Here is a 57,671-nt window from a genome sequence, read left to right as displayed (position 1 = left end):
TCGGCGCCCCCCATGGGCGAGCGGGCGCTGCCGGAGATCCCCCTGTTCTCGGACCTGCCGCGCGAGGCCTTCATCGCGCTCTTCGAGCGCTGCCCGCTGCGCCGCTTCCCCGAGGGCGCGCGCATCATCGAGCAGGGCAGCCGGGGCAATGCCTTCTATGTCATCTGCTCGGGCCGCGTGCGCATCGTGCGCGAATCCGACGGGACGACCCGCGAGCTGGCCGTGCTGGGCGAGGGGGCCTTCTTCGGCGAGATGGCGCTCCTGTCCGGGGCGCCGCGCTCGGCGTCGGTGGTGGGCGCCGCCGAGGAGACGCAGGTGTTGGAGATCTCCGCCCCGGTGCTCGGGGATCTCGCGCGCCTCAATCCCCAGGTGGCGCGGGCGCTGCGGCGCTTCTGCCGGCAGCGGCTCCTGTCGCAGGTGATGAACACCTCGGCGCTCTTCCAGCCCTTCGGGCGCAAGGACCGGCGCGAGCTGGTGGAGCGCTTCCGGGCCCGGGAGGTGCGCCGCGGCGAGGTGCTCATCCACGAGGGCCAGAGGGTGGATGGCCTCTACGTGGTGCTCTCCGGCGAGGTGGCCGTGAGCAAGGGGGGCCAGCCCCTGGCCCACCTGCGCGAAGGCGAGCTGTTCGGCGAGATGTCCCTGCTGAACAAGACGCCCGCCACCGCCACGGTGACGGCGGTGCGCAACGCCTCGCTGTTGCGGCTGCCCCGCGAGGACTTCGACACCCTCATCCTCACCCACCCGCAGGTGCTCGTCCTGGTGTCCGAGCTGACCGAGGCCCGTCAGCGCAGCACCGAGGTCCTCCTCGGCGGGAGCGCCACGGACGCCCGGCACACCCAGTCCTTCGAGGATCTGGTCCTCGTCTGAGCGGCTTCGTCGGGTGCTCGCCAACCGTTGCGCCCGCTACTGGGTAGGCGCGGGGATCCAGGGTATGTGTGATGCATGACGCGATGCGCATTCATCGGACTCCTGGCGTTTCTCCTCGTGGGCTGTTCATCGCGGAGGCTGTCGGGCTCCGCGCTGAATGAGGTGCGGAGGCCCGCGTTCATCTCACGCATCGAGCTGCGCGCGGGTCCGCACAGCCACGTGTTCCACGACGGCTCCTACCGGGACAAGTTGAAGAAGCTGGGGCCCCAGGAAGCGGATCGCCGGCTCGAGGCGAAGCTCGTCTCGTCGATGACGCGCTTCGAGCTGTCCGAGCGCCTGCGGGTGATGACCTTCCGGCAACTGCCGCGGGAGGCGCCGTGGCTGAACACGGTGGATCCGGCGCACGTGGCCACGGTGCTGGAGAGCTTCCTGGTGGAGGAGGTGCCCGCGCTGTCGCCGGACTACGATCTGCTCAAGACGCTGCGCGCGGACACGGTGGTGGAGTTCGTCATCCAGGACTACGGCATGCGCAGCAAGGGGGGCCGGGCGGGCGCGTACCTGCGGGGCTACGCGCGGATGTTCTGGCTCGAGGGGCGCTCGGAGCTGTGGCGGCACCCGTTCGACCTGGACGAGGTGGACGGGGGCGTGGAGCACCTGGATCCCTTCAAGGTGGGCAAGACGCCCGCGCTGTTCCGCGAGCGGATGACGGACCTGGTGGACGTGCTGTCCTCGCGCTTCGCCGAGGATCTGACGCCGAAGGAGCGCAAGGCGGGGGTGCCGCCGCGGCCGGACGCGGGACCGGAGACGGAGTCGCCGGGCCAGGAGCGGCCGGTGCCGGTGAAGCCCCGTCCCCCGGAGCTGCCGCCCGGGGAACTGCCGGATCCGGATTGAGGACTCAGAACAGCGCGTGCTCGGCGAGCAGCACGGCGAGCGCGAGCACGAAGCTGACGAGGGTGATGGGCAGGCCCACGCGCAGGTAGCCGAGGAAGCTCAGGGAGACCTTGTCCCGGGCGGCCTCGAAGACGATGAGGTTGGCGACACTGCCCACGAGGGTGAGGTTGCCGGCCAGCGTGGAGCCGAGCGCGAGCACGTGCCAGCCGAGCACCGGCTCCTGGAGGGTGGGCACCCAGGGGCGCGCGAGCATGACGAAGGGCACGTTGCTGAAGAGGTTGCTGGCCACGAGGGTGAGTCCGGCGAAGCCGAGCGTCTCGCGCCAGGGGGGGCCGGACATGAAGGGGGAGAAGAGGCGGTGGATGTCCTCGGCCCAGCCGGCCTGGTTCACGCCGAAGACGACGACGAAGAGGCTCGCGAAGAAGAGCAGCAGCACGTAGTCCACGCGCTCGAGCGCCTCGCGGGGGGACACGCGCCGGGCGAGCGTCATCACCACGGCGGCGCCGGCGAGGGCGCTCCAGCTCATGGGCAGGCCGGCGAAGAAGGCGGCGACCACGCCGAACAACGTGACGAGCGTGAGCCCGAGCAGGGGCCGATCCACGGGGACGGGAGGGGGATGGGTGGAGAAGCGCTCGTGGGAGAGGTCGTGGCGGAAGATGTAGAGCAGCCCGGCGATGACGACGGCGGTGGAGACGATGGCGGGCAGGGCCATGTAGGCGGCGAACTGGGCGTAGGGCAGCTTCGAGGCGCCCTGGATGAGCATGTTCTGGGGGTTGCCGGTGAAGGTGGCGACCGAGCCCGAGTTGGACGCCATGCACACGGCGAGCAGGTAGGGGATGGGAGGCAGGCGCGCGTCCTCGACGACGACGAGGACGAGCGGGGTGAGCATGAGGCAGACGGTGTCGTTGACGAGGAAGGCGGAGAGGAAGGCGCTGGTGGCGGCGACGGCGACGAGCAGGAGCCGGGGGGTGTGGGCCTTCTGGAGGGCCCAGGCGCCGGCGGCGCGGAAGAAGGAGGCGCGTGACAGGTAGTCGGCGAGCAGCATCATCCCGAGCAGGAGGATGAGCGTGTCCATGTCGACGGCGTGAGGGGAGCCCTCGTTGGAGCCGAAGAGCTGGGAGGGAGCGACGACGCCCGCCACCACCATGAGGACGGCGCCCACGAGCGCGCCGCCAGGGCGGTCCAACCGGGGGTAGGGGAGGCGGACTCCGGCGATGAAGACGTAGGTGAACAGGAAGATCGCGAGGGCCAAGGCGCGCGGGACAGTAGCCGACGCTGGACTGGCGAGAAACCTACTTCCGTCCACCCACTTCGCCTTGACTACCAAAGAGAGTTGACGAGCGTGGGGTGACGCAACGCCAGCTGCAGTGCCACCCCTCCACCTTGGGAGTAGCCCATCACATCCGCGCGCTCCACCTTCAGGGCCCGCAGCAATGCCGCGGCGTCATCGCCGAACTGCTCGTAAGACATCTTCCGCGAAGTGTCCGCGGTTCGCCCGTGGCCCTGTTGATCAAAGACAATCACCGAGCGCTTCGCGGCGAAGGCCGCCACCCAAGGCTTCATTGAGTCGGTGGATAAGAAAGCTCCAGGAATCAACAGCAACGGAGCTGTCTTGGACTTGCCCAGCTCTCCGTACACTTCGTAGTAGAGTTTCAAGCCGTTGATGGGCAGATGGCCACTGCGTGAAGGGCTCGGTCCTTGCGGCTTGGACGGTGGAGGCGACGACTCCGCGGCCCACGCCGTCACCCCCATGGCAACAATTCCCATCACCACCATTTGTCGAACCATCCGGCTGGCCTCCTCGAAAGAGAGAGCACCGCTTATGCCCCAGCAGACACGGAGCGTCGACGACTCACTTCCGCGGTGTAGAGCACTTCACATCGTCAGGACGGCGGGTCGAAAACATCCCCGTTTGAAGCACTCTCATCGCGACCAGGGTCAGCAGAGCCAGACAATCGAGCATCCGCCAGACCATGGGCAAAAGAACGACAGAGGTTGCGCGTTGAGGGAGCGCCTCCATTCAGAAGCAGGCGGCGGGAAATAGAGGCTGAACGACGCGTCAACGCGGGCCATTTCGTGCGTACAGCATCCACCTGTCAGCATGCTGTTCAAGAGTGGGGAGAAGAGGCTCCAGCCCTTGTTCCAGTTCAGTGGAACAGCACCTCCACGGTTGGGATCTTCTTCCGACCGCCCTCGTCGTACCGCAAATGGTGGTGCTGCATGCGACATCTGCTACGGTGGACTCAGGAGGTATCCACCCTGACCCGACTTCTCCCGTTGCTCTCGCTCGCGCTCCTGTTGATGGGAGCCACCGCGGGAGCTCAGCCCCCGTCTCCCGCCCGCGAGCGCCAGGAGCGCCGCGTCACCCTGCCCAGCAACCCGGACGAGCCAGGCCTGGAGGTGCGCGTGGCCGCCGGCGTCACCACCTACCTGCGCTTCGATGCCGCCCTGGACAAGGCCGCGGTGGAGGTGGAGAGCCGTACCTTCCGCTTCACCTGGGTGGACGTGGGAGACACCCTCGTGGCCCTGGAGCCCTCGGTGGACTTGGGGGCCGAGGAGAAGCTGGTGGTGCGGGTGCGCTACCGGGACGGGGCCTCCCCGGCGAAAGCCACGCTCGCGCTGGTGACGCGCCCCGGGGTGGTGGACAAGGAGGTAGAGGTGGTGCGCCGCCCGCGCACGCTCGAGGCACTGGAGGCGGAACTCGCAGCGCTCAAGGCCCATGTCAGGGCGAGTGGACCCGCCGGGCTCGTCTTCTCGGGGCGCCTCAACCGCCAAGGTGTGCGGGGCCGACGCCTCGAGGATATCCGCACGACTATCCAGAGTGGGTTGGAGTACGCGACAGGCGAGGGCTACCGCGCCGCCCGCTGGGCGCTCGCCGTCGTCCGCGTGCGCAACCTGCCAGGGCAGCCACCGTGGGTGCCCGGCTCCGTGCTCCTTACCCGGCTGGACGGCACCCCGGTGAAGGTGCTCTCCGTGGACATGGACAAGGCGCAACTGGCTCCCGGTGAGGAGGGCCTCGTGGCGGTGGAGACGGAAGCGCCTTTCTGGAACGCGGAGGACCTCCTTCGCCTGGAGATCGTGGACAAGAGCGGCACCCGGCACCTTTCCATCCCCAACGTGAAGCTGTAGGAGCGACGACGCATGACGACGCATGCCTTGCACCCGGACCAGCTCAAGCCCGGTGACCTGGTGGGGCCCTGGCTCATCACCCAGGTGCTGGGCCGCGGCGGCTCCTCGCGCGTCTTCAAGGTGGAGCGCGACGGCCAGCCCTACTCCATGAAGGTGGCGCTCCGCCCCCTCTCCGACTCCCGGGCGCACCTCTTCGAGGACAAGTACCCGGAAGAGGCGTACGTGGAGGAGAAGAACACCTACCGTCGGCTGGCGCGCGAGGCCGCGGCGCTCTTCACCTACTCCTCCCACCCCAACCTGCTGCGCGTGTACGGGGTGGACTTCTGGCCTAGTCCCAGCACGGGCTACCCCTTCCTCGTCACCGACTACGTGGACGGGGATACCTGGCATGAGTGGCGCTGGCGCACGCCCCCGCACGCCACCAAGCTGGTGAGTACCTTCAGTGACGTGGTGCGCACCGTGGGCGTGCTGCACGCGCGCGGCGTCTACCACCGGGACTTGAAGGCGGAGAACATCCTCATCCGCCGCGCGGACGGGCGTCCCTTCCTCATCGACTTCGGCACCGCGCGCCTGCCCGGTGCTCTCACCCAGACCATGGGCCTGCCCGAGGGCGTGCTGCACCTGCTGCCGCCGGAACTGCTGGCCTACGCGCGCACCGAGGCGTGGAAGCGGGGCCAGCCCTTCCAGGGCGGTGCGAGCGCGGACCTGTACGCCCTGGGGGTGTTGCTCTACCAGGCCCTCACGGACCTGCATCCCTTCGATCCGGAGCTGCCAGACAAGGAGCTGTTGGCGGTCATCGCCAGCGTCCCTCCGGTGGCCCCGCACCTCCTCAACCCCCTGGCACCACGCGCCTTGAGCGACATCGCCATGAAGCTGCTGGAGAAGCGGCCCGAGGATCGTTACCCCAGCACCGAGGCGTTGCTCCAGGCGCTGGAGGCGGCCGCGGAGAAGGGGAGTACCTCCCCCGCATGGAAGGTGCCGCTCTTTCCCGCTGAGGAGAGCCTGGCGGAGCAGGAGGAAGAAGTGGCGCCTTCGCCGAGGTTGCTGGCGCCAGAGCCCAAGGGGCCTGAAGAAGAGCGACCGCCACTGCCCATCGGCGAGGGACGGGGCGCACAGCCGGAAGGCGCGAGCACGGCTCCGGAGGTGTCCCCGCCTTCAGCCGAGGAGCAGGCGAGGCCCGCGCCCCCTGCTGCCGCCATCCCTCCGCGCCGCGCCTGGGGGACCCAACTCCTGCTCGGTGCCGTGGGCCTTGGCGTGTTCGGCCTTGCCTTGTGGCTGGTGCTCTCCACACTCGCGCCCCCGCCCGAGGCGCTGCTGCCCGGGCCTCGCCGTTCCGCGAAAGGAAGTCCGCCCGTGCCCACCGCTCCTCGTTCCTCTTCCTCGAGTCTCCTCGCCGCCTGGTTGTGCGCCACCGCCGGGCTGGGGTGTCCCGCCGCGCAGGTGAAGCCTCCGCAGCCCACCGACTGCCCCCAGGAGGCCACCGAGGCCATGTCCCAGGAGTTGAAGGTCAGGCAGGGCAGTCCGCTCGAGGCGATCATCGACATCAACCAGCCCGGCAAACCCGGCGAGGAAGGCGTCTACCGGGACGGCCCCATTATCAGCCGCATCACTCGGGGGGATGGCAACCTGCCGGTGGGGACGCTGCTCCATGGCCAGCTCTGGACAGGCCCCGGCATCGACGAACTCTGGGATAACGAAAGGCTGCCGGCCGTCATGGGTCGCTACACCCAAGCCATCCTTCCGGATGGCCGGAAGTACCCCGTGTGCATCGTGCTGGGCGACGTGGACGGACGGATCGCCATGGAGGAGGGCTCCAAGCCGGGGGCCTTCATCCTTGGCCGGAACGTGCCGGTGAGCGTCGTCTGGCGCTGGCCGTGAGACATGGCCCTCGGAGCTGCCCTGGTTGTCTCGACGAGGCGGCTCCTCCCCAAGCCAGTTTGAGTAGGTCCTGTCAGGGGGTACGGCCGGAGTGGAACTCCGAGAAGCTCACGCCTCGGTGAAGGTCGCTGTCAGGGCGTGGTGATCCGAGGCCGCGCCCACGTCCACCACGTCGGCACCGAGGAGCCGCTCGGCCAGCCGGGGCGAGGCGAAGAGGTAGTCCGTGCGCAGCTCGAGGACCTCCGCGCCGCGCTGGCGCCGGGCGGTCACCCACCGGGAAGAGTCGGGCCGTCGGCGCAGCACATCCACCCAGCCGAAGCCCTCCAGCTCATCGATGACGTCGAAGCGGGGCGGGTGGCCGTACTTGTCCAAGCCCACGCGGCGGACACGGTCGGCGAGGTCCACGGGATAGGGATCCGCGCGTGACAAGGAGTTGAGATCCCCGGCCAACAGGAACGTTCCCTGGGCGAAGGCCGAGGGCGCCAGCAGCGAGCGCAGGTAGCGCGCTTCCACGAAGCGCAGGTTCTCGTGGTGGGAGTCGAAGTGCGCGGCGAAGAGCGTCAACGGCGCCGTGCCCGTCTCCAGCTCGCACTCGAGCAGGCAGTGGCCGATGAAGTGGGCGTCGTTGTGGGCGCGGGCCGAGCGCAAAGGCAGACGGCTCGCGACGGCGACGTGGTAGCGGTTGCCACTCGGGCGGGGGCGGGCGGTGCCCAGCCGCACGTGCGTCTCGGTGACGGGGAGGTTCATCGCGGCGGCGACCTGGCCGAGGCGCTCGCCATCCTCCCAGCCCAGGCACTCCTGCAGCACGAGCACGTCCGGGTTCTCGCGGGCGATGAGCGGGAGGAGCAGGGGCATTCGCTCCTCTCCACCCATCAGGATGTTGAGGGTCATCACCTTCAGCGGCATGCCGGACAGCCTACCCTCGAAGGAGCACGTCCCTGAAGAAGCCCGCGCTGCTCACCAGGGGTGGCTCACACGGAGATGACGATCTTCCCGAAGTGGCCTCCGGACTCCATGTAGCGCAGCGCCTCGCGCGCCTGGGCGAAGGGGAAGACGCGATCGATGACCGGCTTCGTCTTCTCCCGGCTCATCGCGCGCAGCATGTCCTCGAACATGACGCGGCTGCCCACGTAGGTGGGCTCGATGCGCAGCGGCTTGCCGCCGGTGTCCACGCTGTCCGCCTTGCCCATGGCGCCGGAGAGCAGGCCGATGAGGGCGATGTGGCCCCCCTTCTTCGTGGCCCGCACCGAGTGGGGCAGGGTCCCGGCGCCGCCCACCTCGAGCACGTGGTCCACGCCCTCGCCCTCCGTGAGCGCGAGCACCTGCTCCTCCCAGTTGGGCGATTTCTTGTAGTTGATGAGTCCCTCCGCGCCCAGCCGCTTGCCGCGCTCCAGCTTGTCATCATGGCTGGAGGTGAGGAGGACGCGTGCCCCGAGGATGCGGGCGAACTGGAGGGCGAAGATGGACACGCCGCCCATCCCCTGGGCGAGCACCGTCTGGCCCGCCTTCAGTCCTCCCTGCGGCACGAGCGCGTTCCAGGCGGTGACGGCCGCGCAGGGCAGGGTGGCGCCTTCCTCGAAGGACAGCCAGTCCGGCAGGACGACGAGCCCCTCGGCGTCCAGGGCCACGTACTCGGCGAGCACGCCGGGCACGCTCCCGCCGAGCGCCTTGCCGACCTTCTCGGGGGTGCTCGGGCCATCCGTCCAGACCTGGAAGAAGGTGGGCGCGACCCGGTCCCCGGGCTTCACGCGCGTGACGCCCGCGCCCACGGCGACCACCTCCCCCGCGCCGTCGGAGACGGGGATGAGGGGCGCCTTCTCGCCCGGATAGGTGCCCTTGGCGACCATGAGATCCCGATAGTTGAGCGACACGGCGCGGATGCGGACGAGCGCCTGTCCGGGGCCCGGTTGGGGCTGGGGCTTCTCGACCTGGACCCAGCCTTCGATGCCGGTGGTGCTCTGCAGTTCGTAGGCCTTCATGGTGTGGTCTCCCTGGGAGTTGTCACGACGGGCCCTCCGATGCCCGACCCCTCCTGGCGTTCCTCGTCGAGCAGCACCCGCCGTGCCCAGACTCGCGCCGATCAGCGTCGAGAGCGTGGAAAGCGTTCCCATGTGTGTTCCCCCCTGCCCACGCACTTTGCCCCAGCGGGCGTTTGCGCGGGAAGGGTCAACGCGAGGCGGCACGTAAGTCCAATCGAGGGGAGTATCCATTCTGGAACGGACGCGCCCACTGATGAGTCGACTACGGAAACCGGAACATCTCGGTGCAGGTGCCAGTCTATTGAGTAAGGCGTCTACCATCGGCAAACGCTGAATGCTCCTCCATACACGGAGAGTGGTTTTTGTTGCTCCACGGTCACACTCTGTGTCAGTGTGACGAGTGGGGCGTCCCCCTCTTTTAATCCGGAGAATTTCCATGCGCCTTATTGTATTGCTAGGCTATTGCGTCCTCTCTTTCTCCCTCATGGGTTGTCATGGTGTAGGCCCGGGCACGGACGATAACCCGAAGCCGACAGGGAAGAGTGACTTTACGGTCATCTTGTCGAATCCCCAGGACTCAAACGCGAGTGTGGGGACGTACGAATTGCATATACAGCCCTCTTCCAGCGCCTACTCGGCAGATCTTGATATTACCAACATCTGGGCAATATCGGATTGCAAGTTGCCCACTGGTGAGTTCCGATGTCACCAGGTGATGCTCAATCTCAAGGGGAAGCCCGAGACCGGTAAGCTGTGGAAGTTGGTGCCAGACTTTTCTTCCAAGAGTAGTGATCCGGGGACCGGCATCATCTACTATATTGAGGGGAGCCAGGGTAGAACCGCAGGGTGGGTATCTGTCTCCGGCACCCTCCGAGTTGACTCGGTCAGCGACACAGATCCCCGCTCAGTTCCGCCGGGCTATTTCGCAGTCAAAACGGTAAAGTTCACGGTGGTGGACGCGACGATGGGCCCCGCCTCGGGCGACTCGGGCACGGACGCGACAGGAATATTTACGCTCCGTGGCGAGGGTCGTGCCGAACTGATGACGGGGCTCGACGGGCCCTAAGAAAGTGTTCAGGCGGAGTAACAACCGTGTGTCCGCAGAGCAGAGCTACTCTGGTTCCGCATATTTCACGGGGGTGTGAGGGACTCGACATGCGCGCAGCATGACCGCGAGGGCCGCGCCCTTCCAGCGTTTGACATGGGCGCGTTCATGGTCAGGTTGATGCTCATGCGCGGCTTCCCTCATCACATCGCCCGGTGGTTGAGGCTCGCGCTGGCGTGCTTCTCGGTCCTCGGGGCGAGCCTGCCGGCGCACGCGCATCCGGCCTCCGAGGCCGCGGTGGCTGTCTGGGTCGAGCGCCACGAGTCGGCGCGCCAGCGCCCGGCGGTGGATGCCTCCGTTCATCTCGAGCACCCGGACGAGGGTTCTCCCCGTGCTCCCGCCCGCGTGGCGTTGCCGGGTTCCCTCCGGGAGTCGCGCACCGCGGCCCCACCGCGCCGCCTCTTCCTCTTTCATCGAGCGCTCCTCCACTGAGCCTTTCCCAGCACCCGTCGCTGGAAAGTCTCTCACCTGGAGGAGTTCCCCATGACATTGCTTCCCAAGGCCGTGCGCGCGTTCGTGCGCGCCAGCCTGCGCTTCGCCTTTCGTGTCATCCGATTTCTGTTCATCCTCGCCCTGGTGGCCCTGCCCGCGCCTCTGACCGCCTGGGTGGTCGTCATCCTGGAGCCGCTGCGCCGCAACGTGCCCACCGAAGTCCTCCGTCAGGAGGAAGAGCCGCCCCAGTGAGTTCGGCGTCGGAGTCCACATCTCCGGACGCGAGCCCCGCCGCCCGCCTCTGGTACAAGCGGCGGCATGAAGACCGACGTCCTGATGCTGTCGTACTCCGGTTGTGGAACCTGCAAGAAGGCCCTGCAGTGGCTCGAGCAGCACGGCGTGGACGCGCGCGTGCGCCCCATTGTCGAGCAGCCGCCCACCCCCGCCGAGCTGGCGAAGTGGATTGCCCAGAGCGGCGTGTCCGTGCGCAAGTGGCTCAACACCAGCGGGCAGAGCTACCGCGCCCTCGGCAAGGAGAAGGTGGACGCCGCGAGCGACGCGCAGCTCGTCGAGTGGCTCGCGGCCGACGGCAAGCTCGTCAAGCGGCCGGTGCTCGTGCGGGGCTCGCGGGTGCTCGTGGGCTTCAAGCCCGAGGCCTACGAGGAACTCTTCGCCTCCCCGTGACGGCGCCCCGGGAGGAATGCCCCACGCCCACGGGGCTTAGGGCATTTTGCCCCGACCTCCCCTGGAACATGCCCCGGGAATAAGCGGCTCCGTGGGCCGTGCCCGAGGGAAGAGGGGGCTCGCCGCGCCGGTGCGGGGCGCTGGCGCGGAGGATGCACACGGACTGCTCCCGAACGGATGCACTGGGTATGGAACCCGGTCCGAAAGGAGTCCCCACCGTGTCCTCTCCCTCTTCTTCCCGCCATGCCATGCGCGGCGTCCTGTTTCCCCTCATGATGATGGCGTCCGCCTGCCATGCCCTCGGCGCGACGCCGCCCGCGCCCCCTCCGGCCGCGCCTCCCGCCGCCACCGCCGCGGCCCCCGTCATCCCCTCCGTCACCGTGCCGTCGCCCGGTTCGCTCGCCCCGCTCGTCGAGGCGGTGAAGGGCGCCGTCGTCAACGTCGAGGTGCTGGCGCGCGCGCCCGTCGCCGCCACCCGGGGGATGCTCCGCCTGCCTCCGGGCTGGGCCGAGCAGTTCGGCCTCCCGGACTCGCCCCAGGGCGGGGCGCGAGGCCCCGTGCAGCAGGGCCAGGGCTCGGGCTTCATCGTCGACGCCAAGGGGCTGGTGCTCACCAACAACCACGTGGTGGAGAACGCCGAGCGGGTGCGCGTGAAGCTCGACGACGGGCGCGCGTTCGACGCCCAGGTGCTCGGGAGGGATCCGCTCACCGACGTGGCGGTGCTCCAGCTCCAGAACGCGCCCAGGGATCTACCCCACGTGGCGCTGGGCGACTCGGACGCGGTGCGCGTGGGCGACTTCGTGCTCGCCATCGGCAACCCCTTCGGCCTCGCCTCCAGCGTGAGCTCGGGCATCCTCTCGGCCCGCGCCCGCGACATCCACGCCGGGCCCTATGACGACTTCCTCCAGACGGACGCCGCCATCAACCCGGGCAACTCGGGCGGCCCGCTCTTCAACCTCAAGGGCGAGGTCATCGGCATGAACACCGCCATCGTCCGCGAGGCCACGGGCATTGGCTTCGCCGTGCCCAGCAACCTCATCCACTCGCTGCTGCCCCGGTTGGAGAAGGACGGCGTGGTGCGCCGGGGCTGGTTGGGCCTGGCCGCGCAGGATCTCACGCCGGACCTGGCCAGGGCGCTGGGACTCGAGGTGGACAAGGGCGCCATCATCGCCGATGTCAACGACGGCGGCCCCGGGGCCCGCGCGGGGCTCCAGGACAACGACGTCATCACCCGGGTGGAGGACACGCCCATCGTCTCGGCGGGCAGCCTCACCCGCGCCGTGGGCCTGCTGCGTCCGGACAGCCGCGTCTCCGTGCACGTGTTGCGCGACGGCAAGCCGCTGGCGTTGCAGGTGACGCTCGGCACGCGGCCCGCCCAGCGGGGCGAGCCCGAGGTGCCCTCGCGCGAGGAGGAGAACGCCCCCGCCAAGGGGCGGCTGGGCATGCGGCTGGCGGATGATCCCCAGGGCCAGGGCGTGCGCGTGGTGCGGGTGGATCCGGGCAGCCCGGCGGAGCAGGCGGAGCTGCCACCGGGCTCGCTGCTGCGGCAGGTGGGCGATCAGAAGGTGGCCAACACCCAGGAGGCCGCCGAGGCGCTGCGCTCGGCCAGACCCGGCAGCATGTTGCTCTTGCGCATCCAGCCGCCCGGCTCGGACGTCACCCTGCTGCGCGCCCTGCCCGTGCCGTCCTGAGCCCCGAGGGGAACCGATGCTCGAGGGCGAGTACAGCCAGAAGTCGGCTAGCCCGGACGGCCCTCGGCCTTCCCCCGACGATGCAGCGCGTAGGCTCGCTCCACGAGCGCGCCCCCCGCACGAATGCGCGAGGCCAGCCAGTCAAGAGACCAGATCGGCCACTGCTCGCGAGGGCAGGACTCGAGCGCATCGAGAATCCGGCCGTACCAGTCCCGGGGAAACACGTTGGACAGGTCGTCCCTCAGGCTGAACTCCAAGAGGAGATACTGTCCCTGGGCATCGAACGCCTTCTGGAAGGCCACCTCGGGGGCGAGCCGCCAGAGCGCATTGTACGCCGCCACGCCTCCCATGCTCTTTTCCGTGAGCAGCTCGAGCACGGGGATGTGCTCGGGCTTGAACCGGTGAACGTTCAGGTTGGTGAAGTAGAGGAGCTCTCTGGGTTTGTGCTGGACGTAGTGCCGCACGAGGTGGAGCAGGAGCCGAGGAGGAACACGCTCCAGCTTGAATGGAAGATGGCCCGGACCGCTCTCCTGCAGGGTTCGAACGATTGCCGCATCATCGAGCCAGGTGAAGAGCCACTCCGCCAGGGTGGGCGCGATGGGGTGGCGTTCGGGGGTGGAGTAGGAAGTCCTCGCCTGGGGTTCGAACAGGAACATGACTCCCCCGGCCTCCTTCGCGAGCCCATGGAAGACCGAGGCGGCAAGCGCGCGCTGGAGCAGGGGCCCCTCCTGCTGAAGCCTTTGCAACAACTCCTCCACGAAACCGTCCTGCTGGACGGCCTGAGCGATCAGCCGGGAGACGAGCGCGATGTCATGGTGGGCGGCCGACACCATGAACGCGGGCAGCAGGAAGTAGGGAATTCCCCTCGGGGGAAGGGTGGGGCCGCCGTACTCGAGCACCCGGCTCGCGCGGGCCACCAGCCGTGTGTAGTCCTGATCGACGCGTCCCTTCACGCGCTCGACCCAGGACAGGCACCATGCACCTTCATCCGAGAGCGCGGGAGAGGTCCAACCCGGGAAGTGCCAGCGAAGCTCCGGGGCCACCGGCCAGGCGGGGGGAGGAACGGCGAAGGACCAGGACCAACAATCGGCGAGCCACGCATTCGAGCCCTCACCGAACCCCGGTCGGGTCATCGGGCAAGTACGCCCGGAACGTCCGCCCAGCACCTCGAGCTGCCGAAGCGCGAGCGCATGGAGCGTCTCCAGCGCATCCGACGCGGCGGGCTCCTTCTCGAGCCTCCGGCCCCAGGCCGAGAAGAGTGCGTCCACGGCCCCCACGGACCCCAACTCGGAGCCGTCATGCTCACGAACCACCTGCTCCGACAGGGAGAGGAGCCGACGCGATGGGAGCGCGTCGAGCACCTCGTCCACCAGGTGCTGACGGCCCGGGTCGGCGGCCCAGCGCCCCCAGGTCGTGGGCAGCCGCAATAGTCCCTCCTCGACCTGCTGCCGGGCAATCGTCTCGACCATCCAGTGCGGGTACGGGCCGAGCCCTCCATCCGGTTGGAGACGCATCAGGCGTGTCGAGGACAGGTACTCGATGGCCATGGCGGGTGAGAGGGAATGGATGCTGGCCTTGGCTTCCCGGGCCCGTTGCTTGCGCTCGTTCTCGTTGCGTCCCCGTGCGATGGCCAGCAGCTTCTCGTCGAGGACCTTGTCCGAGACGGGTGCGGCGTAGATCTCCGGAAGCCGACCCGCCCAGGTCTCCACCGTGGCACTGGGCGGCCAGGGCGAAGCCACATCCCTGAAAGCCGCCAGGGTGAGGGTGCGGACCGCATCGGCCCCCGCCGCACGCAGCCAGGAGGCCCGGACCGATCCCTCCGACATCTCGCGTTTGAGCATCCGGGGCACGACTGTCCGGGAGACGTCTTCCTTCCACCCATCCGCGAACTGACGGACGAGTCGGCGTGTCCCCATCTCATGGGCCAGGTGGCACAGGGTGAGCAGTTCTCCGGGCGTGCGCACCAGCCGCTCTCCGGGGTCGGCCTGCTCGAGCCAGGTGCCGAACTCCCTGGGCAGCAATCCCTTCCGCTCCGTGCCAAGCCTGCTGGCGGCCCAGTCGATGACCTCTTGGCGCCAACCGGCCATGGGCCTCCACTCGAGGTCCTGCCAGAAGGCCCACTCACGCCGATCCATCCGCCACTCGGGATCGTAGGAGAGCACATCGGCGCTTCCGGGGCGTGCGAAGGAGGCCACCACGACCACCGACTTCCAGTCCCTGAGCGACTGGAGCGCCTCCCGATCGGTCTGGGGATCCGCGAACCCGACCTCGATGAAGAGCGGTGTCCTGGTGGAGAACCTCGAGAGCTCGAGGTCGGCCAGGCGGTGGGCGGTAAGGACCGTGAACCAGTGCTGCACCCGAGCGGCCCTCGGCCCGAAAACCGGAGCGCTCTCGGGCTCCCGTGGGCTCTCCTCGAGTGGGAGGGAGCCGTGGAGCTGACTTCGCGCCGTACGCACGCGGGCAGCCAGGCTCTTTCCCGCACCGGGCGGAACCTGGATCCAGACATGCGCCTCTGTCTCGGGAAGGCTGGTGAAGAGATCGAACCGGGGCTCGGTCTCACGCTCCGATGTCGCGGCCCGCATCGCCCAACCCGTCCCCCGAGGTGGCAACTCCGTGGCTGGATCCATCGGGCGCAGCACCGGAAACTCGTCGAACTCGACGAGCCCCATGGTGGGCCCGCCCTGGAGCAGGTGCTGCTCGGAGATGCCCAGGAGGTCCGCCAGGACCCTGAGCGCCTCCTCATTCCCACGCCACCAGGAGAGACTGCCCTGTTCGAGCCGGGTGAGCTGAAGGCCTATCCGGCGATGGCGCTGCTCCGCGGCTGTCTCCGGAAAGAGCCCGGGGACCCGCGCGAGGATGCGACGAGCGAGCGTGCTCTTGGACTCGAATCCCGCCGCCTTCATCCAAACCTGGAGTGGATGACCCATGCCCTCATTCTCCCGGACCCGACGGTCCCACGCACGGATGGCCAGGGCGTGAATGCATCAGCGCATGCATCCGCTGCATCGATACAGATGATGCCAGCGCGATTTGCTGGTGGGGAGATGGATCCGTACTTTCAGACATGGCGACGGCCGCTCACTTCCGAGCGGGTCGCCAGGAGCGGAAATCCATGGCACGGAATGAGAAGAAGACGCGGACTCCCAACGACGATCGATCGGATGCGCTCAACCCGAAGACCCAGCAGCACCAGTCGGCACTCGATGAGCACTCCCGCCGCGAGAACCCGCGGGAGCCTCGGAATGCACCGAGCACCACCCGGCCCTCGAACCCACCCGGCAAGGGCAAGGGCTAGAACTGCACGCGCGGGCGTGGCCAGACCCAGCCCCCTCCCTCGAGAGGGCTGGGGGTGAAACGCACTCCTTGCCAGGCTCGCTCTTGACCGGGCAGCAGCCGGAGCCCAGGGGCTGGAGGCCGCTCCGCTCGCGACCCACGTCTCGCTTCAGTCTTGACTCGCGTGCGCACCTCCTGACCTTTGTTCTAACTTTCGTGGACGAGGAGGATGCAACGTCATGTCCGGCGAGACGAACCTGGGTGTATTGCTGAAGTCGATGAAGCCGGTGCTGCGGGAGGGTGAGTTCGTCTTCATCACCACCCGGCGGTCCCTGCTCGAGGTCGCACCCCTCGAGCCCCTCGGGCTCTTCCACGAGGAGGAAGGGCTCACCCTCATTCTCCCGCGAGAGAAGGCCGAGGCCGCCGGGCTCCCGTACACCGCCGTCTTCCGGATGCTGACCCTTTCCGTCCACTCCAGCCTCGAGGCCGTGGGCTTCCTCGCCGCCATCACGAATCGGCTGGCGGCCCGGGGCATCAGCGTGAACCCCGTCTCGGCCTACTTCCACGATCACCTCTTCGTCCCCTCCGCTCGGGCTGAGGAGTCCCTGGCGCTGCTCGTCGAGTTCGCTCGCGGCGACGCGTCCCCGGGCTGACCTGTCCTTCGAACCTGGCACGGACTTCTGCCCGAAGCCTCCCGCGTGACTGACGCCTCCAGCGGTCCATTGATGGCCGCGCCTGGCTCGGGCAGTGTCCCGCGCCATGCTCACCGCGCTCCTCGCCGTGCTCCTGCTCCAGGCGCCCGAGTCCCCACCCGAGTTGAAAGCGGAGCACTGCGGCGGCTCGGGCTGGTGCACGCTCGGCCCCATCCCGCTCATGCCAGAACGGGCGAGCGCCACCGGAGACACCCTCGTCGCCAACGGTAAGGGGTCCGGCATCCTGAGCCTCTGGTGGAATGGCGCCTGGCGGGACACGCTGGACACCGGGCTCGGGGCAATGCGGCGGCTGCGCCTCGTGGAGTCACGGCGGGGCCAGGTCCAGCTCTTCGCCTGTGACGCCGAGCGGTGCCTCCAGGCGGAGGTGAAGGCGGGCCGCATGGGCGCGCTGTCCCGCGTGCCCGAGGAGTCGGTGCCCCCGGAGCCCGTGGCCGAGCAGCCCGTGACCGACAAGAGCGGCGCGCTCCAGGTGTTCTCGCCCCGGCCCGGCGTGCGCTTCTTCTTCGAGGACGGCACCTTCGGCGTCGAGGTGAAGGGCCAGCGCCAGAAGCATCCCGCCGTGAGCAAGGCGCGCTTCACGGGGAAGTTCCAGGAAGTGTTCGGCGGAGGGCGGGGAGAGCCGCTGTGGCTCACCGTCGGCGGCCATGTCCTGCGGCTCACGACCACGGAGGCGCAACCCCTGGGAGTGATTGACCAGCCCGCCTTTCCTCGGGTGCAGCCCTGCCTCCGGGTCAGCATGCGGGGCGATCCCCACCGTCCCTTCGCGCTCTGCCACGGCTTCGATGTGGAGACCCTGTCCCGCTTCGATGGGGAGCGCTGGCAGGTCCTCTCGTCCCCCTTCATGAATGGCCGGACGCAGCCGCTCGTGGCGGTGGGCGAGGGCTGTGCCCCCTGCATCGTGCTTCCCGATGCATTCCGCTGGCGGACGAAAGCGGGACGGTGGCGTACGCTCCGGCCGCCGGCTCCACCTCCCGAGGCGCGGAGCCTTCATCGCTTCCTCCGCGCGGGCATCGACGCCTCGGGCAGACCACACTTCACGAGCCAGCTTGGTGAGTACCGCCATACGGGCCAGACCTGGCGCCGGGTGGGCGAGGGTCTCCCGGAAGACGACTCCCCTCCGCCGGAACACCCGCCGTGCAACGCCACGGGTTGCCTGAAGAAGGAGGGGAACACGTTGAGTTGGCGTCCCATGGGAAGCGACACTTGGCGGCCCCTGAGCCCGCCGCCGGCCTTGCTCGGCCCGCATCCCGATGGAGGGGAGGCGGAGTGCCTGGGGGCGCTGGCGGACGGGGAGTTCGCGTTCGTCTTTGGCGCGTTGCTGGTTCGCGGCACCCCCGCGCGGGGCTGGAGGACGGAGCGGCTGCCCGCCTCGGTGTGGGACTGTGGCTTCGAGGAAGGGCCCGAGACGCTCTACCTGTACAGCCAATCAGGAAGCTACTTCTTCACCCAGGAGAAGGACTCGGCGCCTCGGGTCGTGCCCGAGGGAACGTGGGCGCGGGTCACGGGGGTGACGGCGGACGACGTGCTCCGGGTGCGCGAGGTGCCGGACTGGCGTGCCCTGGAGGTGGGCGCGCTGTCCTCGGCCGCGTGTGTGCGCGAGGTGCGCCGACGGACCGTCCCGTCGAAGGAGGTGTGGGCCGAGGTCGACACCGCCGACGGTCAGCGCGGCTGGGTGAACCAGCGCTACCTCTCCGCCGCCGACGGTACGTGCGCTCCACCGGCCTCCGGCGGGGACTGATACCGGGCATGGGTGCCCGCGGGGAGGACATAGCGCAGCTCCACCAGCCCCTGTCCGAAGCGCTTCACCCCCACGAGTTCGAGCGGCGTGTGCAGGGCCGCCGCCAGGAGGGGAGCCCCCGCGCGGAGGAAGACGGGGACGACACACAGGTGCAGCTCGTCGACGAGGCCGTGCGCCGCGAACTGCGCGGCCAGCTCCCCGCCACCCATCATCCAGATGTTCTTGCCCCCGGCGGCCTCGACCATCTGGGCATGCACCACCCGGACGTCCTCCGAGGTGAAGCGCACGTCCGCGCCCGGGAAGGCGGGCAGCCGCCGGTGGGTGAACACCCAGGTCGGGAGCCCTGGATAGGGCCACTCCTTGCCCTCGCCGAGGAGGAACTCGTACGTCCGAGCCCCCATGGCGAGGGCGCCGATGCCCGCGAGGAAGACGTTGTAGTGCTCCATCACCCCTTCGGCATCGTTGAACTGGAAGAGCCACTCGAGCCGCCCCTGCGCATCCGCGATGTAGCCGTCGAGACTCGCCGCCACGTAGTACTGGGTCCTGGTCATGGTTCGGCAGCCTACGCGCCCCTCCCTGACACCTCCTGTCAGGGTTTCTCGGGCAGGATGCGGCCATGAAATCAAGCCGCCTGCTGGCGTTGCTCCTGCACCTCCAGCGCCGTGGGAAGGCCACCGCGCCGCAGCTCGCCGCCGAGTTGGAGGTGTCCGTCCGGACGCTCTACCGGGACGTCGCCGCGCTGATGGCCGCGGGCGTGCCGCTGTGGACGGAGCCCGGACCGCAAGGCGGCATCCGCCTGGTGGAGGGGTGGCGGACGCGGCTGGATGGACTGACGGCCCCCGAGGCGACGGCCCTCCTGCTCTCCGGCGCGCCCGGGGCCGTGTCGGACCTGGGGCTCGCCGCGGTGGCGGCCAGCGCTCGCGCGAAGGTGGATGCCACGCTCCCCGAGGCCCTGCGCGCGAGGGCAGGCGCCCTGCGCGAGCGCTTCCACCTGGATGCGCCCGGGTGGTTCTCGCGGCCCGAGCCGCTCGGGGCGCTGCCCGCCGTGGCCGAGGCCGTCTGGGAGTGCCAACGGCTGGACCTGCGCTACGGGAAGGAGGGCGTCAGGCGGCGCGTGGACCCGCTCGGGCTCGTCCTCAAGGGGGGCACCTGGTACCTCGTCGCACGCCACCGCGGGGAGGTGCGCACCTACCGGGTGAGCCGCGTGGCGCGCGCCACGCTCACCGGAGCGCGCTTCACACGCCCCGCGGGCTTCGAGCTGGCCGCCTGGTGGGAGCAGACCTCGGCGGAGTTCGACCGCTCGCTGCTGCGCCATCCCTGCACGGTGCGCCTGTCACGGCGGGCCTGCCGACTGCTGCCGCACCTCCTCCCCCATGAGGCCGTGCGGGAGATGCTCGCGGCGGCGGGGCCGGAGGACGCGGAGGGCTGGCGGACGGCGGAGCTCCGGCTGGAGAGCGAGGAGGTGGCGGTGGACCAGCTCGCCGGGCTCGGTGACGGCGTGGAGATCCTGGCGCCCCTCTCGCTCCGCGCTCGCCTCCACGCGGTTGCCTTGCGCATGGCGGCCCACAATGCCGGGGTGCCACGCGCACGGTAACGGTGAAGGTGCTCCGTGCTCAGTTGAGGATGATGGAGCAGACGCCCGCGGAGCACTGCAATCCGGAGCAGCACTCGGCGCCCGCGCCGCACGCATCGCCCCGGGGGGCACACACCGTGGGGCCAGCGTCCGGGTTGCCCGTGCCCCCATCCGTGCCGGAGTCCGGCTGCGGGTCCGGAGTCCCCGCGTCGCTCCCGCCCGTCCCACCGTCCGGGTCCGTGGTGCCGCCATCCGGCTCCGTGCCGCTCTCGCACGCGTCGAGCGTGTCCCCATGCTTCAGGTGCGCCTTCACCGCGGGCTGTCCCACGGTGATGGTGTGCGCCTGGGAAGGATTGCCCGGAGGAACGTGACAGAGCGTCACCCAGCCGTTGTCCTCGCTGGCCGGGGTGTTCCCCTCGTCGGCCGGGGGGGTGCTCCCGCCGCGCCATGACTCGCCCGTGCTCAGGTTGTCGCCCTGGAGGCGCGGGTCGCTGCTGCTCTCTTCCGCGGTTCCTCCGCAGCCTCCCACGAGGCCCACCCACAGCGTGGCAACGAGAAGCGAGGCGGTGGTCGATACCTTCTTCAAGGTCATGGAGTTCCTCACGGTCGGACGTGGTCTTCTCCTGCTCTCCACCCTTGTTGAGCGTGCGGTTGGGAAATGGATCCGCCAAGCGCGCTTTTTGTCCGCTCGCTGTCTGGCCCACGCCGTTGGACTGGTCCACCGCGCAGGGCTGGCGCAAGAGAGGGGGGGAATGCGCGGACACACCCTGCACGGTATTCTGGGCCGCCTCCCATGACGAAGCCCTCCGAGACGCCCTCCCTCCCCGTGTCCCTGAAAGAACTGCGGGAGCGGGTACGCGCGCCCGAGGCGGAGCGGGAGGACCTCGACGCGCTCCTCGTGGAGATGACGCGGCCGGTCCGGCCCGATGAGGACCTGCGCGCGCGGGCCGATGTGCTCCACCGCCTCATCGAGGATCCGGTGCTCCGGGGGCTGCGCGGCCGAGACATGCGCCGGGTGGACGAGACGGCCGTGTGCGCCCTGGTTGTCCTGGGCGAGCCCTACGCGAGCGAGCTGTCCGCCGAGGGCGACTCCAGCACCCGCCATTGATCTCCACCTGCCCATCAGGGGGAGGGGCGCACGGCGGGGCCTGCTGGCGCTCCAGACGCTTTGGCGGCATGGGCACGGCGATGGCGCCGCCATCACGAGTCAACCAATCGGTCGCGACTTCCTCGGGCATGGACCGCTCTGGCGAGGGTGCGACGCGAATGGGTTTGGGAGGAAGCGAGAGCACGCCCCAGAGCGCGATGCCCACGGCGAGTGCCCCCAATGCGCGTGGTGCCCACGTGGGTGGTATGCGCCACGCCAGGCGCACCCTCTGTCCTTGAGCCCGCCTCTTCTTGAAGGTCATGATGACGGGGTGACTTAGCGCGTAGTCGAGAGTGCGTCCACGGTCCACGTTTGTGGACGCCGACCCTAATCGAACACAGACCAGCACGCTTCATTGCGTAAACGCTGGTCATCAATCACAAGCTCCCGGATTTCGTTTGGAAGCTGTTCGCGCTGCCCGAAGTAAGGAGCAGTGGACCAGGCGCAGCTGCTGCGCGGGACGTTCGCGTTGGACGCCTTCACCTACGGTGCAATTTTGGCCTGGCCTTGGAAGTGAGCCTCACTTCCAAGGCGTGGCCTCGTCGACGCGGTGAGTCAAGCAGGAATCGCCGGCAAAAGCCGTAAAAGTCGTTAAACTATTTGTGATGTCTCGTATCAGCGTGTATAGAGCGAGCCCATCGATTCCCTGTCTCCATTTCCGAGAGAGCAAGACATGGCCTATTCCGCGAAGAAGACCGCGTGGCTGGTGGGCGCGGCGATACTGTGCACCTCAACTGTGGCGTGTGACCAGGCAGGCCAGGTCGTCGAGCCGCAAGCCATGGACAGCATGGCGCAGGCGGCCATCGTCTCGAGCATCGCCGAGGGCGACTATGTCATCCGCTCGGCGATGACCAACAAGTGTATCGACGTGGACTCGGCGAGCACGGCGGACGGCGCGAAGGTGCAGCAGTGGGAATGCAATAGCTCCGCCGCGCAGACCTTCCACCTGTCCCCGACGTCGGACGGCTACTGGAAGATCGTCAACGTCAACAGTGGCAAGGCGCTCGATATCAAGGATGTGAGCACCGCGCAGAACGCCGTCCTCCACCAGTGGTCCTACGTGGGCGCCAACAACCAGCAGTTCCGGTTCATCGCCCGCGGCAACAACCAGTTCAGCTTCCACCCGCGCCACACGGACATGGCGATTGATCTGTACTGGGGCTCGGCGGACAACGGGACCCTCCTCGTGCAGTACCCGTACACGGGGGGCGCCAACCAGCACTGGACCTTCGACAAGATCGGCGGAGGCGGTGGTGGTGGCCCGGCCGGCACCGTCCCCGTGGTGGTGACCAACAAGTGCCCGTTCGCCCTCAACGTCGTCCTGTCGGGAGTGGGCGACATCCCGCTGGAGAAGGACGGCGCGGGCAACAAGATCTTCCGCAACCTCGGCACCGGGGGCAGCTACACCTACTACGCGCCGGGCAACTACCCCAGCGGCCGCGTGAGCGCCTACCGCACGCTGCCCTCGCCCACCTCGCCGCGCGAGCTGGAGAAGGCCGAGTTCACGCTCGGACCCGACGGCAACGGCGTGCAGAACATCTACTACAACCTCACGTACGTGGACCACGTGGGTCTGCCCATGCAGATCTCCACCGTGGGCAACAACGGCTGCAACATGGCCCAGTGCAACAAGAGCTACAGCGCGCTGAGCTCGGCCATCGCCAACGCGTGCCCGGACGGGCTGCGCTACAACATGGGGGGCGGCACCATCTGCCTCGCGCCGCGCTCCTTCTGCCTCGACGGGGAGTACGCGAGCGACCCGCGCCGCGGCTCGGTGTGCAACCGCCTGGACAGCGAGATCGCCCGGTGCGCGAGCAAGTACCCCGGCCAGTGCAACCCGGGCACGGCGAAGACGCCGCAGGTGTATGCCTGCTCCGCGCCCTTCTTCGACCAGAGCGCCAAGTGGTGCTCGGCCATCACGCGCGGCATGGTGGACAACCCCGACAGCACGAACGTGGCCCAGTACTACAACACCGGCAAGCCCTACAACCAGTACGCCAAGTGGGTGCATGACCAGTGCGGCGCGGTGTACGGGTTCGCCTACGACGACTACCCCATGGCGGCCAACCAGGCCGGCTTCTACACCTGCAACGGTGGCCGGCAGCTCAACGTGACGTTCTGCCCCGCGGGCTGAGTCGCTCGTCCCGCGCCGCCTCCCCGCGAGCACGCGTTCAAAAGCCCGGTCCCTCCACGGGGGCCGGGCTTTTATCATGGCGGAACGCGAACTCCGCTCGCAGGCGCCAACGCAATGCCGGCGCCAATACCACGCGAGGCGCCCCTCACGAGGGCGCGTTTACCAACCAGCTCACTCCTCGTTCGTCCTGTCTGTGACGGACCGGCAGTGAGCTCAGCCAACCCTGGCGATCAGCTTGCCGCGGTTGCGGCCGTCAAATAGCCTTAAAAAAGCGTCCGGAATGTTTTCGAACCCGTCCACGAACTCCTCGCTATACTTTATCTTGCCCTGAGATACCAAAGGGCCCACCTCAGCAAGGAATTCCGGATAGCTTCCAAGGTGGTCTGGAAGTGCAAAGCTGCGGATCTCAATGAACCTGTAAAGGAACGACTTCAACAACTCCGGAAGGCGGTTCGGTCCGTCGGGAGCATGAGGGAAGTCATATTGTGCGATAGTGCCACAGATGACGATCTGCGCGTGATGATTGAAGTAGGGCATCAACGCTTCAAACATGTACCCACCAACGTTGTCGAAAAGCGTATCGAGGCCATCGGGCAATGCGCGGGCAAGTTGCTCGGCGAAGTCAGGCGCCTTGTAGTCGACGGCGTCGTCGAGACCGAGGTCATCCTTCAGGTACCGCGCCTTTTCAGGCCCACCGGCGATGCCGATAACGCGATGCCCTCGCAGCCTGGCGAGCTGCGCTGCTACCGAACCCACCGCTCCTGCCGCGGCAGTGATGACGAACGTGCCGCCGGGCTTCGGACGAAGGAACTTGCTGACGCCGAGCCATGCCGTCAGGCCAGTATGACCCAGCACCCCGAGCGCGGTTGATAGCGGCGCCGCCCCAGGCTCGATCTTCTGGAGGTCAGAACCGTCGGAAAGCCCATATTCCTGCCAACCCGACCAGCTGACGACATGAGCGCCAACGGCGAAATTCGCATTTCTGCTCTGTTCAACGACCGCGACGGTAGGGCCTGACATGGGCTGGCCAATATCGATCGGAGGCAGCTCGCTGGAAGCATTACCCATCAGATTGCGCTGATAGGGATCTATTGAGATAAGCAGGTTGCGAAACAACACTTCGCCGTCACCGGGAGAAGGTGTCGCCTGCTCGATAATATTGAAATCACTCAATTGGGCTTTGCCATTCGGGCGTGCCGCTATGACGATCTGGCGGTTCGACGTATTCGCCATTGCATATCCTTTAGAGGTGAGAGGGGCGCTTTGTCGATTCGCTCACCAAGCGTTCGATGTTTCTGTGACGGTCGACACAGAAATAGTAGGGACATGGCCAAGAGGAGTCAATGGGTTTATGTAACGATCGATGCAGAAATCTGACCGCACTCGCGGGTGACGACGTGCGTTCGACCGAGCCAGGTTCTTTTCCTCTGGCACGGCCCACGAAGCGGTCATGTCCTTGCTTCTGGCTTCAGTCGCGGCCCTGACCGGATGTCTCGGCGACATTCCCCACGGTTGCATGGTGACGCTCTTGTCGGTCGGCAGCGAGGGCCATTCGGAACTCGGCCTCGCCACCTCGAAGCCCATGCGGTACAGAGCCACAGAGCAAATCCACAAGAGCCCGGAAGGGTGTCGGGCGATTTGTAGGAGACGAGGTGTCGGAACGAGTCCTTTGACACCTTCCCCGGGGACACCTTCCCCGGGCCCTTGAGCATCACGTAACAGGTGCCAGGAAGAGCTCAGCGCTCCGACGCCGGAGGTGCTCGCCGCCAGCGACGGAGGGATGCGGCGTACAGCGGCAACAGGATGAACAGGAACCCGGCCGTGAGGCCCGGGCTGGCGTTGCAGCCTCCGCCCGTCGAGCCCTGTCCATTCCCGTCACCGGTGCCCGGAAGGGGTTGGTCGCCCAGGCTGGTGCCGGCGTCGGTCTGGCCATTGCCGGTCCCCCCATCCGAGGCCGTTCCCGTGCCGCAGTCTCCCAGCGAGTGCTCGAGCGCACCAAGCGTATGGGCTCCTCCCGAGGGACGAGGGCGGGCACAGAAGTCGTCCGTCACCGTGGCCCGCGCCGCGGCGGCTCCGATGAGCTGCGACACGTTGCCCTTGAGCCGCAGGTCTCCGCTCAGGGGCGCCTGGTACCAGGTGTTCCAGGTGGTCGTGGCTACGTTCACCAGGTTCGTGCCGGCATCGAAGCGGCCGCTGTCGCGAGCGTGAACGACCGAGGACAGCACGTTGCCGTGGGCCTCTCCGGTGGTGGAGGCGAAGCGGAAGTCCACGCCCGTGGTGGAGATGAGCGTGTTGAACAGCACCTTCGTATTGGCGGCCTTGTTCAGGTAGATGCCCACGTCCGAGCAGTTGATGATGACGTTGTTGCGAATGACTCCGTCCGTGTGTTCGGGGTCGCAGGGGACGTTCGCATCGAAGGCGGGCGCACAGTACGCATTGCCCGTGCCGCCGCCGCCGAAGGACAGGCCAATGCGCGTGTCTCCGCCCGGGTAGTCCTTCACGCAGAGGACTCGGTTGCGCTCGAAGACGCCCCGCTTGCCTCCGCTCTTCATGAAGGCGCCATAGGAGATGCCGCCCACCTTCGAGAAGTCGTGCACGTCGTTGTCGCGGACCACCCAGTCGTCACCGGTGTCGATGTTGATCTTGTTGACGGGATTGGAGGTCGAGCGCGCGTGCGTGTCGTAGATCTCGTTGTGTTCCACGAGGCCGCGGTGGGGCATCTCATAGACGCCACTGCTGTTCTTCGTGGCGTTTACCTTGAGCTGCGCGTTGAAGTCGCGCACGCGGCTGTTGCGCAGCACGAAGCCTTCCGCGTGGCCCGTGACATGGAACGCGTGCTCGCAATTGGTGTCCTGGGGGCAGACTCCCTCGATGGTCAGGCCGTCGAAGGTCCAGTACCGGCCCGACACCTTGAAGCCCTCGCTCGCGTTGAACTGGATGCGCGCCGCGTGCCGGTTCGTGGCGCGCACGGTGATGGGCTGGGTGGCGGTGCCCTCCGCCGCGCAGCTCAGGTTGGCGTTCACCGCGTACGTGCCATCCGCGAGGACGATTTCATCGCCCGCCCGCGCCGAGGCGAGCGCGGACTGCAATTGGGCAACCGTCGAGACGTTCTTCACCGCGGCCACGGCGGGCAGCGGCAGGAGGAGCAGGGCAAGGCAGGTCATTCGCATGACCGGAGAGGCTATCCGATTCATCCCTACTCGTCTTGGCGTTGACGTCCCGCGGCGGAGCTGGGCCAGGAGCGCCGTGAGGAGCACGGAGAGGAGGCGCTGCTGGGCTGATAGGCTCCGGCGAATGCCTCGGTACGCCACCCTCGATGTGGGGACCAACGCGGTCCTCCTGCTCGTCGCCGACCGCCAGCCCGATGGCCGCTTCCAGGCTGTCCGCGAGCGCGCTGAAATCACCCGCCTGGGCCGGGGCGTGGACAAGAGCCGCCGCCTCTCGCTCGAGGGCATGGAGGAGACCCTCCAGGTGCTCTCCGCTTTCGCCTCCGAGGCCCGGAGCCTCGGCGCGGAGGCCCTCGCCGTGTCCGCCACCAGCGCCGCGCGCGACGCGGAGAACGGTGCCGAGTTCCTCTCCGCCGCCCGACAGCGCGCCGGCGTCACCGTGGACATCCTCTCCGGCGAGTTGGAGGCGCGGTTGTGCTTCACCTCGGCCTATGCGGACTTCGGGCGTGACGCCTCCGGGCCCCTCGTGGTGATGGATACCGGCGGCGGCTCCACCGAGTTCATCTACGGCGACACCCAGGGCCGCGTGTCCTTCTGCCACAGCTTCGACGTGGGCTCGGTGCGCATGACCGAGCGCTACGTGACGTCGGATCCGCTGACCGCCGAGGACCGGGCCCACGTGGAGGGCCACCTGCGCGAGGCGTTCTCCGTCCTGCCCCCATGCCCTCCGGGCGCCCGGCTCGTGGGCATGTCCGGCACGGTGACGACACTCTTCGCCGTGCAGCACGCCATCGGCCCGTACGACTCCGGACGGGTGCACGGCGGCACCCTCCTGCGCGTCCAACTGGAGGCACTGGCGGACAAGCTGTGCGGATTGCCGCTCGCCGAGCGCCAGAAGCTGCCCGGCATCCAGCCCAAGCGCGAGGACGTGATTCCCGCCGGTTGCCTCATCCTGCTCGAGGGACTTCGGGCACTCGGGCTCGACCGCTGCCTCGTGAGCGACCGGGGCTTGTGTTGGGGCCTGCTCGCGCACCGTTTCGGGGCCACCTGAACCCGTCCCACCCGAAGGGAGGCCGGGCGGGGAGGCCTCCATGCCTCCCGATGGAACCGCCAGCCGGAGGGAGAGCGGACGAGGCGGCCCTGGCCCCTTGTCGGTTGGCGGGAGGCTTCGGACCTTCCTCTCATCACCCGGCTTCGTGCCATGAGGCGCGGGGCCCACCCGAGAGGGAGACGACCATGGCGGACAACAAGGGCCCGGCGGACAAGCGGACGGACGACCCCCAAGCTGACAGGAACGTGGAGGAGATGGAGCGTTCGGCCCGGCACCAGGACGGCGTGCTGCGCCGGGACGTGGCGGACCAGGACGTAGGGGAGGATCGCATCAAGGAGAAGGGTCTCGGAGGCCCTGGCGTCGACGACTCGAGCGTCAGCGAGCGGCGTGACGCGCCTCCCGTGAGCAACAGCCAACCCTCTTCCATCCGTGACGAGCTCCATCGCCACGTACCCCCTGGCCGAGTCGCCAGGAGGCACCTAGGCTTGGGGCCTGCGAGTGGAGCACATCCCCTGGAGGGACATGACGGACGCGGAGCGTGACGACGCACCAGTGGAGTTGGACGGAAGCGAAGGGGAGGGCGGTGGGCAGATCCTCCGCTCGGCGCTCTCGCTGTCGCTCATCACCGGACGGTCCTTCCACCTGTACCGGGCGCGGGCGAACCGCCAGCCCTCGGGGCTGAGGCCCCAGCACCTCGCCTGCGTGCGGGGAGCGGAGGCCCTCAGTGGCGGCCGGAGCGAGGGGGCCGAGGTCGGGGCCTCGGAGCTGCGCTTCGAGCCGGGGCCGGTGCGTCCCGGAGACTACGTGTTGGAGGTGGGCACGGCGGGCAGCACGCCGCTGCTCTACCAGTGTCTCTTCTATCCGCTGGCGGTGGCGGGAGGCGGCTCGCTCACCCTTCGCGGGGGGACGCACCTGCCGCACAGTCCGAGCTACCACTACCTCGCGGGCGTGTGGCAGCCGATGGCGCGGGCGTTCGGGCTGCACATGACGTTGCGCCTGGTGCACGCGGGCTTCTACCCGGAAGGGGCGGGGGAGTTCGTCGCGGAGGTGGAGCCGGTGCGCGAGCCCCCGCGGCGGGTGGAGCTCACGGCGCGCGGGACGCTCCGGGACATCGCGGTGGGCTCGTTCGTGGGCGGGCTGCCCTTTGGCATCGCCGAGCGGCAGTCCAACGCGGCGGTGGCGGCGCTGCGCGAGCGGGGCTTCTACAGCCACGCGGCGAACCGTCCCCTGCCCACCACGCGCTCGGTGGGCACGGTCACCTTCCTGCTGGCGCAGTTCGAGCACACGATCGCGGGGTTCACCGCCCTGGGACGGCGGGGCCATCCGGCGGAGGCGGTGGGCCGCGAGGCGGCGGAGTCCCTGGCGCGCTTCATGGAGAGCCCGGGGGCGTTGGACGAGCACCTGGGCGATCAGATCCTCCTGCCGGCGGCGCTGCTGGCGGCGGGGAGGCTGGGTCCGGCCGCGCCGGGGACGACGCGCTATCTCCCCGAGCGGGTGACGGAGCACCTCACCACCCATGCACGGCTCCTCGAGCGCTTCCTGCCGGTGCGGGTGAGCGTGGATGCGGACGGGACGGTCGAGGTCGCGCCCCGCCCCCCGGGAGGATCCACCGGAGGGCGGCTCGCGACGGACGGGTGACTACGGAACCACCGTGTCCTTCCGGGCGGTGCCGGCGGTGCGGAAGCCAGCGATGCGGCTGGTGACCTCCGCCGGCGTCAGGATGGCGTCCTTGGCGAAGTACACCCAGTCCGCCTCCTGGTGGTACGTGCGCGAGCTGGTCTGCGCCCGGTCCAGCTCGGTGAACCAGATGTTGAAGTAGATGGACTGGTTCACCTCCGGCAGGTACTTGAGCTGGGTGTGCGAGGTCAGCAGCGCGCCATCGATGTAATAATAGATGCCGGTGCTGGAGACCTGGAGCACGAGCGTGTGCCAGCCTGAGTAATCATTGCTGTTCCAATCCGAGACCCGGTCCGCGTTCTCGATGGGCAGCTGCGTGTCCTCCCACGAGGTCATCCACAAGGTGCTGGTGTTTCCACGTCCCCAGCCTCCGTTGGGCATGTACTCGAAGTCCTGCTCCGAGTAGTTCGGATCATTCAAGACGTAGTTGGTGATGGTGAAGAAGGTCTCGACGGGCTTGTCGGCGAAGTAGCGGGTGCCCGACAGCGGGGTGTTGTTGAACTTCACCCGCGCGGCATAGGTGCCGTTCTTGAACTTGCGGCTCTTCGAGGACACCTCGGCCTGCGCCGTGGTCGCGTTGGTGCCGCTGGTGCTCGTCTGGAGCCGCAGCAGCTTGTTGCCGGAGACCGCGGAGTCGGTGACGATCGACACGTTGGACGCCGCCCAGGGCGCGCCGTACTCCGGCTCGGGCCCGGGACCCGTCCAGTTCGAGTCGTTGCGCACGTTCCACCAGTTCCTGAAGGTGGTGTCGCTGGCGCTCGTGTAGCTGAAGTCGTCGAAGAACTCGGTGGTGATCGGGTCGCCCCCACCGGGGGTCCCGCCTCCACCCGAGGGAGGCGTGCCGCCGCGCAGCCCTTGCGTGGGCGCTGAGCCGGCGTCGTGCACGGTGATCTTGCTCCAATCGATGAAGCTGGTGTGGCTTCCGTAGGAGTAGTCGTTCGTCTCGTCGACGTTGGTGCCGAACACCACGCCGAGATCGATCGCCTGGGTCGTCGCGCCCGGTGCCAGGTTTCCCGCACCGCTGGTGAAGCGGATTTCCGCGTACCGGTCGGCGCCCGTATAGGAAACGTTCCCGGTGGTCACCGTGAGGTTGGGGCAGGGCGAGGCACCCCACCACCAGCACTCCGCCGTGACTCCCGAGGCGCTGTCCTTGGTGAACCAGTAGCGCACGACGATGCTGCTCAGCGGGATCGCGGCCGTGGTGTTGTTGCGCAGCCGGATGTTGGCCTCGGCGATGTCGTCATTCGGGCCGGCGGCGTTGTAATTCAAATACTGAACAGTCACATCGTTCGTTCCCGCGAGGCTCTCGCCCACGGGGGCTACCAGCGCCATCACCGCGAACAGGCTCGCGCGGGAATACTTCCAGTTCAACGTCATGGACTCATCACCTTTCCGTGCAGGACCCTTCACCGGCCCATGGCCGAGGACAGCTCGGCCGCCCACTGCCACGGGGCGCCGGTGTTGCCCGGCAGCGAGTTGAAGTACTCCCAGCTCGCCGCGCCGCCGAAGGACTGGTGGGTGCCGACGAGGCCGCTCACCGTGCTCTTGGCGGTGGGGATGTCGATGTAGCCGGAGCCGCCATTGCCCGGGTTGCTCAACATGCCGGCCACCACCTTCTGCGCGGGGATGAGCCCGCGGTTGATGATGGACTGGTAGTTGGCCGGGGTGCCCATGTAGCCCCAGCCATTGTAGAACTGGCCGTTGAACCAGGAGATCTGCGAGCCCACGTCCCGGTAGAGCTGCTCGTAGTTGAAGCCGGACAGGTTGCCGCCGCCGTACAGGGCGGTGGCCACCGGGGCGAGCGTGATGACGAAGTTGGGCCCGAAGTCCGCGCGCAGGGCGCGGATGACACGCTCGATGCCCGCGAGCGACATGTACTCCTCGACGTCCAGGTCCACGCCGTCCAGCTTGTACGTGGTGATGATGTTCTTGAGGATCGGGTAGTAGGTGTTGAAGTCGGTGTCCAGGCGCTGGAAGCTGCCCTGCGCGGCGCCGCCCACCATCCCGAGCACGCGCACGCCCTTGGCCTGCATCGCGGCGAGGTCCCGCCACATCTGCTGGAACCGGGCGTCGCTCGGCGGATGGTCGTTGAGGTGCACCTGCGTGGGGGAGTTGAGGTGGATGGCGGCCACGATCACGTCGGTGACGCGCGTGTTGTTGTTGGTCAGGCCCAGCGGGGAGACATACGTGCCGCCGTTGTACTGGGTCTGGTAGTAGACCACCGTGCGCCGGTACGTCCGGGGGTGGGCGGGCGGCGTCCACTTCTGGCTGCTGACCCCGACGCAATCCCAGATGTGCAGCCGGGTGCCGTTCGCGCTGTTGTTGTTGGCGACGTCCAGGCACTTGTTGGACTGGGGATTGACGAAATCCTGGCCGGGCGTGTGGATCCACTGCTGGGCGCCGGTGCCGTTGCAATCCCACAGTTGAATGGTCGTGCCGTTGGCCGTGCCGGACTGGGTGACGTCCAGGCACTTGCCCAGGACGCGGAGGGTGCCATCCGCGTTGAGGTTGATCTGCTGGGCGGCGGAGCTGTTGCAATCGTAGAGCTGGATGGGCGTGCCGTTGGCCGAGTTGCCAGACGCTACGTCGATGCACTTGCCGGCGAGTCCCTTGACCGGGCCGGTGGGATTGGGCGCCGCCGAGGCGGACGGAGCGGCGGCGAGGAGCGCGACCGCGGTGGTGGCGACACTGGCGGCGGCGAGCCGACGCCCGAGGGGACGCGTACGCTGGGTGCTCATGACGGGGTTCTCCAGAGGGGACTCCCGGCCGGGCACACGGCAAGTGGTGGCCGGAGACATGCCTCGATATCCTGCCTAGGCAGGCAAAACAAGTAGAATCAGTTTTCCTGGTAGTAACAGTCCTGATGGAAGGACATTGACCCGAAAAGAAATGGCCCGTGCCCCACACGGGGCACGGGCCATCCGTCCTCACTCCCGCCGCGTCAGTTGTTCTGCAGGGGGTTCACGCGCACCAGGGAGCGGGCGGGCACGGTGGCCGTTCCGGTGGTTCCGGACGCGTTCTTGAAGGTCACCGGGAGCGTGGTGGCGGTGGGGTTCCACACCAGGGCCGAGTAGGTGGTGCCCTTCTTGTACACCGTCGCGCTCGCCCCGCCCGTGGCCCAGACGTCCGCGCTGCGCTGGCCGAGGCTGGCCATGTTGTGGACGAACCAGTACGTGTTGAAGAGCTCGTTCTTCTGCACCGGGGTGGCGTTCCACTTGGCCAGCACCCCCTGGGGATCGCTCAGCGACTGGATGGGCCACACGACGTGCTGCCACGAGGTCTCCGGTCCGCCGTTGTCCTTCACGAAGCCGTTGTAGAGGCTGGCCGCCTTGGCGGGGTTGAAGCCGTAGCTGGTCAGGTACTCGGAGGTAGGCAGCCAGTGGATGCCGTAGATGTGCACCGGGGCGCCACTGAAGAAGGTGCCGTAGAAGTTCGACGAGCCGTACACCTGGCCCACCGTCTTGTGCGGCCACTCGGGCAGCCAGTTGTCCCCGTCATAGTTGAACCAGTACTGCTCCACCGCCCGGAGCTCCGTGGTGAAGCCGTAGATGGCCGCGTCGCGGAACGACGTGTTGCCGGTGGTGACCCCCCACAGGTACTGGCCCACCCAGCCGAAGAGCGACTCGCCCGCGGCCTCCTGGTTGTTGCCGTTGTTGTTGTCCGCGTAGCCCCCGGCCCACGAGTGGCCCTCGTAGGGATCGAAGTTGCGGAAGAACGGGTAGAGCGGATCCGTCCGGGTCGGGTTCGCGTAGTCGCGGATCAGATGCTCCACCATGGCGCCGTACTGGGTGCGGAAGTTCGCGTCGTATGAGGCCAGCACCGCCGAGGCGAAGACGTAGTAGCCATAGGTGAAGTGGTGATCCGTGATGCCCGTGTTGGCTCCGAACTCGCTGACCCGGTAGTACGTCGTTCCCCAGTCCGGGTTGTAATAGAAGAAGAAGTCCTTCTCTCCCGGCGTGTACGTGTACCACTCCGTCAACAGGGGCTTGAGCCGGGACAGGAACAGATCGCGGTAGACGATGTCGCCGATCTCCTCCGCGGCCAGCACGCCCATCGCCAGCGGGTGCAACGCCTTGCCCTGCCAGTAGGCATCCGCCGCCGGTGAGATGTTCGCCGTCTCCCGCTCGAGCGTCAGCAGGTACTGGCTCATCAGGGCGCGCGAGTACTCGGGGTTGTTGGGTTCGGTGAACTGGGGGACGATTCCCTGGAAGCGGTTCGCGGTGAAGAACGTGTTGCCCTCGCGCACCTTCAGCGTTCCGCGCACGGAGGGGTAGGAGAGCGCGGTGAGCGGCGAGCCCGAGTTCTTCCACTGGTGGGGGAAGAGGGCCGTCAGGGTCTGGTCGGAGAACCCCGTGCGCTTGAGCTGCGTGGTGAGGGTGAAGGTCGTGGTGAGCTGCGCGCTCGCCTCGTCGAAGACGTAGCTGACGCGGGTGCCCGTCACGAACGCATAGGCATGCTGGTGGAAGTAGCTCAGGTTGGCCGCCGAGGGCAGGGCCGCCAGCGACAGGTAGCCCTGGCCGCCCCCGAGCTGGATCTTGATCTTCGGGCCCACCTTGCGGAACACGGTGCCCGCTGGCGCGAAGAGCCCGTAGTAGCGCGTCTGGAGCGTGCCACCGCCATCGGGGTTGGACACCTTCACGGCGATCCGGTCGGTCGTCACCGCCGCGCCATCCGTGGTGAGGATCGCGCTGCCCTGGTCATCGAGGATCTGCGTGATGCGGGCGGAGTAGAGCTCCACCGAGTTGGGATCGCTGAACTGGGTGTAGAGGTAGGGGGAGCCCTTGACGAACGTCACCTTGAGCTTGTCCGTGGTGTCGTCGCTGAGCACGGAGTCCACCGACCAGTCGCCGTAGCCGGTCACCCGGTTGGCCATCTTGGACGTGTCGATGGTGTTGGCCATCAGGTACAGGTCCGGGTTGCCGTCCGCGTTCACCGCGGACTTGTCGCCGTTGATGTAGCCCGCGCCCGGGGTCAGGATGCCGAGTCCCTGGCTGAAGAACTTCGACTTGAGGGGCTGGGTGACGATCATGTCCCCGAGCGGCTTGATGAGCAGCGATTGCCACCAGTCATTGGAGGGGAGGGGAGCCTTCAGGGTGTCGGCCCGGTATTGCGGATACCGGGGCTGCGGCATCTTGTAGTCGTTCGTCAGGTAGCTGCCCTGGCCGACCTGGATGGAGCTGGGGGTGGGGAGGGCCGGAAGCGTGTAGGTGGGCTTCGGGTGGCCCTCGACGTAGTCGTAGACCTCGAAGTCGAACAGGGAATACCCATACCCCGTGGCCCGGGCGTACCCCTTCATCCGGACGTGCCGGCCGGAGGCGTACAGGGGAATGTCCTGCTTTCCGCCCGCGCCGTGCAGCGTCCGGTAGACGGTCGTCCACTGCGAGCCATCCGGGGAGACCTGCAGGTCGAACACGCGCCCGGCGGCCGCTTCCCAGTTCAAGACGACCCGGCCAATCGTGCGCGTGCTGCCCAGGTCGATGGAGATCCACTCATCATCCGTCGTGGCCGAGTTCCAGCGCGTCGACGCGTTGCCATCCACCGCGTTGCCCGGCGGCAGGGATTGCGCGGTGGAGGAGGCGGTGGCGGTCCGGTTCAGGGCCACGTTGGGGCCATACTGGAGCGGCGGCTTGTTCACGCCTCCGGTTCCGTAGACCTCGAACTCCAGGATGGAATAGCCATAGGCGCTCAGGGCCCGCTTCGTGCCGAGCACGCGCACGAACCGGCCGCTGCCGGTGACCGCCTGATCATCGACGCCGCCCGCCCAGTTCGTCCGGCCATAGAGGTCCGTCCAGACGAGCTCGTCGTTGGAGACCTGGACCTTGTAGTCCTTGGCGTATGCGCCCTCCCACTGAAGCTTGATCCGATCGAGCTGCGCCGTGGCGCCCAGGTCCACGTAGATCCACTGGGGATCCACCCCCCACTGGCTGGCCCAGCGCGCGCCCGTGGTGCCGTCCACCGCCAGCTCCGCCGAGTTGTTGCCCTCCTGCGAGGAGGCATAGGCGGGGCGCTTCAACGACAACAAGGTCGAGGCCGCCTGCGCGCTCCAACCGCCGAGGAAGGTCAGCAGCGGCAGCACGAACGCCGCCGACCTGAGCCCCCGCGACGTCATCCGCGTGGGTGCTTGTCTACTAGGGAGGTGCATCCTCTTTCTCCGGGATGAAAGGGTGCTACTTCAAACCGGAGAAACTAGAGAAAACGGATTTTAAATCAATATTATTCGGTTATTCTGGAATAATATTAAAAACTCTAAAATTTGCTGACGGTGGGCGGTCAGCACGGAGCGCGGCTTGTCTCGGTCGCGCTCCGGGCTGATAGTGACTCCCAGTATGCGTGAGCGCTCGTATTCCCGTGACATTGGAATTCAATTCGCGGCCCTCCTGTGCCTCCTGGTGCCGCTCCTGGTGTCCTGTGGTGCCGCGTCTGAATTGACTCGCGGCCCCATCGAGGCCGTGTATGCCCAACCTGGGGCGTTCGAAGCAGCCTCCTTCGTCGTCAAGGATGGCGCCAACAAGGAACTCTACAAGATCTACCACCCCGTGGAGCTGACCTCGGGCCATCCGATCATCGTCTGGGGAAACGGAACGCACGCGCTGCCCTCGAACTATGACGAGCTGCTCACGCACCTGGCGACCTGGGGATTCGTGGTCATCGACACGTACTCCACCACCACCGGAACGGGGGCGGAGATCCTGGGCGCCGCGGAGTTCATGGCCGCGCGGAACGGCGATCCGGACAGTCCCTTCCACGGCAAGCTCGACCCCGACGAGATCGGCGCCGCGGGGCACTCCCAGGGCTCCACCGGGGTCATCAATGCCCAGACCCGGTTCGAGCACGGGCCGATGATCAAGACGGTCGTCTCCATCGCCCTGCCGGACCTGCGGTGGTGCGATCCGGAGGACAAGTACGACACCTCGCTGCTGACGGCCTCCTTCTTCATCATGGGCGGCACGGGGGATGGAATCATCTCCCCGACCTCCACCAACGTGAAGGCGTATGGCCAGACACCTCCCGGGCTGGCCGCCGCGATGGCCATGGCCGAGGGCGCGGGCCATTCCGCGATCGAGGGGGACGGCAGCCACCATCGGGGCTACCTCACCGCCTGGATGCGCTACCAACTGGCGAATGATCCCACCGCGCGAGCGGCCTTCGTGGGAGACGCCGCCGAGCTCGAGAACCAGTCCCGGTGGCGTGACGTCGCCCTGAAGAACCTGGAGTGACTCACGGGGCCAGGCCCTGAGTGGCTGGCTTCCTTTCCGGAGCATGTGTGTGCTACGAAACGATGCGTTCGGAGCCCACACTCAAGCGGGGGAATCAACGAATGCGGAGCCGCTCACTCGCGGCAGTTGCGCTCATCTTCGTCATGTTCTCTGGCTGCACCTGCGGCGACAAGGACGCGAAGAAGGGCCCGGTGCCCTCCGAGCTGTTGAAGTCCCTGCCCAGGGCCGCCGTCTCCCGGCCCTCCGCGCTGGTGCCCAAGGCCGTGCTGGACTCCCCCCGCTCCATGGTGGTGGCCACCGCCGATGCCCGGGGCACCTGGGATGCCTTCATGCGGACCGCGCCCGGCAAGGCGCTGGTGGAAGGCCGCGCCATCGAGCACGTGAGCCTCTCCGCGCAGATGGAGCGGCTCCTCTCGTTCAGCCATGACCTGGCCTCCGCCTCGGAGCACCCGCTCGCCGCGGATCGCCTCGCCGAGGCCCTCTCCGGCCCGGCCGCCATCGGCGTGGTGGATGGCGACGACGGGGACGCCGACCTCGTGCTGGTGAAGGAAGTGGATGGCTCCCAGGAGTTCGTGGTCCGCCTCGCCCTGATGGTCTCCACCGTGAAGGGTTTCGGTGTGAGCACCAAGCAGCACGAGGGCCACCCCCTGCACGAGCTGCGGCGCGGCAGCCGCACCCTGCATGTGGCCGCCTTCCAGAACGTGCTCCTCGCCTCCACCGATGAGGCGCTGGCCAAGGCGGCCCTCTCGCTGGCGCTCGACAAGGGCGGCGAGTCCGTCGAGTCCATCACGGGCTACAAGAAGGAGGTGGACAAGCTCCAGGGCCACCGCCTCGCCGCGCTGATGTCGCTCGAGCCGGATGGCCCGCCGGCGCTGCTGCTGGGTCTGTCGCGGCTGGTGCTCGGGCTGGACGTGGACTCGGGGCAGCTTCAGCTCGGCGGCGAGCTGTCCGACTCACCCGACACCGTGGCGGCCTTCCGCGCGCTGGCCTACGTGCCCAGGGACGCGGTGCTCTTCTCGAGCCTCGGCGCGGCGAACGCCGAGGCCTTCCTCGAGCGGCTCGGCGACGCGGGCGGCAACAACGCCAGCGTCAAGGACGTGCGCAAGGCGCTCGTCCTCCCGGCGGAGCTGGAGGATGCCCTCACCGACGAGGCCTTCTATGGGCTGCTCGGCGTGTCGGACACCCGCTTCGACCACCTGCTCGGCCTGGGCCTGAAGGATGGCGCCGCCGCGGCCAAGGCCTTCCCCAAGCTGGCGAAGAACTGGCTGGACAAGCCCGACAAGAAGGACGTCGCCCCGGGCGTGTCCGCCTTCTGCAACTCCACCGAGGGGCTGTGCCTGGCGCTGACGAAGGACTACCTGCTGGCGGCCACGGACCTGGAGTCGCTGCAGGCCGCGGTGGAGACGGGGCTCGGCAAGCGTCCCGCCCTCTCGGACGTGAAGGGCTTCCAGCAGGTGGGCAAGAGCGGTGACACCCGCTTCCTCACCGCCTACGTCGACACCGCGAAGGCGGCAGACGCCATGCTCACCTTCTTCCGCGCCGTGGGCCGGGACCAGAGCCAGGGCTTCGACACCAGCGACGTGGATGCCAGCGTGGCGCCACTGTGCGAGGCGCTGAAGAAGCTGCCTGCCTATGGCGGTGGGCTCGCGGTGGACGGCAACGTGGTGGCCGGCCAGTTCCAGCCGTTGCAAGGGCAGTAAGGGGGCGGACGCGTGAAGTGGGCTCTCGCCATCGCCGCCGTGCTGGCCGCGCCAGCGCTGGGCCTGCGCACCTCCGCGCGGGTCGAGCGCTCCGCGTCCGAGCTGCCCGCCGATGGGAGCGCCTCGATGAGCTTCCACGTCCAGCCGCGCTCGCTGCTGGGGCTCTCCGCGCCGCTGCTGCCCTCCACCCGGGCGAGCCTCTCGCTGTCCCCCTCCATCGCGCGTGCCGCCTGTGGGGCGGGCGCGCATGGGCCCGTGTGTACCGTCGTCGCGGGCACCACCCCGGGCGAGGTGCGCGGCACCCTGCGGGTGGAGGATGCACTCGGGCTGGTGACGCAGGTGCCGGTGGAGCTGCGCCTGCGGGCGGATGACTCCGACACGGACCAGGACGGCTTTCCGGACGCGGTCGAGCTGGACTCGGAGGACGACCGTCAGGCCTTCCGCCGCTGGTTCGTGACGCTGGCCGCCGCGCAGTACCCCACGCCCCACCCGCACTGGCCCGAGGTGCACCGCGACTGCGCCGGGCTGCTGCGCTTCGCCTACAAAGAGGCCCTCAAGGCCCACGGGGCGAGCTGGCGCAAGGGCCGCGAGCTCAACACGGCCTCCGCGCCGGACGTGCGCAAGTACCAGTACCCCGCCGTGCCCGTGCTCGGAGACAAGCTCTTCCGGGTGGCGGCCGGCGCCCATGACGCCCAGGGGCCGCTCGAGTCGGCCTTCAGCACGTCCGCCAGCGCGCGCTGGCTCCTGTCCGCCAACGTGGTGCGCGTCCCCTCCGGGAGTGCCCTGCCGGGGGACCTGCTCTTCTTCGAGGATCCCGAGGCCCGCGGGATGTCCTACCACTCGATGGTGTACCTGGGTGACCTCGACGGGCTCGGGCCCGAGGTCGTCTACCATACCGGCCCCGACAGCCGGCCCGGCGGTTCCAGGGGAATCGTCAAACGGCTCCGGCTCGAAGACCTTTTGTCGCATCCGGACGAGAAGTGGCGCCCGCGCGACGACAACCCGCATTTCGTGGGGTTCTACCGATGGAAGATTCTCGACTGAAGTGGCTGCTCGCCGTGATGTGGGTGCTCGCCGCGCCGGACGCATCCGCTCGCGGGCGCTTCTACCTGTCCACGCAGACGGTGAGCGCTCCGGGCACCCAGCCCACGGTGAGCATCGAGGCCAGCGGCGTACGCGCGCTCTCCATGCGCGTCTACCGCATCCCCGAGCCCGAGGCCTTCATGCTCGGGCAGACGGACCTGCACCGTCCGGTGACGACGAACACCCTGCGCGACAAGCACCTCTTCACGGTGCTCACCGGCGGCTACCGCGCGGCGGCCACCTCGTTGCGCGAGCAGGTGCGCGACGCGGTGTCTCCCAAGGCGCGTGCCTCGGCGCTGGAGGTGCTCGAGCCGGCCAATGAAGGCCTGTCCAAGGCCCAGTCGGTCCCGGCCCGCGAGCAGGTCCGCATCCCGCTGCTCAAGGACTATCCGCTCGTCAGCTACTGGCGGGAGGATCTGGACGGCGCGGTCTCGAAGTCCGAGCCGGAGGAGGAGAGTGGCGAGGACGGCGAGGGCTACTCGGGCCGCGGCGGGAGCTGGATGCTGCGCACGCTGGCGCTGGGCGTGAAGGAGAGCGGCGTCTACCTGGTGGAGGGCGTGACGGGCGAGGACGTGGGCTACACGCTGGCGGTGGTGTCGCGCATCGGCCTGATGGTGAAGCAGGGCCCGGAGCGGACGGTGGCGCTGGCGGTGGACCAGACGACGGGCGCGGCGCTCCCGGGCGTGAAGGTGACGCTGTTCGACCAGGGCAAGCCGTACGCCGAGGGCGTGACGGACGGTGACGGCCTCTTCACGGCCAAGGTGAAGGCGGCCACGCAGACGCTGGCGCTCGCGCGCAAGGGCGAGGACGTGGCGCTGGCGGATGCCTCCTTCTACTCGGGGGCGGCGAATGATCGGGTGGTGTACCTCTTCACGGACCGGCCGGTGTACCGCCCGGGGCACGAGGTGCACTTCAAGGGCATCATCCGCTCGCGCGCGGGCACGGCCTATGCTCCGCCGAAGGGGGGCAAGGCCGACGTGTCCCTGGTGGAGCCGGGCGGCACGGCGGTGGACTCGCTGGAGGTGGAGGTCGCCGCCAATGGCAGCTTCACCGGGCGCTTCGAGCTGCCGGGCAAGGAGACGCAGCCGGCGGCGGGCGTCTGGCGCATCCGCGCCGAGGTGGAGGGGGAGTCCTTCGAGGGTGAGTTCAAGCTGAAGGAGTTCACCAAGCCGGAGTACCAGGTGAACGTGCAGCTGGGGCGGCCGTCGTACATCCAGGGCGACGAGGTGTCGGGCCGGGTGCTGGCGCGCTTCTTCCATGGTGGCGTGCTGAAGGATGGGGACGTGCAGCTCACCGTGTACCGCAGCCGCTTCTTCATCCCGGACTTCGCGGACGCGGAGGCGGACTTCTTCGTCTCCGAGGGCGAGCGCGCCTCGGCGGGGCGGGAGATCGTCCAGGAGCTGTCCGGCGAGCTGGACGCGAACGGGACGTACGCCTTCGGCTTCCCCACCGCCCGGGACGGCCTGGACTACACGTACTCCATCGAGGCCAAGGTGGTGGCAGCCTCGGGCAAGACGGCCCGGGGCCAGAAGGTGGTGGACGTGACGGTGGGCCGCTTCTTCCTGTCGGCCCGGGCGGACAAGCTCGTCTACGAGCCGGGCGACGAGGTGTCACTCCAGGTGGTGGCGCGCGACTACGGGGAAAAGCCGGTGGCCGCCCCCGTGCAGGTGGAGGTGAAGTACCAGAAGCGCACGGGTGCCTCGGTGGCCCAGGCGGCTCTGCCCGCGCAGCAGCTCCAGGTGACGGCGTCCGCCACGGGAGGACTGCACAAGCTGAAGCCCACCGAGCCTGGCGCCTACGTGGCCCACCTCACCACGAAGGATGATGCCGGCTCGGTCATCACCACCACCGTGCCCTTCTTCGTCACGCGCAAGGGCGGGGACATCCCCATGGCCAAGGGCGGGTTCGAGCTGTACTCGGACAAGCCCAGCTACAAGGTGGGCGACGAGGCGGTGGTGCTGGTGCGCGCCCCGTTCGACTCGGCCAGCGTGCTGCTGACGCACCAGGGGCTGGAGGTGCTCTCCAGCGAGGCGCTCGAGCTCAAGGGCTACTCGGCGGTGCTGCGCTTCAAGGTGACGAAGGAGATGACGCCCAACATGTACGTGGGCGCCATGGCCATCTCCGCCGGACGCACCTTCCGCAAGGAGCTGCTGCTGCGGGTGCCGCCCACGGACCGGGTGCTCCAGGTGCAGGTGTCGGCGGACAAGGAGAAGTACGCGCCGGGCGACACGGGCACCTTCACGGTGTCGGTGAAGTCGCCGGACGGCAAGCCGGTGGCCAACGCCGACATCGCCCTGTCCGTCGTGGACGAGGCCATCTACGCCGTCTCCCCGGAGATCGCCCCCTCGTTGCCGGAGTTCTTCTTCCACCCGGTGCGCGACAACGTGCGCGGCACCAGCTCCACCACCTTCCGCTTCTATGGCTACGGCCGCAGCGTGCGCGAGCAGATGAGCCAGCTCGTGCGGCGCAGCCGCGCGGGCTTCGGTGACTTGAAGACGCTCTCGCGCAAGGTGCGCAAGGACTTCAAGGACACGCTGCTCTTCTCTCCCAACCTGGCCACCGGCCCGGACGGCAAGGCCCAGCTCAAGGTGGTCTTCCCGGACAACCTCACCACGTGGCGGGCCACCGCGCGCGTCATCACCGCCGACACCTCGGTGGGCTTCGGCGTGGGCAAGGCGCGTGTGCACCAGGACTTCCAGGTGCGCCTGGCCACCCCGCGCTTCTTCCGCGAGCGCGACACGCTTCAGCTCGGCGTCCTGTTGGAGAACTCCACCAGCCAGAAGGGCACGGCCACGGTGACGCTCGAGGCCACGGGCGTCGAGCTGACCGAGAAGCAGAAGACCCTCACGGTGGATGGCGGTGATCAGGCGGTGGTGATGTTCCCCGTCCGGGTGGTGGGGGGGGATGGCAAGGTGAAGCTGCGCGCCAACGGCACGCTGGGCAACCACTCCGACTCCGTGGAGCTGGAGGTGCCACGGCTGGCCCACGGCGCGCTGCTCGGTGAGGCCGTCGTCGCCTCGCTGGCCGCGGACTCCACCGCGCCGGTGGACCTGGCCCTGGAGATTCCGGCCTCCGCCCACCCCGAGGCCTCGCGGCTGGCGCTCTACGCCAGCACCGGCATCGCTCCGGCCATCGAGAGCGCCCTGGACTACCTCGTGGGCTACCCGTACGGCTGCACCGAGCAGACGATGAGCCGCTTCGTGCCCAACCTCGTGGCGGTGAAGGCGTATGAGCAGCTCAAGCTGCCGCGCAAGCAGCGCCACGAGGAGCTGCCGAAGATGGTGATGGCGGGGGTGGCGCGGCTGCGCCAGCTCCAGCACGGCGATGGGGGCTGGGGCTGGTGGGAGGAGGACGAGACGGATGCGGCCATGACGGGCTACGTGGTGCAGGGCCTGGCCATGGCGCGCTCGCTCGGCTACGGCAACGAGGAGCTGGACCAGATGCTCACGCGGGGTCTGGCGAAGTTGTCCTCGCTCAGCACGGGGGACATGGAGGACGGACTCCGGGCGCGCCTGCTCTACAACCTGGCGATGGCGGGCAAGTCGTCGGACTCGATGCTCACCGCGCTCGCGCAGAAGGTGCGCGAGCAGATCTCGCTGTCCACCTACACCAAGTCGCTGGTGGTGCTCGCGCTGGCCGAGACGGGCAAGAAGGAAGACGCCGCCGCGCTGGCCGAGGAGCTCGAGCGCTCGGCCAACCGCGTCGGCGAGCTGGTGGTGTTCGGCGGCGGCGGGACGGAGCCCTGGTGGCGGGGCCGCATCCAGCCGGCCATGGCCACCTGGGATGGAGACCCCATCGAGTCCACGGCCTCGGCGCTCCGGGCGCTCGCCCGCGTGCGTCCCTCCAGCCCGTTCATCGACGGCGCGGTGAAGTTCCTCCTGCAGCAGCGGCGCGAGGGCCACTGGCAGAGCACCCGTGACACGGCGGTGGTGGTGTCCGCGCTGGCCGACGTGCTCCCGCGCTTCGCCAGCCAGACGCGGGGCGCCACCGTGGCCGCGGTGCTGGATGGCCAGCCGCTCGGCGAGCGCACCTACTCCGGCGAGGACCTCTATGGCCCCGAGCTGATGGTGGGTGAGTCGCTGACGGTGAAGCCGGGTCCGCACTCCCTCCAGGTCGCGCGCCGGGGCGAGGGCGCCGGGCTGATGCTCGAGGCGCGGCTGTCGTACCTGGATGCCGGCGAGGGGTTGAAGGCGAGCAGCAGTGGTCTGACCCTCACCCGCCGCTACCACCGCGTGGAGCGGGAGCCGGACGGCGCGAACATCCAGGAGACCCTCGAGCCGCTCGGCAAGAGCGCGCAGCAGGATGAGCTGCTCTTCGTCGAGCTGGAGGTCAACGCTCCGAACGCCATGGAGTACGTGATGCTGGAGGATCCGCTCTGCTCCGGCTGCGAGGTGGAGGAGGCCGACGTGGGCCGCACGCCCGGAGGCAGGGATCTGCACCCCAGGGGCCTGCACCGCGAGGTGCGTGACGAGAAGGTGGTCTTCTTCGCGAGCGACCTGAAGGCGGGCAAGAACGTCTTTGGCTACATGATGACGCCGGGCTTCGCGGGCAACCTGCACGTGATGCCGGCCAGCGCCTCGCTCATGTACCACCCGCAGGTGCGGGGCACCTCGAACGAGCAGACGCTGCTGGTGGGAGGTGAGCCGTGAACGCCCGGACCTTGCTGTCGGTGCTGGCGTTGTTGCTTTGGGGGGCGACTCCCGCCTGGGCCGACGACGCGCCCACGGTGACGCTCGCCACGCCGGCCGGGGGATGGACCTCGAACCGGGTGGCGCGCATCACCGGCACCATCTCCGACACCTCGCTGCGCGTCGGCACGCTCTCCATCAACGGTACCGAGCGGCCGCTGCCCCTGCGGGGTGGCGCGTTCGACCTGTCGCTCGTGCTGTCGCCGGGGATGAACGTGATTGAGGTGTCGGCGGCCAACGCGGCGGGCGTGGGCCGCGCCAAGGTGTCGGTGTTCGCCAAGGTGCCGAAGATCGACCTGCGCGTGGTGCTCTCCTGGGACACCGACGAGACGGACCTCGACCTGCACGTGGTGGAGCCCTCGGGCGAGGAGTCCTGGTACGGGCACAAGGAGACCGCGAGCGGTGGCTCGCTCGACGTGGACGTGACGACGGGCTACGGGCCGGAGATCTACACCCAGGCCAATTCACAGACGGGCACCTACAAGATCCTGGTGGACTACTTCTCCGACCACGGCAACGCCCAGACCGAGGTGAAGGTGGACGTGCTCATCCACGAGGGCAGCGACCGCGAGGAGCGGCACACCTTCCGTCACATGCTGACCCGCACGGGCGGCAAGTTCGAGGTGGGGACCTTCACGGTGAAGGCCGCCCGGGTCGTGGAGTAACCCTCGTGCCACTGGGACTGTTGCTGGTGCTCGCCGTGGCCGGGGGCACGCCCGAGCTGGGCACCCGGCTGGCCGAGCGCGCCGAGGCGCTGCTGCCGGGCGAGGAGGACGCGGCGGCGGTGATGGACCTGGCCACCGGCGAGCTGGTGCTGGCCCATCACCCCGCCATCCTCACGCGTGCCTTTCCGCCCGGCAGCGTGCTCAAGCTGGCCAGTGCCTACGCGGCGCTCGACACCCACCGGGTGCCCGAGGAGCCGCTGCGCTGTAGCGGCCGCGCGGAGATTGGAGGCCGGGAGCGGACGTGCTGGCTGCACTCGGGCCATGGGCGCATCGAGCTGACGCGGGCGCTCGCCCTCTCCTGCAACATCTACTTCCACGCACTGGGAGACGTGCTGGAGGGCGAGGCGCTGCTGCGTGCCCTGCGGGACTTCGGGCTCGGAAGGCCCACGGGAGCACTGCCCGGGGAAGAGGGGGGCGTGTTGCCCCAGGCGCTCTCGCGCGAGGATCGGATCCGCGTGGCGGCCGGGGACAGCGAGCGGGTGCAGGTGACGCCACTCCAGCTCCTCCAGATGGCGGCGGTGGTCGCGGGCCGGGGGCAGGCGCGGAGCCGGGGCGAGGGGAGTGGCCGTCAGGGGCCGCGCCTCGGGAACCTGGCGGCGGTGGAGGTGCTGCGCGAGGCGATGCGGCAGGCGGCCGAGAGCGGCACGCTGGCGGCCACGCGGCTGGGGACGCTGGAGGGCGCGGGGAAGACGGGCACCGCGCGCTGGGACAAGGGCTGGCACACGCACGGCTGGTTCATCGGGTTCGCGCCCTTTCGCGCGCCGCGCTTCGCGGTGGTGGCCTTCGCCCGGGAAGGACGCGGAGCCCACCAGGCCGCGCAGCCGGGGACGGAACTGTTGAGCCTCGCGCTCGGGGGCGATGCGCCGGAGAGCACTCCCTGGGAGCGCCCCCCGGGCCACCTGCGCGTCCGCGTCCTGGAGAAGCTGGGCCCGGTGCGCGCCACGGTCATGACCGATGGGGGGCGGCTGCGCTGCGATGGGAAGACACTGGAGCTGACGGGAGCCACGGCGGAGATAGACCAGGGCCTGTTGGACCTGGGCCGGCCGGACCGGCGCTGCCGCGAGCTCTACGCACCAGGCGAGGGCGTGGTGGTGCGGCTCGGTGCCACCACGCGGCGGTACCGGGGCGCACTGCGGGCCACCGTGCTGGATGGGCAGATCGCCCTGTTCAACGAGCTGTCCGTGGAGGACTACCTCCGGGGCGTGGTGGGCAGCGAGCTGGCCGGCAAGCCGGAGGCGCTCAAGGCCCAGGCCGTCGTTTCGCGCACCTACGCCCTCGCCGGGCGCAACCGGCACGAGCGGGCGGGCTATGACGTGTGCGATCTCACCCACTGCCAGCTCTACCGGGGCCGGCAGGACGAGCGCCCCGAGGTGGACAAGGCGGTGGAGGCCACGCGGGGCAGGGTGCTCCGGGGACGCCATGCACGTGAGCCACTGGCGCCGGCTTATTTCCATTCGAGCTGCGGTGGCACCACGAGCACGGCCGCGAGTGTCTTCGGCGCGTCCGAGGACTCCAGCGCGGTGGTGGATCGGGTGGGCACGTCCGGACCGCTGTGCGCCGGCTCACCGCACCACCGCTGGCACTTCGAGGTGTCGCGGCAGGAGCTCGCCCGGGCGCTGGGGATTCCCGCCGAGGGCCCGGCTTTCGAGGTGCTGCGCGAGGACAGCGGGGGCCGGGCGCTGGAGGTGCGCACATTCGGCGTGCGCTTGTCGGGAGAGGCCTTTCATGCCCGGGTGGGCCGGGAGCTGGGCTATCAGACGTTGAAGAGCCTCGCGGTGAAGGCGCGCGAGGTGGGCGGGAAGGTGCGCTTCGAGGGGAGGGGACTCGGCCACGGAGTGGGGCTGTGCCAGTACGGCGCCACGGAGTTGGAGCGGCGCGGGTACGGGTACGAGAAGATCCTGAAGCACTACTTCCCGGAGCGGACACTTGGCGAGCCCCCTCTTTAGCGTGGTGATGAGCGCGGTGCTCGCGGCCGAGGTGCAGGTGGGCGCCACGGTGGTGCGGCACGAGGAGGGCGCGGAGGGCGTGGCCACGCGGGTGGCGCGGGCGCTGGAGCGGGCGCGCCAGTCGCTGCCGCCCTTCGTGGGGACGGAGGTGCTGGAGGTGCGGGCGGTGCTGTCCGAGTCGGTGGAGGCGTTCAGCGCGCGCACCGGCCTGCCGCGCACCGCCGCGGCCGGAGTGGTGGAGGACGAGGTGCTCTTTCCGCCCGCGCGGGTGGTGGATCGGATGGAGGACCTGAGCGCGCTCACGCGGCACGAGGTGGCGCACCTGGCGTTGATCTCCCATGCGGGGCCGGCGCTGCCTCGCTGGTTCGTCGAGGGGTTCGCCACGGCGCTGGTGGAGCCGGGACCCACCGCGAGCGGGCCAGAGGACTGCCGGACCCTGACGGCGGAGCTGCTGGAGGTGCGTCCGGAGGCGCGGGAGCGGGCCTATGCGCGGGCGGCGGCGCTCGCCCGGCGGATTGTGCGCGAGGCCGGTGGAGTGGAAGCGCTGTGGAAGCGGCTCGACTCGAGGCCGGATGCCCGCGCGTTCTGGCGGATGCAACTGGGAGACAGAACAGTCAGGGAGCACGCCTGCGTGGCTTCTCCCTGACCTACGCCCAATGTGGCCGGTGCAGGATCCGCACGGCCATGCAGGCGATGTTCGCCCCCACCCCGGTACCGAGCAGCAGGAGGTTGTCCCCCGCGTTCAGCTCGCCGGAGACGAGGAGGTGATCCAGCGAGAGCACCTGGTCGCTGGCACCAATGTGTCCGATGGTGCGGCCGTACTCCCAGGTCAACCTGGACATGGGCAGTCCCAGCGGGACCGCGGCGCGTTCCCGCACGCGCTCCTCGGACCAGTTGACGAAGGCGATCCGGGTGATCTCGGACATGTCCAGGTTCGCCTCCCGGAGGGTCTTGTCGACGACCTCCAGCATGGTTCTGGTAACCAGCGTCGCCATTTCCCGCGGGTCCACGCGCGTGGTCGAGAGCCACTGCTCCTTGACCTTCCCGAGGTCGAGACCGGTGTCCAGGGTTGCCTCCGGCGGGAACAGGGGGATCGAGCCCCGATGCCTGTCCTCGTACTGGGGCAGTGTCACCGAGTTGATCGCTTCCAGGCGCGCGAAACCGCTCTTCCGGGTGAGCAGCAGCGCGCACGCACCATCGCCGAGCGGGGCGTGCGGGGTGGACCGCCAGCGGTCGATCTTCGGGGTGTTGTAGTTGTCCGCCGAGGTGATCAGGGAAGCGGTGTGCTCCGGCGACGCCATCAGGTGGGCCGCGGCCAGTTCGCAGGCGCAGAACATGCCCATGCAGGCCTGCCGGACTTCCGCCGCGGTCGCCTGTCCGGAGCCGGTGTGCTTCTGGACGTAGTACTGGGGACACCAGCCGTGGGGTCCCTGGTACCAGGTGCTGACGTAAAGGAGGAGGCTCAGCGCCGCCGGATCCTGGCCGGCGCGCTGCATCGCCTGTCGGCTCGCCCGGAGCGCCATCTCCGGCGCGGGGAGGTCACCCGCCATCGTGACGCTCTGGATGCCGTACCGTCTGGCTTCGGCCTCGCCCAGAAGTCCCTGGGCCACGGCCCGCTCGACGGGCACCCGGTCGGGGAGATAGGCCCCGGTCGCGCCGATGAATACGCCTGGTGTCTTCATGAGATGTCCCTGTCCGCCCAGTAGGGTGCGCGCAGCTCCCGCTTGAGCAATTTGCCGGTGGGCGCCTTGGGCAACCGGGCGACGAACTCCACCGAACGTGGTTTTTGATAGGAGGCCAGGTGCCTGCGGGCGACGTCGATGATGTCCTCCGCGGTCGCCGTCTGGTCCGGTTTGAGCACCACGAAGGCCTTCACCGACTCTCCCCACTGCTCGTCGGGCACCCCGATCACGGCGCATTCCAACACCGCCGGGTGTCTGCCAATCGCCTCCTCCACCTCGACGCTGTAGATCTTCTCCCCCCCCGAGATGATCATGTCCTTGAGCCGGTCGACGATGTACAGGTAGCGCTCGTCGTCCCAGGTGGCCACATCGCCGGTCCGCATCCACCCGTCCCGGAAGGTGGCCGCGGTCAGGTCCGGCCGCCGGAAGTAGCCGAGCATGTTGGCCTCGCCGCGGACCACGATCTCGCCCGGAGTCTTGCGGTCGCGCGGCACGTCGTGGCCGTCCGCGTCGACAACCCGAATGCGGGTGCCGAAGCCCTCGCGGCCACAGGAACGCAGCCGGTGAGGGTGGACACCTCGCAGCGCGTCGCGGTGATCCTCCTGGGACAGGAAGGACATGGTCACCCCCTCGGTCTGCCCGTAGCCCTGGATCAACCCGCACGGGAAGGACTCCGCCACCGCTCGCACGATCGCGCTGGGCATCGGGCCACCGCCGTACTGGATGTTGCGCAGACTCGACAGGTCGTAGTTGTGGAACCCCGGCACCGCCAGCATCCAGTTGAGCATCGTGGTGATGCCGAGGAACGCCGAGACCCGCTCCTGCTCGATGACTTCCAGCGCCTGCCGGGCGTCGAAGTTCATCAGCACCACGGGGCAGCCGTGGGCCAGGTAGTTCATCGAGAGCACCACGGGGATGTGGAACATCTGCCCGGTGAGCAGGTAGACGTCCGAGGGGACGATCCGCTCCGCCACTGTCTGGTTGAGCATCCCGGCGGCCACACTGCGATGGGAGTGCACCACGCCCTTGGCCATTCCGGTCGTGCCGCCGGTGTAGAGGATGAAACAGGGGTCATCCTCCTGGACCTGTTCGCTCCAGGGCGGCTCGGCATCCGGTGCCGAGGCGATGAGTTCCTCGTAGCTGCCATCCCCGTTGAGTCCACAGTGGAGCAGGCGCACCAGATTGGCCGCCCGGCCCAGCTCCAAGGCCACGTGCCGGAACTCGGCCGAGGCGACCAGGACGGCGGGTTCGGCTTCGGCGACGAGTGTGCGCAGCGCCTCGGTGGACAGCCGCCAGTTCAGCGGTTGCAGCACCAGGCCCGCGCGGCCCACCGCGAAGTAGAGCTCCTGGTACTCGATGCTGTTGCGGCTGAGCACGGCCACCCGGTCACCGGAGCGCAGGCCCAGGGCCCGCAGGCCGTTGGCCAGCTTGCGCACCCTGGAGTCCAAGGTGGCCCAGTCGATGCGCCGCTGGTGGGTGATGTCCACCAGCGCGGTTCGCCGGGGCGTGAGGGCCGCCCACTTTGCGGGGATCAGTCCGAGGTTCATCGCGGGCGGCGGCCGTCAGCGGGGCGGTCGAGTTCGATGTGCCGGGCGCGCAACCGCCAGGTCCCCCCGGCCTGGACCACCTCGTCGGTGTAGGTCCCGGTGGCCAGCACCTCGAGGCTCACGCCCCGCACCGAGATCAGTGTCAGGTACGACCGCGCGGTGGCCGTGCCGGAACCGGAGGGGTCGACGACCAGGTTCGTGCACACGTGCCGCCTGCGGTCGTCCTGCGCCGCGGCGGAGTCCCGCATCAGGCGCAGGATCTCCGCGTGTCCCCGGAACGGTCCGGCCAAGTCGCCGCCGGCGACTCGCAGGGACAGCGACGCGTCCGGGGTGAAGCACTCGACGAGCGCGCCCCAGTTGCGGGTGTCATAGGCCCACGCGTACCTCGCCACCAGGTCGGCGATGGACTCGCGAACGGACATCCCACCGCCGCGGTGTGGTTCATCCGCCTGCTGGCCTCGACCGCGCTCGGCGGATGGCGAGGTCTTGCTGATGCCTTTGGGCATGGTCTTGTCTCGTTTTCTCTTCCGGAGAAGGCAGCCGCTGTCTCTGTCGAGACTAGGGAGTCACTCCTCGGAAAAGAACACTCGGAAGCCCATGAAAAGACTCACTCGAAAGAGGGAGCGGGCGCTGCCACGGATCAGTGAGGGAGCCACAGCACGAACCGCGCTCCCCCCTCCGTCACGCGCTCGTGACGGAGGTCCGCCTTCATGCTCCGCGCCAGCCTCCGGCAGAGGGCGAGTCCCAGCCCCACGCCCGGCGCCGTCTTCGCCGCCGTCTGCACGGACTTGGAGAAGGGCTCGAAGAGGCGCCGCGCCGTCACCGTGTCCACGCCGGGCCCGTGATCCCTCACCACCAGGCCTACCCGGCCCCGGCGCCGCTCCACCTCCACGTGGATGCGCCGGTCCACCGCCGGGGCCGCGTACTTGGATGCGTTGTCCACCAGGTTGAAGAGCACCTGCTCCACGGCGGAAGGGTCCGTCAGCACCGTGACGCCCGCCGGCACGTCCACGCACAGCTCCATGTCCGCCTGTGCCGCCCGCTGCGCCAGCCGCTCCTCCATCCGCCCCACCATGGAGCGCACGTCCACCGGCTCCAGCCGGGCCGGCGCCCGCCCGCGCTCGATGCGGGCATAGGCCAGCACGTTCTCCACCAGGTGACTCAGCCGCTCCGCTTCGCGGTGGAGGATGTCGAAGTACTCCTGGCGCCGGGCCTCGTCCGGGACCATGCCCGCCGCCAGCATCTCCGTGTACATCCGGAACGTCGTCAGCGGCGTGCGCAGCTCGTGCGTCACCGCGGAGACGAACGCGCCCCGCCGCTCGCTCAGCGCCACCACGCCCACCAGGAGCGCCACCACCGCCGCGCCCGCCAACAGCACGCCGCTCCACGCCACCGTCAACACCACCGGCAGCGAGGAGATGGACGCCGTGTCATACCCGCCCGGCACCTGCCCCGGCACCAACCGCACCGGCAGTGCCGCCAGCATCCGGTCCTCTGCGTGCGTCGGCCTGCCCGCGACGGGCTCCAGCGTCGCGGAGGGCAGCAGATCCCCCAGTTGCCCCACCAGCCACGTGCGCAGCGAGGGCCAGTCCAACCAGCAGCCCTGGATGTACTCCCGCCCGTCCAGCCAGACGCGCCGCGCCAGGAGCAGCGTGTCCCCCACCCAGAGGGCCCGCATCGCGTCACCATCCCCCTGCTGGCTCCGCACGGGGGCGCGCTGATCGTTGTCCTCGTAGGCGTTCGAGTTGGACCCGCTCATCCCCCGGAGGGCCTGACTCGCGCTCCGGGAGCGGGCGCTGAACTCGCTCACGTTCTTCGCCACCTGGGAGACCTCGGCGAGCGTGCTCTCGTAGCGCACCTTGGGCTCGGGACGCCGGACCCGTGGGGGCGGGTCGCTCAGGGCCCTTCGGAGGTCCGTACCGCCCAGGAGGCCGCGCAGCTTCCCCAGCCGGGCCTCCAGCGTGGCCAGCTCGGACGCGGGCAGCGTGGCGCCCACCGACTCGCGCAGCCCGGGCCCCACCACCTGGGGCGAGGACACCGTCCCATCCGAGGCCACCTGGAAGTGGAGCAGCACATGCTCCGGGAGTGGGGACAGCAGCGGTGAGGCCAGCAGCGCCTCGCCTTGAGGCATGGGACGCAGCTTCGAGTCGAGCACCCCACGCGCCGCGGATACGGGGCGGTAGGCCTCCGGGGCCACCGCGCTCTCGCGGGCCACCAGCGGCAGCAGGTCCGAGTCCAGCCGCCACAGCGCCAGCCGCGCGTTCTCCTCCCGCGCCGCGCTCTCCCGGGCCTGACGGTCCGCGCGGTCCAGCCGGAGGGCGAAGGCCGACAGCGCCACCACGCCCGCCAGCGCCAGGCACAAGCACGCGCTCACGGCGATCCAGATGCGCCAGGAGCGAATCACGAGGCGGCGCCTCGCGTGGCGAACATGTAGCCCTTGCCACGGACGGTGAGGATGACGCGGGGCTCCTCGGAGTCGTCCCGGAGCTTCTCCCTCAGGCGCGCCATGGTCATGTCCACCGTGCGCGTCTGCACGCCCCGGGCGGGCAGGTGCCACACCCGCTCCAGCAACTCCTCGCGGGAGATGGCGCGCCCGGCGTTGTCCCCCAGGTAGCGCAGCGCGTCCGCCTCACGCTCGGACAAGTCCACCCGCGAGCCGTCGTCGAAGCTCAGCTCGCGCCGCTCCACCTCGAAGTGCCCTCCCGGGAAGTCGATGCGGCCCGTCCCCGTGGGCCGCTCGGCCGAGCGGCGGAGCACCGCGCCCGCCCGGGCCAGCAGCTCCCGCACCGAGAAGGGCTTCACCACGTAGTCGTCGGCGCCGAGCTTCAGGCCGTTGACCCGGTCCTCTTCCTGGCCCCGGGCGGTGAGGATGATGACGGGGAGGGTGGGGCGGCTCTTGCGCACCGCCCGGAGCAGCTCCAGCCCGTCCCCGTCGGGAAGGACCAGGTCCAGCAACACGAGGTCGCACGGGGTGCGCTCGGCCAGCCGCTGTCCCTCCACGCGGGCCCCGGCCTCGAGCACTTCATAGCCCTCGAAGCGCAGGGCATCCACGATTCCCCGCCGGATGGCGGGGTCATCCTCCACGACAAGCACTCGGCGCGCGGCCATGATGGCATCCTACTCCAGCGTGAGGTGACGCTTCTTCGCCTCGCGCGCCACGACCTGGCCGATGGCCCCTTCCAGCGTGTCCGCCCCCGGAGCGGCCTGCTGCTCGCGCGCCTGGGCGAGGAACCGCTGGCGCTCGGCGTTGAGCGTCTGGATGCGCTGCTGGAGCCGCGTCCGCTCCTGCTCGCGCGCCTCCAGCCACGCCTTGCGGCCGGCGGCGTCCAGCCCGCGCATCGGCTCCGGCAGGTCCTCGGCCGGGACGGACGCCACGTCCACCTGGTTCTTCTTCACCGCGTCCACCAGGTCCCAGCTCTCGTTCGAGTAGTTGCGGGACGACTTGGCCACCGAGCGCGACACCATGCTGGCGATGGAGACACCGAGCGAGTTGCTGTCCTGCGCCTCCTGGCGCAACTGGCTCTTCCTGCCGGCGGTGCCGTAGGCGACATACGTCTTGTTCAGCTCCGCGCCCAGCTGGGCGATCTCCGCGTCCTGAGGCGCGGCGATCTCCACCACACGCTGGTTCTGGTCGATGTTCATGTAGCTGCCGTCGGCGAGCGCCGCCGCGTCCTTCCACTTCCCGGCGACGCCCTCCTCGTAGTCGCCACAGTGGATGGTGTTGACGGTGATGCCGCGCTCGCGGGCGTTCTTCACCGCGTCATCGAAGTCGACGGGGCCCTGGGTGAAGGGCTCGTTGCCGGCGATGAAGATGAGCCGCATGGCGTCCGGATCCTTGCTCCAGGCGAGCTGCGCGGAGGCGTCGCGGATGACCTCTCCGCAGTGCTCGTCGCCGCCGGACGTTCTCAGGGAGAAGAGGTGCTCGGAGACCAGGTCCAGGTCCGTGGTGAAGGGCAGTACCTGGCGGATCTCATGGGAGTTGGCGCCCGGGTCGGCGTTGCCGTACGCGTACAGGGCGATCTGGAGCTGCGGTGCCACGCCGTCGCGCTTCGCGTGGGAGAAGCGGTTGACGATGTTCCACAGCTGCGAGCGGGCCTGGTCCAGCAGGCCGTCCATGCTGCCGCTGGTGTCCAGCAGCAGGGCAATCTGGATGACGGGCTGATTCGCGTCCGCCTTGGCGATGGGGGCCACGGCCGGCCTCATGGGCGGCGCCTCGGGCGTGCCCTGGAAGGGCTGGTCCAGCAGGAGGGCGGAGACCGCGAGCACCGCGGCGGAGCCAAGGATGACGGGAAGCTTGAGTGCCGAGTTCATCGTGCGTCCTTTCGTACGTCGGTGCCCGAGTGAGCACGCGGAGAACAGTACGAATGAAGGACCGCGCGGGGTGTAACTGGCTTGTAACCGGAGGTGACGGCGACGCCCGGAGTCCGGTTGACCGACCCGTGCGACTGACGATTCACGCCTCGGGTTGGCCAGCGGATGAAGCCTCATCGAGACAGAGAGCGTGCTGTCTCGAACATTGATGCAATGCGTTGCACGGAGGCCGCGGCGGTGACCGCGAAATGTGAATTCAACGCCTTGACCGTATACCAAAGAAGGGGTTCACATAGGTATGACCGTGGCTGTTGATGTCCAGCGCGCGGTCCCTTCCCCGACACCGCAGGAGTCTTGTTCATGCCCCAGACGAGAACAACGAGCGATTCGACTCGTTCCGGAATGTTAGCGCTCACATCGATGGCCCTGGCGGTGCTCACGCTCCTGCCGGCCCCGGCCTCCGCCGCCACCCCGGTGTACACCATGACCGCGTTCACGAACTCGAGTGAATCGAACATGTACGTGTACCAGTCCTATGACGGCACCCATTACGGCTTGATGAAGGGGCCCGCCTATACACCTCCGTCGGGATTGATCCGCGACCCCAGCCTCCTGCGACACACGGACGGGGTGTACTACGTGACGTACACCACGAACTGGGACGGCAACACGATTGGCTTCGCCAGGAGCACCGATCGCGTGAACTGGACCTTCATGCAGAACGTCACGCTTCCGACGGCGAACCTGCAGAACACCTGGGCGCCCGAGTGGTTCAAGGACAGCGACGGCAGTATCAACATCATCGTCTCGCTGCGCACCACGGGCACCAGCAACTTCACCCCCCATGTCATCAAGGCACTCAACACCTCACTGACCGCCTGGTCCAGCCCCGTCCCCCTGTCGGGCCTGGGGCCCAACTACATCGACACGTTCATCGTCAAGCTGGGCAGCACCTACCATGCGTTCACCAAGAACGAGACGAGCAAGTACATCGAGTACGCGACGGCTTCCAGCTTGACCGGACCCTACACCTTCAAGGGCACCGGGGATTGGGCGGGCTGGGGCAACTGGGTGGAAGGTCCGGCCCTCGTCCAGTTGGACAATGGCTCCTGGCGGATCCTCTTCGACGGGTACTCGTCCGGGAAGTACTACTACAGCGACTCGGCCAACACCTTCGCCTCCTGGTCGGCGAAGAAGGAACTCCCCTCGCTCACGGGCTTCGTCCGGCACCTGACCGTGCTGAAGGAGCCGGGACAGGCCGGTGACATCCGTCGCCTCCAGTCCTTCAACTTCCCAGACCGTTACGCCCGCCATTACAACTATCAAGCCCGCATCGAGCCGAACGTGTCTCCGGTCGAGGATTCGCGCTTCCGCATCGTTCCTGGACTGGCCGATGGCAACAGCGCCGTCTCGTTCGAGTCGGTCAATCTTCCCGGCTACTTCCTCAGACACAGCAACTACGTGCTGGTCCTGGCGCGCAATGATGGCACGGACCAGTTCAAGCAGGACGCCACCTTCCGGGATGTCGCGGGCCTGGCGAACTCGGCCTGGACGTCCTACCAGTCGTACAACGTTCCAGGCTCCTACATCCGCCACTCCAACTACACGCTCCGCATCGATCCCATCAACAGCTCGACCGGGCAGTCGGACGCGACGTTCAAGGAAGTCAGTCCGTGACGCGCAGCTGAACCCTGTTTGGTGATGACCCGAGGAAAGGAAGAACATTCAATGGCTCAACGCTCATCCCTCCCGCAGCTCGTGCGCTCCCTGGTCGTGGCGGCTCTGTCCCTGGGCCTCGCGGCGGGAAATGCCCTGGCTGCTCCCCCGAAGTATACGAACTCCCTGATTGCCCAGCGGGCAGATGCCCAGATCTTCAAGCATACCGACGGCTACTACTACTTCACGGCTTCCGTTCCGGAGTACGACCGGATCATCCTGCGGCGCGCGACGTCGATCCAGGGCCTGGCCTCCGCGGCGGAGACGGTGGTCTGGCGCAAGCATTCTTCCGGCGAGATGGGTGCGCACATCTGGGCGCCGGAGCTCCATTTCATCTCGGGCAAGTGGTACATCTACTTCGCGGCGGGTGCCTCCAACGACATCTGGAGGATCCGCATGTATGCCCTCGAGAACAGCAGTTCCAACCCGTTGACCGGGTCCTGGACCGAGAAGGGCTCCATCTCCACGGGATTGGATTCGTTCTCGCTCGATGCCACCACCTTCGAGCACAACGGCCAGCGATACCTGCTCTGGGCGCAGTCCAATCCGGACAGCAATGTGTACATCGCGAAGATGAGCAGCCCCACCACCCTCGCGGGCTCTCCGGTGCTGCTGACCCGGCCCGAGTACGCCTGGGAGACCCAGGGCTTCCGGGTCAACGAGGGCCCCGCGGTCCTCAAGAAGAACGGGAAGATCTTCGTCACCTACTCCGCCAGCAAGACCGATGACCGCTACTGCCTGGGCATGCTGACGGCCTCCGACAGCAGTGATCTCCTCAATCCCGCTTCCTGGCGGAAGTCGCCGACGCCCGTGTTCGTCAGCAACGTGAACACGAGCCAGTACGGCCCCGGCCACAACTTCTTCACCGTGTCCGAGGACGGCCAGAGCGACATTCTCGTCTACCACGCGCGCCCCTATCAGCAGATCAACGGGGACCCGCTGTACGATCCGAACCGCCACACCCGCGTGCAGAAGATCTACTGGAACGCGGACGGGACACCGAACTTCGGAATCCCGCTGGCGGATGGGGTCACGCCCTTCCGGTTCAAGTCGTACAACCTGCCCAACTACGTGATTCGTCACTGGGAGTTCCGGGGCCGGCTCGAGACCAATGTGAATCCCCTGGCGGATTCGCAATTCCGGCTCGTGCCGGGCCTCTCCGGCTCGGGAACGGTCTCGTTCGAGTCGGCGAACTTCCCGGGCTACTACCTGCGGCACAAGAACTCCGAGGCCTGGGTGGAGAAGAGTGATGGCTCCACCTCGTTCAAGAACGATGCGTCGTTCTACCAGCGCGCTGGCCTGGCGAGCAGCACGGGCTCGTCGTTCGAGTCGTACAACTACGCCGGGCGCTACCTGCGCCACTTCAACTACCTGCTCTACGTCCAGCCGCTCTCCACCGCCACGGACAAGGCGGACGCGACGTTCATCGCGGATTGAGGGCCGAGCGGGAGGACCGCCGGGCATGCGCCGCCGCGCGTGCCCGGCGGGCCGCGCTACTTCTGGCCGTAGTACGCGCTCGGTCCGTGCTTGCGCTCGAAGTGTTTGCGGATGAGCCGGTCGGGGAGACGCGCGGCTTCGGGATGAATCCCACGGGTGATGAAGGCCATCTTCGCGAGCTCCTCCAGCACGGCGGCGTTGTAGACCGCCTTCTCGGGGGTTTCTCCCCAGGCGAAGGGCGCGTGTCCGGCCACCAGCACCATGGGCGTGTGCAGGGGGTCGCGGTGGCGGAAGCATTCCAGGATCTGCTGGCCGGTCTCCATCTCGTAGTCGCGTTCCACCGCCTCGGCGCTCATGACCTCCGTGCAGGGCACATCCTCGGCGAGGTGGTCGGCGTGGGTGGTGCCATAGATGGGGATGGGCAGGTGCGCCTGGGCCCAGCCGGTGGCATAGGTCGAGTGCGTGTGGACGATGCCCCCCACGCCCTTGA

The 57,671-nt window shown here is 68.5% G+C and carries 45 protein-coding genes (2 of these 45 cut by a window edge); 26 read left to right on the top strand and 19 right to left on the bottom strand.

From position 1 onward, the window contains the following. On the top strand, positions 1–867 hold the 3' portion of the coding sequence (locus D187_RS44470; RefSeq protein WP_002631323.1) for a cyclic nucleotide-binding domain-containing protein. Its footprint begins 675 nt before the window's first position; 867 of the gene's 1,542 nt are visible here — the last part of the coding sequence; the start codon falls outside the window, past its left edge; the stop codon is at positions 865–867. A gap of 75 nt (positions 868–942) precedes the next feature. Next, positions 943–1,758, top strand: coding sequence for a hypothetical protein (locus D187_RS44465; RefSeq protein WP_002631322.1), 816 nt, complete (start codon positions 943–945; stop codon positions 1,756–1,758). Positions 1,759–1,762: 4 nt separating this feature from the next. Here the strand turns inward: D187_RS44465 and D187_RS44460 are convergent, their stop codons facing one another. Beyond that, positions 1,763–3,010, bottom strand: coding sequence for an ArsB/NhaD family transporter (locus tag D187_RS44460; protein ID WP_002631321.1), 1,248 nt, complete (start codon positions 3,008–3,010; stop codon positions 1,763–1,765). Positions 3,011–3,078: 68 nt separating this feature from the next. Next, positions 3,079–3,546, bottom strand: coding sequence for an alpha/beta fold hydrolase (locus tag D187_RS44455; protein ID WP_002631320.1), 468 nt, complete (start codon positions 3,544–3,546; stop codon positions 3,079–3,081). Positions 3,547–3,978: 432 nt separating this feature from the next. On the opposite strand from D187_RS44455, the gene D187_RS44450 reads away from it, so the two are divergent. Then, complete coding sequence (locus D187_RS44450) at positions 3,979–4,887, top strand: DUF2381 family protein (RefSeq protein WP_155894021.1); 909 nt, start codon at positions 3,979–3,981, stop codon at positions 4,885–4,887. 12 nt (positions 4,888–4,899) lie between these two features. Beyond that, positions 4,900–6,765: a serine/threonine protein kinase gene (locus tag D187_RS44445; RefSeq protein ID WP_002631318.1), complete on the top strand. Its 1,866-nt coding sequence runs from the start codon at positions 4,900–4,902 to the stop codon at positions 6,763–6,765. 108 nt (positions 6,766–6,873) lie between these two features. On the opposite strand, the gene D187_RS44440 is transcribed toward D187_RS44445, so the two are convergent. Both D187_RS44440 and D187_RS44435 read right to left on the bottom strand, forming a co-directional pair. Further along, a complete protein-coding gene (locus D187_RS44440; RefSeq protein ID WP_281171838.1) occupies positions 6,874–7,656 on the bottom strand; it encodes an endonuclease/exonuclease/phosphatase family protein in 783 nt (260 codons plus the stop codon). Between the two features lie 80 nt (positions 7,657–7,736). Then, positions 7,737–8,744 carry a zinc-dependent alcohol dehydrogenase family protein gene (locus D187_RS44435; RefSeq protein WP_043434831.1) on the bottom strand — a complete coding sequence of 336 codons (1,008 nt, stop codon included), beginning with the start codon at positions 8,742–8,744 and terminating at the stop codon, positions 7,737–7,739. A 436-nt stretch (positions 8,745–9,180) separates the two neighbouring features. On the opposite strand from D187_RS44435, the gene D187_RS56085 reads away from it, so the two are divergent. The 5 genes from D187_RS56085 (at position 9,181) to D187_RS59040 (ending at position 12,656) form a co-directional block, all read left to right on the top strand. Next, entirely contained in the window at positions 9,181–9,810 is a 630-nt protein-coding gene (locus D187_RS56085; RefSeq protein WP_155894020.1) for a hypothetical protein, read from the top strand. A gap of 165 nt (positions 9,811–9,975) precedes the next feature. After that, on the top strand, positions 9,976–10,281 hold the full coding sequence (locus D187_RS44425) for a hypothetical protein (RefSeq protein WP_155894019.1): 306 nt from the start codon (positions 9,976–9,978) through the stop codon (positions 10,279–10,281). 51 nt (positions 10,282–10,332) lie between these two features. Continuing rightward, positions 10,333–10,533, top strand: a complete 201-nt coding sequence (locus tag D187_RS44420; RefSeq protein ID WP_002631310.1) for a hypothetical protein — start codon at positions 10,333–10,335, stop codon at positions 10,531–10,533. Positions 10,534–10,599: 66 nt separating this feature from the next. Continuing rightward, positions 10,600–10,965: an arsenate reductase family protein gene (locus D187_RS44415; RefSeq protein WP_002631309.1), complete on the top strand. Its 366-nt coding sequence runs from the start codon at positions 10,600–10,602 to the stop codon at positions 10,963–10,965. A 248-nt stretch (positions 10,966–11,213) separates the two neighbouring features. After that, positions 11,214–12,656, top strand: a complete 1,443-nt coding sequence (locus D187_RS59040) for a trypsin-like peptidase domain-containing protein (protein WP_081714097.1) — start codon at positions 11,214–11,216, stop codon at positions 12,654–12,656. Between the two features lie 47 nt (positions 12,657–12,703). On the opposite strand, the gene D187_RS44405 is transcribed toward D187_RS59040, so the two are convergent. Next, positions 12,704–15,583, bottom strand: a complete 2,880-nt coding sequence (locus D187_RS44405; protein WP_002631305.1) for a hypothetical protein — start codon at positions 15,581–15,583, stop codon at positions 12,704–12,706. Between the two features lie 185 nt (positions 15,584–15,768). Between D187_RS44405 and D187_RS44400 the strand changes: the two genes are divergently transcribed. The 3 genes from D187_RS44400 to D187_RS44390 all read left to right on the top strand — a co-directional run bounded on the left by D187_RS44400 (position 15,769) and on the right by D187_RS44390 (position 18,380). Further along, positions 15,769–15,951, top strand: coding sequence for a hypothetical protein (locus D187_RS44400; RefSeq protein WP_043434822.1), 183 nt, complete (start codon positions 15,769–15,771; stop codon positions 15,949–15,951). 217 nt (positions 15,952–16,168) lie between these two features. Next, entirely contained in the window at positions 16,169–16,582 is a 414-nt protein-coding gene (locus D187_RS44395) for an ACT domain-containing protein (RefSeq protein ID WP_002631303.1), read from the top strand. Positions 16,583–16,688: 106 nt separating this feature from the next. After that, on the top strand, positions 16,689–18,380 hold the full coding sequence (locus D187_RS44390; protein ID WP_002631302.1) for an SH3 domain-containing protein: 1,692 nt from the start codon (positions 16,689–16,691) through the stop codon (positions 18,378–18,380). On the opposite strand, the gene D187_RS44385 is transcribed toward D187_RS44390, so the two are convergent. After that, complete coding sequence (locus D187_RS44385) at positions 18,326–18,931, bottom strand: dihydrofolate reductase family protein (RefSeq protein WP_081714095.1); 606 nt, start codon at positions 18,929–18,931, stop codon at positions 18,326–18,328. The two genes, D187_RS44390 and D187_RS44385, sit on opposite strands and share 55 nt — an antisense overlap. A 65-nt stretch (positions 18,932–18,996) precedes the next feature. Between D187_RS44385 and D187_RS44380 the strand changes: the two genes are divergently transcribed. Beyond that, the gene (locus D187_RS44380; RefSeq protein WP_002631301.1) at positions 18,997–19,974 is read left to right on the top strand and encodes a helix-turn-helix transcriptional regulator; all 978 of its coding nucleotides are present in this window, start codon (positions 18,997–18,999) and stop codon (positions 19,972–19,974) included. Between the two features lie 19 nt (positions 19,975–19,993). On the opposite strand, the gene D187_RS44375 is transcribed toward D187_RS44380, so the two are convergent. Further along, positions 19,994–20,539, bottom strand: a complete 546-nt coding sequence (locus D187_RS44375) for a hypothetical protein (protein ID WP_043434897.1) — start codon at positions 20,537–20,539, stop codon at positions 19,994–19,996. 207 nt (positions 20,540–20,746) lie between these two features. On the opposite strand from D187_RS44375, the gene D187_RS44370 reads away from it, so the two are divergent. Then, positions 20,747–21,061: a hypothetical protein gene (locus tag D187_RS44370; RefSeq protein ID WP_002631299.1), complete on the top strand. Its 315-nt coding sequence runs from the start codon at positions 20,747–20,749 to the stop codon at positions 21,059–21,061. 712 nt (positions 21,062–21,773) lie between these two features. After that, positions 21,774–23,234 (top strand): RICIN domain-containing protein, encoded by a 1,461-nt coding sequence (locus tag D187_RS44365; RefSeq protein WP_020918701.1) that lies wholly within the window; start codon positions 21,774–21,776, stop codon positions 23,232–23,234. A gap of 213 nt (positions 23,235–23,447) precedes the next feature. Here the strand turns inward: D187_RS44365 and D187_RS44360 are convergent, their stop codons facing one another. Beyond that, positions 23,448–24,467 (bottom strand): NADP-dependent oxidoreductase, encoded by a 1,020-nt coding sequence (locus tag D187_RS44360; RefSeq protein WP_002631789.1) that lies wholly within the window; start codon positions 24,465–24,467, stop codon positions 23,448–23,450. Between the two features lie 503 nt (positions 24,468–24,970). Next, the gene (locus D187_RS44355; RefSeq protein ID WP_155894017.1) at positions 24,971–26,404 is read right to left on the bottom strand and encodes a right-handed parallel beta-helix repeat-containing protein; all 1,434 of its coding nucleotides are present in this window, start codon (positions 26,402–26,404) and stop codon (positions 24,971–24,973) included. Between the two features lie 124 nt (positions 26,405–26,528). On the opposite strand from D187_RS44355, the gene D187_RS44350 reads away from it, so the two are divergent. Continuing rightward, positions 26,529–27,452 carry a Ppx/GppA phosphatase family protein gene (locus D187_RS44350; protein ID WP_002631791.1) on the top strand — a complete coding sequence of 308 codons (924 nt, stop codon included), beginning with the start codon at positions 26,529–26,531 and terminating at the stop codon, positions 27,450–27,452. Between the two features lie 522 nt (positions 27,453–27,974). Continuing rightward, positions 27,975–29,090 carry an RNA 3'-terminal phosphate cyclase gene (rtcA, locus tag D187_RS44340; RefSeq protein ID WP_002631792.1) on the top strand — a complete coding sequence of 372 codons (1,116 nt, stop codon included), beginning with the start codon at positions 27,975–27,977 and terminating at the stop codon, positions 29,088–29,090. Here rtcA and D187_RS44335 read toward each other — a convergent pair whose 3' ends face one another. From D187_RS44335 to D187_RS44325, 3 genes are all read right to left on the bottom strand, one after another. Next, positions 29,091–30,506 (bottom strand): cellulose binding domain-containing protein, encoded by a 1,416-nt coding sequence (locus D187_RS44335; RefSeq protein WP_002631793.1) that lies wholly within the window; start codon positions 30,504–30,506, stop codon positions 29,091–29,093. Positions 30,507–30,535: 29 nt separating this feature from the next. Continuing rightward, positions 30,536–31,867 carry a ricin-type beta-trefoil lectin domain protein gene (locus D187_RS44330; protein ID WP_002631794.1) on the bottom strand — a complete coding sequence of 444 codons (1,332 nt, stop codon included), beginning with the start codon at positions 31,865–31,867 and terminating at the stop codon, positions 30,536–30,538. A 203-nt stretch (positions 31,868–32,070) separates the two neighbouring features. Further along, positions 32,071–35,271 carry a glycosyl hydrolase gene (locus D187_RS44325; RefSeq protein ID WP_002631795.1) on the bottom strand — a complete coding sequence of 1,067 codons (3,201 nt, stop codon included), beginning with the start codon at positions 35,269–35,271 and terminating at the stop codon, positions 32,071–32,073. 184 nt (positions 35,272–35,455) lie between these two features. Here D187_RS44325 and D187_RS44320 point away from each other — a divergent pair, with 184 nt between their 5' ends. The 7 genes from D187_RS44320 (at position 35,456) to D187_RS44290 (ending at position 47,134) form a co-directional block, all read left to right on the top strand. Then, positions 35,456–36,346, top strand: coding sequence for a poly(ethylene terephthalate) hydrolase family protein (locus D187_RS44320; protein ID WP_002631796.1), 891 nt, complete (start codon positions 35,456–35,458; stop codon positions 36,344–36,346). Positions 36,347–36,447: 101 nt separating this feature from the next. Next, positions 36,448–38,046: a hypothetical protein gene (locus tag D187_RS44315; RefSeq protein WP_002631797.1), complete on the top strand. Its 1,599-nt coding sequence runs from the start codon at positions 36,448–36,450 to the stop codon at positions 38,044–38,046. A gap of 12 nt (positions 38,047–38,058) precedes the next feature. Next, complete coding sequence (locus D187_RS44310; protein ID WP_002631798.1) at positions 38,059–39,090, top strand: DUF1175 domain-containing protein; 1,032 nt, start codon at positions 38,059–38,061, stop codon at positions 39,088–39,090. Then, entirely contained in the window at positions 39,072–43,778 is a 4,707-nt protein-coding gene (locus tag D187_RS44305) for an alpha-2-macroglobulin family protein (RefSeq protein WP_002631799.1), read from the top strand. Before D187_RS44310 ends, D187_RS44305 begins: the two co-directional genes overlap by 19 nt. Then, complete coding sequence (locus D187_RS44300) at positions 43,775–44,482, top strand: DUF2135 domain-containing protein (protein WP_002631800.1); 708 nt, start codon at positions 43,775–43,777, stop codon at positions 44,480–44,482. The genes D187_RS44305 and D187_RS44300 overlap by 4 nt, the downstream gene beginning before the upstream one ends. A 5-nt stretch (positions 44,483–44,487) precedes the next feature. Then, complete coding sequence (locus D187_RS51325) at positions 44,488–46,488, top strand: SpoIID/LytB domain-containing protein (protein WP_002631801.1); 2,001 nt, start codon at positions 44,488–44,490, stop codon at positions 46,486–46,488. Further along, entirely contained in the window at positions 46,469–47,134 is a 666-nt protein-coding gene (locus D187_RS44290) for a hypothetical protein (RefSeq protein ID WP_155894016.1), read from the top strand. Before D187_RS51325 ends, D187_RS44290 begins: the two co-directional genes overlap by 20 nt. Before the next feature lies 1 nt (position 47,135). On the opposite strand, the gene D187_RS44285 is transcribed toward D187_RS44290, so the two are convergent. The 6 genes from D187_RS44285 to D187_RS44260 all read right to left on the bottom strand — a co-directional run bounded on the left by D187_RS44285 (position 47,136) and on the right by D187_RS44260 (position 54,028). Beyond that, positions 47,136–48,170: a ketoacyl-ACP synthase III family protein gene (locus tag D187_RS44285; RefSeq protein ID WP_002631803.1), complete on the bottom strand. Its 1,035-nt coding sequence runs from the start codon at positions 48,168–48,170 to the stop codon at positions 47,136–47,138. Further along, positions 48,167–49,717 carry an AMP-binding protein gene (locus D187_RS44280; protein WP_043434815.1) on the bottom strand — a complete coding sequence of 517 codons (1,551 nt, stop codon included), beginning with the start codon at positions 49,715–49,717 and terminating at the stop codon, positions 48,167–48,169. The genes D187_RS44285 and D187_RS44280 overlap by 4 nt, the downstream gene beginning before the upstream one ends. Continuing rightward, positions 49,714–50,139, bottom strand: a complete 426-nt coding sequence (locus D187_RS44275; protein ID WP_002631805.1) for a nuclear transport factor 2 family protein — start codon at positions 50,137–50,139, stop codon at positions 49,714–49,716. The genes D187_RS44280 and D187_RS44275 overlap by 4 nt, the downstream gene beginning before the upstream one ends. A 218-nt stretch (positions 50,140–50,357) precedes the next feature. Further along, on the bottom strand, positions 50,358–52,121 hold the full coding sequence (locus D187_RS44270) for a sensor histidine kinase (RefSeq protein WP_002631806.1): 1,764 nt from the start codon (positions 52,119–52,121) through the stop codon (positions 50,358–50,360). After that, the gene (locus tag D187_RS44265) at positions 52,118–52,825 is read right to left on the bottom strand and encodes a response regulator transcription factor (protein ID WP_002631807.1); all 708 of its coding nucleotides are present in this window, start codon (positions 52,823–52,825) and stop codon (positions 52,118–52,120) included. The genes D187_RS44270 and D187_RS44265 overlap by 4 nt, the downstream gene beginning before the upstream one ends. Positions 52,826–52,834: 9 nt before the next feature. Then, positions 52,835–54,028 (bottom strand): vWA domain-containing protein, encoded by a 1,194-nt coding sequence (locus tag D187_RS44260; RefSeq protein ID WP_002631808.1) that lies wholly within the window; start codon positions 54,026–54,028, stop codon positions 52,835–52,837. Positions 54,029–54,430: 402 nt separating this feature from the next. Here D187_RS44260 and D187_RS44255 point away from each other — a divergent pair, with 402 nt between their 5' ends. Beyond that, complete coding sequence (locus tag D187_RS44255; protein WP_245591985.1) at positions 54,431–55,705, top strand: glycoside hydrolase family 43 protein; 1,275 nt, start codon at positions 54,431–54,433, stop codon at positions 55,703–55,705. A 51-nt stretch (positions 55,706–55,756) separates the two neighbouring features. Continuing rightward, entirely contained in the window at positions 55,757–57,181 is a 1,425-nt protein-coding gene (locus D187_RS44250; protein ID WP_043434812.1) for a family 43 glycosylhydrolase, read from the top strand. A 56-nt stretch (positions 57,182–57,237) separates the two neighbouring features. On the opposite strand, the gene araD is transcribed toward D187_RS44250, so the two are convergent. Continuing rightward, positions 57,238–57,671, bottom strand: partial view of an L-ribulose-5-phosphate 4-epimerase AraD gene (araD, locus tag D187_RS44245; protein ID WP_002631811.1) — the 3' portion only. It continues 265 nt past the right edge of the window; 434 of the gene's 699 nt are visible here — the last part of the coding sequence; its start codon lies beyond the right edge, outside the window; it ends in the stop codon at positions 57,238–57,240.

Source organism: Cystobacter fuscus DSM 2262, from assembly GCF_000335475.2.
In the GTDB taxonomy this organism is placed as follows: domain Bacteria; phylum Myxococcota; class Myxococcia; order Myxococcales; family Myxococcaceae; genus Cystobacter; species Cystobacter fuscus.
This window is presented reverse-complemented; position numbering and strand designations above follow the sequence as displayed.

Bases quoted from the DNA above. Each gene is read 5' to 3' on its own strand.
- D187_RS44465 (WP_002631322.1), top strand. From the start codon at position 943: ATGACGCGATGCGCATTCATCGGACTCCTGGCGTTTCTCCTCGTGGGC.
- D187_RS44455 (WP_002631320.1), bottom strand. From the start codon at position 3,546: ATGGTTCGACAAATGGTGGTGATGGGAATTGTTGCCATGGGGGTGACG.
- D187_RS44450 (WP_155894021.1), top strand. From the start codon at position 3,979: ATGCGACATCTGCTACGGTGGACTCAGGAGGTATCCACCCTGACCCGA.
- D187_RS44445 (WP_002631318.1), top strand. From the start codon at position 4,900: ATGACGACGCATGCCTTGCACCCGGACCAGCTCAAGCCCGGTGACCTG.
- D187_RS44440 (WP_281171838.1), bottom strand. From the start codon at position 7,656: ATGACCCTCAACATCCTGATGGGTGGAGAGGAGCGAATGCCCCTGCTC.
- D187_RS44435 (WP_043434831.1), bottom strand. From the start codon at position 8,744: ATGAAGGCCTACGAACTGCAGAGCACCACCGGCATCGAAGGCTGGGTC.
- D187_RS56085 (WP_155894020.1), top strand. From the start codon at position 9,181: ATGCGCCTTATTGTATTGCTAGGCTATTGCGTCCTCTCTTTCTCCCTC.
- D187_RS44425 (WP_155894019.1), top strand. From the start codon at position 9,976: ATGCGCGGCTTCCCTCATCACATCGCCCGGTGGTTGAGGCTCGCGCTG.
- D187_RS44420 (WP_002631310.1), top strand. From the start codon at position 10,333: ATGACATTGCTTCCCAAGGCCGTGCGCGCGTTCGTGCGCGCCAGCCTG.
- D187_RS44415 (WP_002631309.1), top strand. From the start codon at position 10,600: ATGAAGACCGACGTCCTGATGCTGTCGTACTCCGGTTGTGGAACCTGC.
- D187_RS59040 (WP_081714097.1), top strand. From the start codon at position 11,214: ATGCGCGGCGTCCTGTTTCCCCTCATGATGATGGCGTCCGCCTGCCAT.
- D187_RS44405 (WP_002631305.1), bottom strand. From the start codon at position 15,583: ATGGGTCATCCACTCCAGGTTTGGATGAAGGCGGCGGGATTCGAGTCC.
- D187_RS44400 (WP_043434822.1), top strand. From the start codon at position 15,769: ATGGCACGGAATGAGAAGAAGACGCGGACTCCCAACGACGATCGATCG.
- D187_RS44395 (WP_002631303.1), top strand. From the start codon at position 16,169: ATGTCCGGCGAGACGAACCTGGGTGTATTGCTGAAGTCGATGAAGCCG.
- D187_RS44390 (WP_002631302.1), top strand. From the start codon at position 16,689: ATGCTCACCGCGCTCCTCGCCGTGCTCCTGCTCCAGGCGCCCGAGTCC.
- D187_RS44385 (WP_081714095.1), bottom strand. From the start codon at position 18,931: ATGACCAGGACCCAGTACTACGTGGCGGCGAGTCTCGACGGCTACATC.
- D187_RS44380 (WP_002631301.1), top strand. From the start codon at position 18,997: ATGAAATCAAGCCGCCTGCTGGCGTTGCTCCTGCACCTCCAGCGCCGT.
- D187_RS44370 (WP_002631299.1), top strand. From the start codon at position 20,747: ATGACGAAGCCCTCCGAGACGCCCTCCCTCCCCGTGTCCCTGAAAGAA.
- D187_RS44365 (WP_020918701.1), top strand. From the start codon at position 21,774: ATGGCCTATTCCGCGAAGAAGACCGCGTGGCTGGTGGGCGCGGCGATA.
- D187_RS44360 (WP_002631789.1), bottom strand. From the start codon at position 24,467: ATGGCGAATACGTCGAACCGCCAGATCGTCATAGCGGCACGCCCGAAT.
- D187_RS44355 (WP_155894017.1), bottom strand. From the start codon at position 26,404: ATGCGAATGACCTGCCTTGCCCTGCTCCTCCTGCCGCTGCCCGCCGTG.
- D187_RS44350 (WP_002631791.1), top strand. From the start codon at position 26,529: ATGCCTCGGTACGCCACCCTCGATGTGGGGACCAACGCGGTCCTCCTG.
- rtcA (WP_002631792.1), top strand. From the start codon at position 27,975: ATGACGGACGCGGAGCGTGACGACGCACCAGTGGAGTTGGACGGAAGC.
- D187_RS44335 (WP_002631793.1), bottom strand. From the start codon at position 30,506: ATGACGTTGAACTGGAAGTATTCCCGCGCGAGCCTGTTCGCGGTGATG.
- D187_RS44330 (WP_002631794.1), bottom strand. From the start codon at position 31,867: ATGAGCACCCAGCGTACGCGTCCCCTCGGGCGTCGGCTCGCCGCCGCC.
- D187_RS44325 (WP_002631795.1), bottom strand. From the start codon at position 35,271: ATGCACCTCCCTAGTAGACAAGCACCCACGCGGATGACGTCGCGGGGG.
- D187_RS44320 (WP_002631796.1), top strand. From the start codon at position 35,456: ATGCGTGAGCGCTCGTATTCCCGTGACATTGGAATTCAATTCGCGGCC.
- D187_RS44315 (WP_002631797.1), top strand. From the start codon at position 36,448: ATGCGGAGCCGCTCACTCGCGGCAGTTGCGCTCATCTTCGTCATGTTC.
- D187_RS44305 (WP_002631799.1), top strand. From the start codon at position 39,072: ATGGAAGATTCTCGACTGAAGTGGCTGCTCGCCGTGATGTGGGTGCTC.
- D187_RS44285 (WP_002631803.1), bottom strand. From the start codon at position 48,170: ATGAAGACACCAGGCGTATTCATCGGCGCGACCGGGGCCTATCTCCCC.
- D187_RS44280 (WP_043434815.1), bottom strand. From the start codon at position 49,717: ATGAACCTCGGACTGATCCCCGCAAAGTGGGCGGCCCTCACGCCCCGG.
- D187_RS44275 (WP_002631805.1), bottom strand. From the start codon at position 50,139: ATGTCCGTTCGCGAGTCCATCGCCGACCTGGTGGCGAGGTACGCGTGG.
- D187_RS44265 (WP_002631807.1), bottom strand. From the start codon at position 52,825: ATGGCCGCGCGCCGAGTGCTTGTCGTGGAGGATGACCCCGCCATCCGG.
- D187_RS44260 (WP_002631808.1), bottom strand. From the start codon at position 54,028: ATGAACTCGGCACTCAAGCTTCCCGTCATCCTTGGCTCCGCCGCGGTG.
- D187_RS44255 (WP_245591985.1), top strand. From the start codon at position 54,431: ATGTTAGCGCTCACATCGATGGCCCTGGCGGTGCTCACGCTCCTGCCG.
- D187_RS44250 (WP_043434812.1), top strand. From the start codon at position 55,757: ATGGCTCAACGCTCATCCCTCCCGCAGCTCGTGCGCTCCCTGGTCGTG.